Source organism: Superficieibacter sp., assembly GCF_032071645.1.
GTDB lineage: Bacteria > Pseudomonadota > Gammaproteobacteria > Enterobacterales > Enterobacteriaceae > Superficieibacter.
This window is the reverse complement of record NZ_DAMAPU010000021.1, coordinates 1-41,823: the sequence shown is the minus strand read 5'-3', so window position 1 is coordinate 41,823 and position 41,823 is coordinate 1. Positions and strand designations below refer to the sequence as shown.

Here is a 41,823-nt window from a genome sequence, read left to right as displayed (position 1 = left end):
CAAGGGAGAGGGAACTGACCGAGCGCGGGGTGACGTCCGGTGCCGGTTTTCCCCCTCTCCCTGACCCTCTCCCTCAAGGGAGAGGGAACCGACCGAGTGCGGGGTGACGTCCGGTGCCGGTTTTCCCCCTCTCCCTCAAGGGAGAGGGAACTGACCGAGCGCGGGGTGACGTCCGGTGCCGGTTTTCCCCCTCTCCCTGACCCTCTCCCTCAAGGGAGAGGGAACCGACCGAGTGCGGGGTGACGTCCGGTGCCGGTTTTCCCCCTCTCCCTCAAGGGAGAGGGAACTGACCGAGCGCGGGGTGAAGTCCGGTGCCGGTTTTCGCACTCTCCCTGACCCTCTCCCTTGAGGGAGAGGGAACTGACCGGGCGCGGGGTGACGTCCGGTGCCGGTTTTTCCCCTCTCCCTGACCCTCTCCCTCAAGGGAGAGGGAACCGATCAGCGTGCAGGCCGGGCGATCCACCTAACCCCAACCGTGGCACGTCCTGCTCCCTCTCCCTGTGGGAGAGGGCTGGGGTGAGGGCTTTTCCCCGCCACCGCCACAAAAACACCTGTTCCGCCTATAGTTGCCGAAACGTTAAGTAGATCACATTCAAAATGTTACACTGTGCGGCTGAACGTTAAAAATCACCCCAGGTCATTATCATGAGTGAGCATCATCTCCACACCCCGCAGGATGAAGTCAGACGCCCGAACTGGGCGGCGGTATTTGCCGTGGCGTTTTGCGTCGCGTGCCTGATTACCGTTGAGTTTTTACCGGTGAGCCTGCTGACGCCGATGGCGCAGGATCTGGGGATTTCCGAAGGGCTGGCCGGGCAATCCGTTACCGTCACCGCGTTTGTGGCGATGTTCTCCAGCCTGTTTATTACGCAGACAATTCGCGCCACCGACCGCCGCTACGTGGTGATCCTGTTCGCGATTTTGTTAACCCTCTCCTGTCTGCTGGTGTCTTTCGCCGGGAATTTCACCCTGCTGCTATTAGGCCGAGCCTGCCTGGGGCTGGCGCTCGGCGGCTTCTGGGCAATGTCGGCCTCGCTGACCATGCGCCTGGTGCCCGCGCGTACCGTGCCGAAAGCGCTGTCGATCATTTTCGGCGCGGTTTCCATTGCGCTGGTGATTGCCGCGCCGCTGGGCAGCTTTTTGGGCGGGATTATCGGCTGGCGCAACGTATTTAACGCGGCGGCGCTGATGGGCTTCATCTGCATCATCTGGGTATGGAAAACCCTGCCGTCACTGCCAGGCAAATCGGAACATCATCAGAATATGTTCGGCTTACTGAAGCGTCCTGGCGTGTTGGCGGGGATGATCGCCATCTTTATGTCCTTCGCCGGACAGTTTGCCTTCTTTACTTATATCCGCCCGATTTTCACCACCCTGTCAGGGTTTGATGTCGATGGCCTGACGCTGGTGCTGCTGAGCTTTGGTATCGCCAGCTTCATTGGCACCTCCTTCTCGGCACCGATCCTCAAACGCTCGGTAAAAATGGCGCTGGCCTGTGCGCCGCTGGTTCTGGCGCTCAGCGCGCTGGTGCTGATCCTGTGGGGGACGGATAAAACCGTTGCGGCAATCGTGGCGGTGGTATGGGGGCTGGCGTTTGCGCTGGTGCCGGTGGGCTGGTCAACGTGGATCACCCGCACTCTTTCCGATCAGGCAGAAAAAGCCGGATCGATCCAGGTCGCGGTGATCCAGCTTGCCAATACCTGCGGCGCGGCGATCGGCGGTTACGCTCTTGATAACCTCGGCCTGCTGTCACCGCTGGTACTTTCCGGCAGCCTGATGCTGCTGACGGCGCTACTGGTGGCAACAAAAGTGCGCGTGAAGGGCTAGTGCGGGCGCACTTTGCGCCGTGAATCCAGCGAGATCAGCACCACCGATGACAAAATCAGCAGCGTGCCGAGCCAGTCGGGGAGCGTAAAGGTTACGCCTAACAGCAGCAGCGACAGCAGCGCGCTGCTCAGCGGCTCCGCGCAGCTCAGAATGCTCGCCCTGGGGCCGCCAATCATCTGTGCGCCCTTCAGGTACATGCTGAAAGTCAGCGCCGTCCCAATCACCACCAGATAGAAAAACGCCAGCAGCAGCCCGCCGTTCACCATGAACTCCACGTCATTACCGGCGTAGAAGGGCAACAGCATCGCACCGCCCAGCAGCATACTCCAGCCCACCACCGGCAGCGTGCCGAAGCGGGCAATCAGATCCGACGGATAAGTGGTATAAAACGCGGCGGCAAAAGCCGAGGCAATTCCCCAGAACAGCGCGGCGGGGGAGATGGAAAGCGAGGTCGGATTGCCATGCGTCACCAGCAAAAAGGTGCCGGCCAGCGAGGTAAAAATGGCCAGAAACACCAGCGCGCCGGGACGCTTTTTACGCACAGCCGCAAACCACGCGACGATAATCGACGGCGATAAAAATTGCAGAATGGTCGCTGTCGCCGCGTTCGATTTTTCGATGGCGACGAGAAAGGTCAACTGGACGGTCAACGCGCCGACCAGCGAAAACAGCAGCAGGCTGATGATATCTTTGCGCGTTTTCAGAATGGCGAAGATTTTATCGCCATGAATGAGTGACAGCGTCAGCAGAATGAAGCCGGAAAACAGCAGCCGTATCATGGTCAGAAACTGTGCCGCGATCTGACTCTCCTGCATAATATACTGCGCGCAGACGCCGGAGCTGCCCCACAGGACGGCGGCGAATAAGACATAGATAATCCCTTTTTTGGTCGATCCCATTTTTTCCTCTGACCTGGTTATTTTTTAACGCGGCGCATCATAACATAAGCCTTACGCATGAAAACTCACCGGAAAACAGGGGGGATTTCCCGCATCAGGGAATGCAGGGGGACTCTCTGAAGAAGCGGCGGTAAAAGAAAAGCCAGACGCGCGACCCAGATGAAATATTTTCACAATACGCGCTGGCTATGAAAGCGGATAAGCCCCCCGCTTTTACAGAATAAATAAAGACTTACCGATTTTATTTTAAGCTCGTCTCTCCGCCTTTTCCCGCCTTGCTGAGACCTTTTCATTTTCAGGTTGCCGCCCCGTCCCGGTATATTTATCTCTTACTGTGGACGTTTTTATTTCAAAAAGGATAAACCCATGAAATTTGCGATACCTCATTTGCGCAGCGTGGCGGCGTTGCTGCTGGCAGGACTGGTACTGGCAGGCTGCGATGGCAACAGCAGCGATGCGAAGCATATTAAGGTCGGCGTTATTAACGGCGCGGAGCAGGACGTCGCCGAAGTGGCAAAAAAAGTGGCGAAGGAAAAATACGATCTGGATGTGGAACTGGTCGGATTTAGCGGCTCGCTGCTGCCGAACGATCCGACCGCCAACGGCGAGCTGGATGCCAACGTTTTCCAGCATCGACCTTTCCTCGCTGAAGATAACAAAGCGCATAATTACAAACTGGTCGCGGTGGCGAATACCTTTGTTTTCCCGATGGCGGGCTACTCGAAAAAAATTAAGGCCGTCGCGGATTTGAAACAGGGCGATACGGTCGCCATTCCGAACGATCCGACCAACCTGGGGCGCGCTCTGCTGCTGCTGGAAAAAGAAAAGCTGATTACGCTGAAGCCTAATCCGGGCCTGCTGCCAACCGCGCTGGATATCACCGCTAATCCGCTGAATCTGAATATTATGGAACTGGAGGGCGCACAGCTCCCGCGCGTGCTGGACGATCCCAAAGTCACCGTGGCGATTATCAGCACCACCTATATCCAGCAAACCGGGCTTTCACCCGTACACGACAGCGTGTTTATCGAAGATAAAAACTCGCCGTATGTGAATATTATTGTCACCCGTGAAGACAATAAAGACGCTGAAAACGTGCGCGATTTTATCCACGCTTACCAGTCGCCGGAAGTGGCGACGGCGGCGGAGAAAATCTTCAACGGCGGCGCGGTCCCTGGCTGGGAATGATATAATCGGTGACTAAAAACTGCCGCCCGGAGGCGTCAATGATCCATGTTTTTGGTCACCTTCACCCTGACAGCGATGCTGTCTGCACCGCCGTTGTCACCGCGCAATGGCTGAATCAACAAGGCCGGGACGCTTGCGCATGGCGTCTGGGCGAACTCAATAACGAAACCCGGTTTATTTTCCGTGCGGCAGGGCTGACGCCGCCCGCGCTGCTGGACAGCGCGCTTGACGATCGGGATGTCTGGCTGGTGGATTTCACCGAACCCGCGCAGGGGCCGCACTCTTTGCCGGAAAGCAATATCGTCGGCATTATCGATCACCACCGGCTCGGCGGCCTGATCACCCGTCTGCCGCCCGAAGTGTGGATCAAGCCCGTCGGCAGCAGCGCCACGCTATTGTGGCAGTTGTTGAAGCCGGAAACGCTCTCCGCCGCCCACGCCACGCTGCTGTTAGGCGCGATAATCAGCGATACGGTGGCGCTGCGCTCACCCACCACTACCGGGGACGATCATCTGGCGGTGGAGGCGCTTAGCGCACTGGCGGGCGTGGATCGTGAAACCTTCACCCGCGACCTGCTGGCAGCGAAAACCGATATCAGCGGAATGAGCGCCGACGCACTGCTGAATAAAGATATCAAAGCCTTTACCCTCGCCGGGCATGACGTCCGCGTGGCGCAACTGGAGCTGTATTCGCTGACCCAGGTCGATGCCATTCGCGACGATCTGCGCGTGGCAATGGATGCGCTGGTGGCGCAAAGCGGGGCGGCGCTGGTAGTGCTGATGCTGACCGATATCACTGAAAACGCCTCCACGCTTCTCTTCTCCGGCCCGGCGCTTGCCCAAGCCGAACCCTGCGCGGTGCCGGGCATGTTAAGCCGCAAAAAGCAGCTTTTACCCTGGCTTGAACAGCATCTTAAGCGCTGATCGGCCTTTACCTGTTTTTACTGCCCGAAGCGGCACCCGGCGGGGAGTTTGTGGTAAATTTCACCCCCCGCTGCGAAGCGCATCAATATGACAAGGAGGCCACAGTGCCAGAAGAAATCACCCGCGATAAGCCGCGCCAACGTAGTACGCTCGCCGCCCTGCTCCATGCCCCGGCTGCCGGAGGCATTATTCTGATCGTGGCATCGGCGATAGCAATTATCGTCGCTAACTCGCCGCTGGATGCGCTGTATCGTGAGCTGCTGCATTTCAAATTTGCCGGGCTGTCCGTTGAGCTGTGGATCAACGACGCGCTGATGGCGATTTTCTTCCTGCTGGTGGGGCTTGAGATCAAGCGGGAACTGCTGATCGGGCAACTGGCAACGTGGGGGCAGCGCGCGCTGCCCGGTCTTGCCGCGCTGGGCGGCATGGCGGTGCCTGCGCTGGTATACCTTTTCTTTAACGCCAACAACGGCGAAACGGTGGCGGGCTGGGCGATCCCCTCCGCCACGGATATCGCCTTTGCGCTCGGTGTGCTGGCGCTGCTCGGCAGCCGCGTCCCGGCCTCGCTGAAAATCTTCCTCTCGGCGCTGGCGATCCTTGATGACATGGGGGCGGTGATCATCATCGCGCTGTTCTACACCGGGGGGCTTTCCGGCGTGATGCTGGCAGCGGCGGCAGGCGTTGTGCTGCTGCTGCTGATGATGAACCGGATGGGCGTAAAACGCCTGCTGCCTTATCTGGTGGCGGGCGCGGTGCTGTGGTTCTTTATGCTGCAATCCGGCGTTCACGCCACTATCGCCGGGGTACTGCTGGCGCTGTTTATTCCGCTGCGCGGCAAAGATGCCCGGCAGCCCGCGCCCATCGATACCCTTGAGCACGGTCTGTTGCCGTGGGTTAAGTTTCTGATCCTGCCGCTGTTCGGTTTCGCTAACGCGGGCGTTTCGCTGGGTGGCATGACGATGAACGATGTGCTTTCACCCGTTCCGGTTGGCGTGGCGCTGGGGCTGTTTGTCGGTAAACAAATCGGCGTTTTCAGCATGGCGCTGCTGACCATCAAAACTGGCCTCGCGCCGCGACCACAGGGCAGCACCTGGATACAAATCTACGGCGTGTCGGTGCTGTGCGGTATCGGTTTCACCATGAGCCTGTTTATCGGTAACCTGGCGTTTGCCCGCTCGCCGATGTTGGTGGACGAAGTGAAAATCGGCGTCCTGGCTGGCTCTGTCGTTGCCGCGCTGGTGGGAATGCTGATCCTGCGTCTCGCGCCCGCGCGCCACGGCCAGTAAAACTGACCCGATCCCATCGTTATATGCCCCTGCGCCTGCGGTACGCCGCAGGCGCGCTATTTATACTTTTCATCCTGACTCACCAGACGCCGGATGAAAAATGAATATTACCCAGATACGCAACGCCACCCAGCTCATCACCTATGGCGGAAAACGCTTTCTGATCGACCCGCTGCTGGCGGAGAAAGAGGCTTACCCCGGTTTTGCCGGTTCCGTTCGCGCCGAACTGCGCAACCCGCGTACCGATCTGCCGGTGCCGCTGGCAACGCTGCTGGCGGTGGATGCGGTGATTGTCACCCACACCCACGCCGATCACTGGGACGCCGCTGCCGCCGCGCTTATCCCCACCTCTATGCCCGTCTTCGTACAAAACGCCAGCGACGAAAATTTACTGCGCGGTCAGGGATTTACTCATCTGCGCCAGCTGGAAGAATACACCGCGTTTGGCGATATCACGCTGAGCAAAACCGACGGTCAGCACGGCCCGGATGAGGCGTATGCCAACCCGCAGCTTGCCGCCAGGCTGGGCGACGCCTGCGGTGTGGTCTTTACCCATCCGCAGGAAAAAACGCTGTATCTCGCCGGGGATACGCTCTGGGTGCCAGCGGTAGAAGTGGCGCTGCGCCGCTACCAGCCGGAGGTAGTGGTGCTCAATGCCGGATGGGCGCATATTATCGGCGTGGGGCCGATTATTATGGGGGCGGAAGAGGTGTTTAAAACGCATCGTCTTGTGCCGCAGGCGCAGATCGTCGCCACCCATATGGAGGCGCTTAATCACTGCCTGCTGACCCGTGCGGCGCTGCGTGAATACGTGGATGCCAACCAGTTCGGCGAGCAGGTTTTTATCCCGCAGGACGGCGAAGCCCTGACTTTTTAGCATTCTGATAACGACCGGCCTGGCCCGAACGCAGGAACATGATGATGACTACACTCACCGTCGCCCTTATCGTGACGCCGCACTTTAGCCCGTTTCACCTCTCCGTGCCGTCGATTCTGTTTGGCGACAAAATCGCGGGGCGTAAGCTGTTTGACCTGAAAATCTGCGCGTTAACGCCGGGCAGAGTGGATTCAGCTGTCGGATTTTCAGTCAACGCGCCTGCCGGGCTGGAAGCGGTGGCCGGGGCGGCAATCGTCATCGTCCCGTTCTGGCACAGCGTTGACGAGCGCCCGCCGCAGCCCTTGCTCGACGCGCTGGCGGCAGCGCATCGTAACGGCGCGCAGGTGGTGGGCCTGTGTCTTGGTGCATTTGTGCTGGGTTACGCCGGGCTGCTGGACGGGAAACGGGCGACGACGCACTGGGAATACGCGGCGGATTTTCAGCGCCTTTTCCCGCAGGCGCTGCCGGAGATTAACGCACTCTATTGCGATGACGACCGGCTGATCACCTCCGCCGGAACCGCAGCGGCGCTGGATTGCTGTCTGTATATTATTCGCCAGCATTTCGGCAGCGCGATCGCTAACCAAATCGCCCGGCGGATGATTGTGCCGCCCTGGCGCGAAGGCGGGCAGGCGCAGTTTATCGAGCATTCCGTGCCGCAGACCACCCGGGACGCGCGCATTAATACGCTGATTGATTACCTGCAACGCCATCCTGAGCAGCCGCATGATATCAACGCGCTGGCGCGGGTGGCGTCGATGAGCCGCCGCACGCTGACGCGCCACTTTGTTAAAGCCACCGGGCAGACGGTCGCCGACTGGATCGTCACCGGACGGCTGCGCCGCAGCCAGAGCCTGCTTGAGGGCGGGGATTTAAGTATTGAGCAGGTGGCGGAGCACGCCGGTTTTCAGTCAGCGATCACCTTTCGCCAGCAGTTTAAAACCCATTTTGGCGTCAGCCCGAGCGAATGGCGAAAAACCTTTCGCGGACAGCGCTGAATCTTACCGGCATCCGCCGTGGTGTGCGTCCACACCACGGTGGCCTTAGCCGATCACGCCTGTAATGTGCCGATATCGATCACAAAACGATACTTCACGTCGCTTTTCAGCAGGCGCTCGTAGGCATCGTTAATCTCATCCATGCGAATCATTTCGATGTCCGACGTGATGTTATGCTCGCCGCAAAAATCCAGCATCTGCTGGGTTTCTTCAATGCCGCCAATGCAGGAGCCGGAGACCGAGCGACGGCCCATAATCATCGGCAGCGTATTCAGCGTCGGGTCGATATCACCGAGCAGGCCGACAAAAACCAGCGTGCCGTCGAGGGTCAGCGCAGGCATGTACGGATTAATATCGTGCGCGTAAGGCACGGTATCGATGATCAGGTCAAATTCGCCTTTCACCGCCTCCATTTGCTGGCTGTCGGTGGAGAGCACGACGTGGTGCGCGCCCAGACGACGTGCATCGGCCTCTTTGCCCGGCGAGCGGGTAAACAGCGTTACTTCCGCTTCCAGCGCGTGCGCCAGCTTCAGCGCCATGTGTCCCAGCCCGCCCAGACCAATCACCGCGACTTTGGTGCCTTTGGTGACGCCCCAGCGGATCAGCGGCGACCAGGTGGTGATCCCGGCGCAGAGCAGCGGCGCAACGGCCTTCGCATCCAGACTTTCCGGGATGCGCAGCACGAAGTCCTGCGTACAGGTAATGGAGCGGGAATAGCCGCCGTAGGTGGGACGATGGTCGTGGCGATCAACGCCGTTGTAGGTCTGGATGCATCCTTCTTCGCAGTATTGTTCCAGCCCGGACTGACAGGGCGAACACTCGCGACAGGAATCCACCATACAGCCGACGCCGACCAGATCGCCGGGTTTAAATTTGCTGACCTTGCCGCCCACCGAGGACACCCGGCCGACGATTTCATGGCCCGGCACCACCGGGTACTGGCTGAACCCCCAGTCGTCACGCGCCTGATGCAGATCGGAATGGCAGACGCCGCAGTACAGAATGTCGATAACCACGTCATCTTCGCGCGGATCGCGGCGTTCGAACTGATAAGGTGCCAGAGGTGCTTTTGCGGACTGCGCGGCATAGCCGAGAATAGTAACCGTCATAGTAACTCCTGAATTTAAGCGGGTGTGAGTGCCAGAGGCGCTAAAACAGACGCCGTCAGGCAAGAGAGTGAGTGGGTAAAACAGATTAGAAGAACTTCTAGCTTAGCCTCTCTGGTGGCCCGTTGTTTTGCTCTTTGCGCCATGCTTCCTGGTTTGTGCGTGGTATATTTCGACCAAACTTGAAACCCAGCATATTTCAATCGTGTCCGATGATAAGAAAAGCCATAGCATTGAGTTACCGACAGGTGCGCTGACCATGATGATGAATGTGCTGGATGAGGTTGCTGTCGGCAAACGCCATGCAAATCGTTGCGGTGTAAGGCTGAAAGCCGGATGAAGCAGCGCATCCGGCCTTTATTATCGTGTTAACAGATGATGCGCAGGGAGTTGCCTTTGGTGCAAAACCGCCAGCACCACCAGTTCGCTGTCTTCGATGAGGTAATAAATCATATGGCTGACACAGGGAAAGCTATAGGTTCCTGCACTCAGTTCAGGATATCGGGGCTGCCCAATCTCAGGCATTTCTGCCAGCCGCGACAATATCTCGCGTATACGGGAGAAATACTCTTGTGACTTTTTCCTTCCCCATTTTTGCTCTGTAAATTCAAGGATCTCTTTGAGATCGCGTTGCGCTTCTGCGGTAAGTCTGTAGCCCACCTTTTATCCTTTATTCGAATCCAACAATTCAGCGAAAAAAGTATCGCCATCGACTGTATTTCCGACGGCGATATCGTGGCGGGCACGATGAATTTTTTCTTGTAAAAGCTGGAGCTTTAGCGCTTCCATATGCTGATAATCTTCGATAGAGACTACGACAGCCACCGGTTTACCGTTGCGACTAATTTGCACGGGTTCTCGCTGCGCTTTGAGCAACATATCGCCAAACTGAGTTTTTGCTTCATTCGCGGTCAGAGTCTGCATGAAGTTCGCCTTTTCGATTGAATCGTTCGATTCGTTCATTATAGTCCCGAAGCTCTGCATAGCTATACCCTCCATGTGCATTCGTCAGCCATTATGTCCTCTGTAAATAAAGCCTCAATATGCAAAGGAGAAATCAGGAAGGCGGCTCGCAATATTGCCTCGCCAAAACGTACAACCTTTCGCCGTCTGGCGTTTTCCCCCACAAATATTAAGAAAGAACTCATTCAATATGTGACAACTCTGGCTGGTGTGTTAAATATGTTATATAGCCTTTTTTAACACGATCTCAGGGAGCGCCTCATCGTGCTTACGACGCTCATTTACCGCAGCCAGCTTACGCCATCCGATGACGTGTTGCCGCTTGATACGCTGGTTGAGACCGCGAAGCGGAACAATACGGCGCTCGGCGTCACCGGTATGCTGCTGTTTGACGGTGCGCATTTTTTGCAGGTGCTGGAAGGAGAAGAAGAGACGCTGGACGCGCTGTTTTCTAAAATCAGTCGCGATGTGCGGCATCAGCACGTCGTTGAGATGATGCGTGATTACGCGCCGCGCCGCCGCTTTGAAAATGTCGGCATGGTACTGTTCGATCTGCGCCTTGAACTGCCGCAGACGATCCTTGATTCCGTGCTACGCCACGGAAAGCTGGAGAGTTATCTGGCGGCGGAGGATCGGGTCTTTAAGTTCATTGAAACTTTTGCGACCAGCGAGCGTAAGGCCCGGCCTGACGAGCGTTTTGACGCCACCCGCTGGGTGCTGGAGCCGAAAACGCCGCCGTTTCGGCCGCCGTTGCCAAATATCCTGCCCGATCAAATGTGTCAGTTCGCCCTGCAACCGATTGTGGAACCGCTGGGGCGTACCATCAGCTCGCTGGAAGCGCTGGTGCGCAGTAATAATGGCGGTAGCCCGGAGCACTTTTTCTCGGCGATCCCGGATGACCAAATCTATGAAGTGGATCTGCAAACCAAAGCGTACGCCTTCGCGCTTGCCGAAAAAATCGGCATTGGTAGTCATAAAATTGCCATTAATCTTTTGCCTGGGTCGCTGGTCTTTATTCCCGGCGCGGTCGATTTTTTACTGGAAAAAGTCCATGAGCATAACCTTAGCCCTGAGCAGGTAATTGTTGAAGTCACTGAAAATGAAATGATCTCCGGCTTTGGCGAGTTCAACAGCGCCCTGAAAAAGCTGCGCGCTGCTGGTATGGGGCTGGCTATTGATGATTTCGGTTCCGGCTATGCGGGCCTGTCGTTACTGGCAAAATTCCAGCCCGACAAAATTAAAATCGACCGCGAGATCGTCAGTAATATTCACCTGAGCGGCCCCAAGCAGGCAATTGTGAATTCTATTATCAAATGCTGCTCGGATATGGAGATTACGCTGGTGGCCGAAGGCATTGAGCGCGTGGAAGAGTGGTGCTGGCTGGAATCCGCGGGCATCCGCCGCTTCCAGGGATTTCTTTTTGCGCGCCCGCTGTTAAACGGCGTTAACGATATTCACTGGCCAACGTTTACGGTTTAAGACACTTTTTTCGCTACCACGATTTGGCTGCGCCCGCGCTCTTTCGCCAGATACAGCGCCAGATCCGCCGCCCGGACGAGATTGCTCTCTCTGGCGTGGGTCGGCCAGGTCGCCAGCCCGATAGACACGGAGACAGGCCCCACCTCGTGCAGTTCATAGAGCATACGGTGCGCGGTGATGTTATGCAGGATCTTCTCGGCAACATGTTTCGCCTGTAGCTCTTCAAAATCCGGCAGGAGAATTAAAAACTCCTCGCCGCCGTAGCGAAACGCCACGCTATTTTCGTCCAGTTGTTCGCTGATGATCCGCGCCGTCTCCCGCAGCACTTTGTCTCCGGCTCCGTGGCCCCAGGTATCGTTAAGCCTTTTGAAATAATCGATATCGATCATCAGGCAACTGACGCAGCTCTTTTTGGTTTCCGCATTTTCAATCAGCGTGCGCAGGATGTCGTCAAGATTATGGCGATTGCGCAGCCCGGTCAGCGGATCGTACATCGCTTTTTCCGTCAGCGTATCGCGCAGTTTCTGGTTTGCCAGCGCCAGTGAAAGCGTCTCCGCCATCAGTTCGAGGTAGATATACGGCGGCTTTTTATTGCTGATGTGGTTATCAAACGTCAGCAGGCCAATGGGTTTATTCTGGGCGATCAGCGGCACACAAATCGCTTTGGCGGCAATTTGCGCGGGATAGTGCTCGCAGGGAATATCTACCGTATCGCGTGAAGGGCTGTGCAACTGTCCGCGCTTCAGCGCCCAGCAGCTCTCCGGCATAAACGGCGCGTCGTCGCCCGCAGGACTCAGCCAGCTGGCCATGCATTTCATGCTGTTACTTTGCGGGTCGAGAATATACAAACGTCCACCCATCTCCGGCATCACTTTAGGCGCGAAAACTTTCACGACCTTAATAATGCTGCGATGCGACTCGCAGCCCTGAAGCCGCTGGGTCATCCGGGCCAGCAGATTGCGCGTTATCCAGTCGGCATCGCGCTCCTGCTCCAGCCGCTGGCGGACCATCCCGTTTTCACGAAAAATATGGATTGCCTGCGCCATATCGCCGATCTCATCGACCTGCGCGAGCAGCGGCGTTTCCACCGCATAATCCTGCGAAGCCAGCCGGTTTACGACGTCGCTTAGCGTCACCACCGGCCGCAATATGCGATGCTTGATGATAAAACCGAGCACAAACAAAAACAGCAGCGCGGTCAGCGCGACCATGATTTCCGAGAGCGTGCGCAGACGCTGGGAGAAATGGGTGGCTTCGGCAACCGTGGCGTCTGTGCGCTGATTAATCAGGCTTTCAAAATGGGCAAAGCGATATTCTGCCTGCGACAGTTGTCCCTCATAATCTGCGCTGAACAACAGGCGGATCGCTTCGTCATGTCTGCCTTGTTCGATGGCGGTAATGGCAGCCTGCTGTTCATCTTCCAGCGTATCCAGCGCCGTCAGGCCGTCGCGCAGTAGCATCAGTTCTTCCGCCGATGCGCCAATATCCTTCAGCGCGTTCAGGTGTTTTTCCAGGCGACGATCCTGCGCCAGTTCCGCCTTCCACGCCTGAATGTTCTCCGGCTGCGGATTAACCACCGCCAGACGGGCTCTGTCGGTGAGCGAAAATGCTTCTTTCTCCAGTTGCTCTGTGGCGGTATCGAAATCACGACTCTGCTTCACCGCCGCTCTTTCTGCCCGGTCAGCATTTGACGCCATAAAAAGCGCAACGCCGGAAGAGAGTGTAAGAACAACCGTTGCGATGTAAGCAAAATTGGTAATCGTCGCGATACGCACGCCGGGCCTCACTGAAGCAGGTAACGAGTGGATTATTATGAGTTTACTTTAAATTTGCGAAAGCATTGGGGAATCCGCCGCGCTGATGAAAGGGAAATAAGCAATATCCTTACGGAAAAAAGGATTATTTCCGCCGGTAATAAATAATCCCACCGGGTGATAAATAATAACATGGAGAAAATTCAGGGTTATTTGTGCCTGCCTGACGCTTTATTTCAATAAATGTAAATAGTTCTCATTATTGTTTACATTCGCAAACATATCTCCTAAGATCGCGCCGTTTCGCTTCTTATTTCGCCATAAATAAAAAATTTCTCGATGTTTTGCGTCCGCTTTTTGGCAGGCTCGTTTTATTCTAAGGAATGAAAAAATGAAAATCTCTCAGGTCAAGTTACTCGCTGCTGCGGGGTGTTTCGCTACGTGTCCCGCAACCGTTCTGGCTGATGCTCAGGACACGATGGTCATTACCGCCACCGGCTTCGAACAAAAAATCCAGAACGCGCCCGCGTCTATTTCCGTAATTTCTAAAGCGCAAATAGAGGATAAAGCCTACCGTGATGTGACCGATGCGCTGAAAGACGTACCGGGCGTCGTTGTTACCGGTGGCGGCAGCAGCAGCGATATCAGTATTCGCGGTATGGCTTCTCAGTACACGTTATTCCTCGTGGACGGCAAACGTATTAGTACCCGGGGAACACGTCCCAATAGCGATAATTCCGGGATCGAGCAGGGCTGGCTGCCGCCGCTGGAATCCATCGAACGCATTGAAGTCATTCGTGGCCCGATGTCATCGCTTTATGGCTCCGATGCCATGGGCGGTGTGATTAACGTGATCACCAAAAAAGTATCGAATTCGCTGGGCTGGACTGGTTCCCTGCACGGCGACGCCACGTTCCAGGAAAATAACGATTCCGGCGACCTGTTCCAGACTAACGCCTGGGCGTCCGGTCCGATTATTGAAGGATTGCTGGGCGCGAAAGTGACCGGCCTGCTCTCCCGCCGGGCGGAAGATCAGATCGTCAACGGCTACAACGAGCAGAAGCTGCGCAACGGCGCGGTGACGCTGAACTTCACGCCCGACGAGAAAAACGATTTTGACCTGGATATCGCGCGCGAATTGCAGGATCGTAACAGCCTGCCGGGCAAATCAATGGCTGCCGAAAGTTGCCGTGGCAGCACCTGTACGCCGAATACCGCCAGCAAAAGCCGCTATGAGCACACGACATATGGGTTAACGCACAACGGCTATTACGATGAGTTCAACACCAGCAGCTACATCCAGCAGGAAAAGTCGGCCAACCCCGGTCGCGAGATGAAGTCGTACAACACCACCTTTAACAACCAGAACCAGATCTTCCTCGGCGATCATACGCTGACGGTTGGCGGGCAGTATCGTTATGAAAAACTGAATGATAACGGCAACCAGCTTGAAGCGGCGGACGGCCTGAACAAGCTGACCCGCTGGAGCTGGGCGCTGTTTACCGAAGACGAATGGGCGATGACCGAGAGCTTCACGCTGACGGGCGGCCTGCGCATGGATAAAGACGAAAACTACGGCACCAACTGGACACCGCGCGGCTATGGCGTCTGGCATCTTGCCGAGCAGTGGACTTTAAAAGGTGGCGTGTCTGCGGGCTACCGCGCGCCGGATCTGCGTCAGTCCTCCGCCAGTTGGGGACAGGTCACGGGCGGCGGGCGGCTGGACGGTATCATCGTCGGCAACCCGGATCTGAAGCCGGAAAAAAGCCTGAGCGAAGAGATTGCCCTACTGTGGGATAACAATGAAAATCTCAACGCGGGAATTACCCTGTTTAATACCGATTTTAAAAACAAGATCACCGAAGTTCGCCGCTGTAACAGCAGCGCCGATCCGGCGTGCACCATTGGCAATCACAGCTATGATTTTGTCAGCGATCGCGTTAACGTCGATAAAGCCAATATGCGCGGCGTGGAATCCAGCTTCGGCTGGGATATCACGCGCGACCTCAGTCTGACCGCCAACTACACCTATACCGACTCCGAGCAAAAGAGCGGCCCGTTCTCCGGCAAGCCGTTGAACAAAATGCCTAAGCATATGTTCAACACCACCCTGGACTGGCAGGCACAGGAAGATCTTGGCTTCTGGAGCCGTCTGAACCTGCGCGGTAAAACCTCTGAATATTTAAGCCGGACGTCAATGGCAGAAGGCACGCCGTCCTATACCCAAATCGACGCAGGTCTGCGTTACAACGCCAACAAAAATCTGCTGGTGTCGGCGGGCGTGTATAACGTGCTGGATAAGCAGATTGACTACGAAACCTATGACACGGTGCTGGACGGGCGTCGGTATACGGTGGGGCTGACGTATAATTTCTGATGCAGTTTGAAGGTAAATGGCGAGGGGGCTCCTCGCCATTTTTTATTTCTTCCGCTGCGCCCGGGCGGCACGCATCACGGACATGCAGGCAGCGGGCTTTTTCTCTCCAGGCCCGGCCAGTCTGAAATCAGTCGCTGACAAGAGGCAGTTTCTGCAACCCGTTTAAATCGCATTTTGTCGGCAGACGCAGCCCGGAGGTTTCCGCTTGATCGGCAACCGGATTACTCACCGCGCTCACCCTGCATCAACGTCTTCTTTAACCGCGCTCGTCGGCGCTCAAGCTCATCAATTTGCCGTTCGATCTCCGCCAGCCTTTTATGCTGAATGGCCTGCGTTTCGGGACAAAACGTGGTGCCCTCTATCAGGCGCATACAATCAGGAAAACTGCGGATCTCGGCGATGCTAAAGCCAGTCGCGATCAGCCGCTGGATTTGCCGCACCTGGGCGACGGCCTCCGGCGGGAAATACCGGTATCCATTGCAGGCGCGGGAGGATGTCAGCAGATCGTGACTGTCATAATGGCGAATCGATCGCACGCTGACGCCTGTTTTTTTCGCCAGTTCGCCAATAGTTAACTGCATTTTACGCTCCCCTGATTGCTGCTTGACTCTGACATTAGTGTCAGGGTTCAGCATAGCGATGAAACCATAATCAGAGGAGCTTTTTATGTTACTTTTTACCTTACGTCGCTCGTTAATTCCGCTATTCCTGCTGCTGTTTTCTGGTGCCTTGTTTGCGCAAATCAAAAATTACACCGTGACCGCGCCCGACGGCGTAACGCTTGCGGTGCAGGAGAGCGGCAATCCGCAGGGCAGGCCGATTATCTTTATTCATGGTCTGCTGGGCAGTCATCTGAACTGGGAAAAACAGATCCAGGACGCGCAGTTGCAGCGCTACCGGCTAATTACTTTTGACCTGCGCGGGCACGGGCTTTCTGCAAAGCCGCAACAGGAGAGTGCTTACAGTGAAAGCAGGCTCTGGGGGGATGATCTGGCGGCAGTAATTGAAGGCAGCCACGCTAAAAAACCGCTGCTGGTGGGCTGGTCGCTGGGCGGCGTGGTGATCACCAGCTATCTTGCAGCGCATGGCGATGCCAGTCTCAGCGGGGCGGTATACGTTGACGGCGTAGTGGAACTCACCCCGGAACAAATCCCGGCGCACCCGGCTGTCTATCGGGACATGACCGCCAGCGACTTAAAAACCCACCTCGACGGTGAACGCGACTTCCTGCGGCTCTGTTTCCATCAGCAGCCGGACAGCGCCACCTTTGAGCGTCTGCTGGCAAACGCTGCGCTGGCCGCATGGCCGATGCAGCGCGCCGTGCCCTCCCTGCGTGTCCCTCTTGAAAAAGGGCTGAAGCCTGCGCGCATTCCCTTACTGTTTATTTACGGCAAACACGATGCGCTGGTGAATCCCCAGCCCTCGCTGGCGCGGGCAAAGGCGGTCAATCCGCGCATTCAGTCACTGGTTTTCGAAAATTCAGGGCATACGCCGTTTATTGAGGAGAGTGAGCGGTTTAATCGGGAATTGGGGGCGTTTATAGGGGGGGTTAATTAATCAGGATGGATGCCCCTGTTATGCCGCCAAATGATTTTGCTTGTGGGGGCATCCGGCGTAAATAAACCCGGCGCTCGCTGGCGCGAATATCGCGGATGCGTTCGAGCATCTCATCAAAATAGTCGGGTACAGCCGATAAGCCAACAGGCGGATTCTTCAGCCGCTCATCGTCCATCACAAAACCTTTAATCAGGTATTCCTGGAGTGTTTTGGTTGCCCATTTGCGGAACTGAGTGCCTCGAGTGGAGTGGACACGATAGCCAACGGCGAGGATCACGGGCAGGCTGTAGTGAAGCATATTGCGGTTTACCTGACGATTCCCTTCCTGTTGAACTTGTAAGTAAGACTTACAGGTTGCGTTTTGTTCAAGCTCGCCTTCTTCGTAGATCGCTTTGATATGTTGTGTAATGGCCTGAGGAGTAACCTGATAAAGATTCGCAATGGTTGCCTGGGGCAACCAGAGTGTTTCTTGCTCAAAGCGGCATTCAACGCGTACACCCCCGTCATCGCTGGTAAACATAATGAATTCACCTGCCGGGGATTGGGTTAAATGTTTATCTGCCATGCCGCCTCCTTTTACCTCTGACCCACACCGCTGTAATTCGCTTAGTATGCCAGAGATACGCGTATGGCGTTTATTTTGCAGGGAAAGATCTGAGAAAATATTTTGTGAGGATATCGTTAATTTTTCTACCAGGTCCAGATGTCTGAACGTGATATACCCACTGCCTTTCCAGGAGTAATAAATATCAGCAACGGTAATTAATTAATAAAATATCAGAAAGGATTTAGTAGCGCTGGAATCAAGCACAAGCAGCAATTTTGGCGGAAGATCACAGGAGTGATATAGAGAATGTAACTTTATGTATTTATTGATATTTATAGTTTATGTAGTTATTTGTTATACACATGGCTATACACATTTGCTTGACTGAAAAACTCTCTATGGATGAAGCACCAGTGACCGATCTTATCTAAAAACTTTTTTTGGGAAAACTCTTCAAACTGTTCACTAATAATTTTTATTTATAATATTCATATGGTTATGTGGTGAAGGATTGGTGAACAGTGAATACTTTACTGTTCACCCCTAAGGTTTTCCATCGAGTGCAGAGAAGGAGCATATGTCAAATGCTAAAGAACTCAATTGCTTCTGTAATATTATTCATCATCTGCTTATTACCACTTGTTACCGCCTGATGCAAAAGGCCAGAGAGCATAGCATTACGTGTTTTAGTCGGTATGACGCAGGGACTAAGTATTCCATGCGATTGTGGATATCCATCCCAATGAACGCCGAGTTCTTTGGTGCCTCCGTTATGTTCGTGCTTATGGTCATAGTAACCATAAATTAATACCATCCCGTCGTCTTCATGGAATGGCTTAGAATTTTTCCAGTACGAAATCATTTTCATTTTCATTTCCTTTAATCGCAATACGTTAAGTCATGATTACTGTACTCTGAAAGAGTTCAAGTGCTCGCTTATAATCAATTTCATGTTTTTCATGCGGTGTCGCCTTGATGAATACCCGCATTTCCTGTGGAGAAAATGAGAAATTTTTCGGTAGCCCAAGCTTCTTCTTTACTGCACCATCTGCTGAATTACACTGATCACAGATTAGTGTCTGAGAAAATCGGGGCACGTCTAAACCCCTATAGTCAGCAGAATGGTCGTGGTGTTTGTGTAACGCTGCAACCCAGTCCATAAAAGCATTCTGTGTCTTCGGAAATCTGAGTGTCCATCTCATGATTTGAAATTTGCTGCGTCCGCACCCAGGGCAGATCCAGTCGTCTCCCGTTGCTTTCCATAACCTATGGTAATGGAGTCCAGTATGGTTCTGATAATCTTCATATGTAGGCGTTTTATTCTTCATCATTTCACCGGTGATCCACATTCGTTGTACTTCTGCTGTTATGTTGCTATTCAATAAGGCCGGGCCATTTTTGTAATTTATAGGTAATAGTACGTCATGTGAAAACAGAGATAACTGATCCGAATAATCATAAATCATCTTCCAGCATGGACATTCGCTGGATGATACGTTTCAAAACGGTCTTCTCTGACATTATGTGCAAATTATAAGAAAATAAATAGCGGATCTTTCCGGGGAGGATTTGTCAGAGGTCAACAATTCGCTTGCCACTTGCTAGGGAAAATCTTCATGATTTCAGTACATCAAGGTACGGCAAGAGATTTTATGCAGGTTTTACAGCGGGAAAAATAAAATCCCCGTCCAAACTGTCGCTTCCGTGTTGGACATGCTTACAAACGCAGCTTTTATTTTTCCGCTATAACCATATTGGAGTTATGGTTTTAATGATTATCGTATAGCTATCGATCAATTTCATTCACTGCGTATTAACATGTATCCATTGATTAACACAGACTGATGCTAGCATCACCCTCTCTTGGTTCTGAGTGGTCTGATAATTTTTGAGGGTAAAAAGTTTTTTCGGAAAAACTGTTCACACTGTTCACTCGTGCTTTTTATTAATTAAAAACAGTGTGTTAAGTTGTGAATACCTGGTGAACAGTGAACACTACACTGTTCACATGGCGGGGGCGGGAGATAAAAAAGACCGGCGGCTGCCGGTCTGAGTGGATTATGTTGTGGCGGGGTCGTCGCATTTCGGCAGCCAGTCGCCGTTGCTTTCCTCCCTCAGTGCGAGGTTGGTCTGCATCCCTTGATTTGTCCGGCGTTTGTCATAATGCATGCCGTACTCTTTCAGCATGGCCGACAGTCCCTTCCCGAACATCGTCAGGCTGAGGGTGTTTTTATACCCGTGCGCTTCCATGTAGACCAGATAGGCGTGATACAGATAAAGTCGCGGCTGACGCGGGACGATGTTGGCATTCCCCATATACATCCCGTCAGCATCCGGCAGTGCCTCCAGATAGCCACAGAAATCAAAAGCCGGGTCAGCGTCACGCTTGATGCTGAGTGCCTCGTCGGAGTTCTGCTGCGACTGGAGCAGCGTCCGGGCGCTCATCGGGTCGCTGAACTGCTGCATAAGCTGGCGGACGATGACGGCCAGCTCGCGGGCAATTTTATCCTTAAGCTGCGGGTCGCGCTCGGCCGGGGCTATCTGCTCCGGGAAGTGAATAATCACCCGGCGACGGGACACGCCGCCGCTGCGGTCAGTGAAGCGCATCGGATTGTTGTTCACGGCCAGAATCACCGCCGGAATATGGGCCGAGTAGGCGTCGCGGTATTTCGGGTCGACCGAGACAGCATCGCCGCCGGTGATGGCCTTGAGGCCTGCCCCGTCACCGCTCCATTTCTCCTGGTCAGGCAGACGTATCAGCGAGAAGCCGATAAGGGCCGCGCGCTCGCGGGGCGACTCCAGTGTCTCGATACTGGCCGAAGTGGCATTATCTTCTCCGGCGAGCATCGTCGCAATTTCGGCCAGAATACTTTTCCCGCTGCCGCCGGGGCCGGTGACTTCGAGAAAGAGCTGCCAGTCGTAGCGGTTCGCCAGCACCATAAACAGGGCGGCGAGTATCACATCACGTTTGTCCTGACGGCCACCGGCGGCACGGTCAAGCCAGCGCCAGAAGTTCGGGGCATGGGTTTCCAGCGTTTCGCCCTCCACCGGCGGGGTGAAATCGACATCACACAGCGTGCGCAGCCAGTGCGATTTGTGGTGAGGGGCGAATATACCGGTATTCGTGTCCAGCACGCCGTTGCGAAAGCCAATCAGCCGCCGCGCCGGGGCGGCCTGCTGCGGGATTATCAGTTTCAGGGTGTCGACCAGTGAGGCAATTTTCCCGGACGAGAACGGGGCGCGCAGGCGCTGGAACAGCCCGGCCACGTCGCGGGCAAAGTCCGACGGCGGAATGATTTTCCAGATGCCGTGTTCATATCGGGAGAGGAGCTGGCCGTTTGCATCCACGGCCAGCGCTTCGCCGTAGTGCTCATGCACCCGCATCGCCTTTTCACTGGTACTCATGGCGGTAAACTCCGCCTCGCTCATGGTGTCGAACGGACTGGCAACAGGCGGTTTAATGGCATCATAAATCGCCCGGCGCGTGACGTCCTCCCCCTGTTGCGTAAACGCATCATTCCAGTCGCCGAATACCGGCGGCAGGGCCACAGTCCCTTCACAGGCTTCTGCGGCCGCCACAGCTTTGGTCTGGCCGTTGCCGCTGAGGTCGCGGTCGGCGGCGAGGATAATCTGACAGGCCGGATGCTTTTGCCGGGTAAGGCTCGCCAGAGAAAGAAGGTTTACGGAGGACAGCGCCACCATTACGGTTTCCCCGGTCAGGTGATGCACGGTAAGTCCGGTCGCATACCCCTCCGCTATCCACAGCCGTTTTCCGGCCTGTTTTTTTCCTTCAAGGGTGTGACAGGTTTCCCTGACCTGTCCGCCTTTCAGGGTGCGTTTCAGGCCGTCTGCGTTAATAAGCTGGAGATTGACCAGCGTCCCGGCGGCATCATGCAGCGGCACCACCATATCGCCGGAATGGTACGCCACGCCTCCGGTTTTGTGCGGGGCGGTCAGCATCAGGCACTCGCGGGCGGGAAAGCCCTTGCGTGCGAGGTAGGCGTTGCCGGTGCCGGTGCGGGCTTTTTCCAGTAATGAGGTGGCAAGCCGGGACGCCGCCGCACGGCTGGCCGCCGTTTCAGCCTGTTCCGCTTCGCTCAGGGTTTGCGCTGCCACCGGCGGCAGGCTGCCGGTCAGGGCGCTGACTTTTCCGGCCGCCTCTGAGGCCGAGACGCCGAAGACTTTTTCAACCAGCTTAAGCCCGTCGCCCGCGCCGCACTGGTTACAGAACCACGTCCCGCGTCCTTCCTTATCGTCAAAGCGAAAGCGGTCTGAGCCCCCGCACACCGGACACGGCTGATGACGGTTTTTAATCACCTTCACCCCCAGCGCCGGGAGAATGCGCGGCCAGTGGCCGCACGCCTGTTTCACGGTTTCCGTTACGTTCATTTTCATGGTGTTTTCCCTCAGTGCAGGACAGGCGTTGCGATATGGCGGGTGCAGAGTTCATCCATCACGGCGAGGCCGAGAAAGGTCAGCGCCGGGGCGGCCTTAAGCGGCCCGGCCTGCATTAAGTCTTCCAGCAGTGCGCAGGCAATCAGGCGGCCTTTCTCTTCGCCGTGCCGGCGCAGGTAGAAGCCCTCAAGCTGTGCGGCGATGGCATTCTCCACCGTCTCAAGGGTGAGGTGCGGATAGCGGTGCTGGCGCTCGCACGCATTCAGCCAGGCACAGGCCACGGCCCGGCGGTAAAGCGCGATGCGCAGGACGGGGGTAAGGGTCTGGTTCATGCGTCAGCCTCCCCGTTAAGCCACTGGTGACTGCACCGGCCGACCACGCCGTCGAGCTGGGCGGTCATGAGGTAAATCACGGAGGTGAGCTGTAAATGCTGCGCCGGGCTGCGGCGCAGGCTTGTGCAGTCCTGCACCTGCGCCATGTCGGTTACGAGCTGGCCGAGGTTGCGCAGGTGCTCAAGGCATTCGAGGTCTTTCAGGGTGATGGCGGGCTGTTTCATGCGCACACCTCCACCGGCAGGCGGGCCGCAAGGGACAGTACATAGTCACGGACAAGGGTGCGGCGGGCGGCGCGCTCGTCACCGGCAACGGTGCGGAGCATAAGGATATGGGGCTGACGGTCTGCGCGGCGGACGGCGGCAAACACAAAGACAAACTGCGGATGAGACAGGGTGAGGGTCGTAGCCATAGGGGCAACCTCCATAGTTAGCTTGTTACAGCTACCACCGGAGTTCTCACGCAATGGTGGTAGCCCAGACGGGGGTGAGAAACCGGCAACTATGGAAACCGGCCAGCCCGAAAGCTGCCCCGCCTGAGCCACCATAACTCTGATAGCGCAACGGGCAAAGAACCGTTGCCTAAAGAATGGGAGCGCATAGGCATAGACATAAAAAAAGACGCAAGGCGCGTCTGATGTCGCCATAGTTAAACTCGGGTTCTCACGCCCGGCTGCCGATTTTGCGACAGCGGGAAAACTATACCTGGAAACGGGCGGAAGAAGCAAGCCAGAAAAAGGGGCTTTTTGCTGAGCAGCCATCATCATGCGTCACAGCCCCGGTTACGGGCGGCAATGCGGTCACTCATCCACGCGGTGATTTCAGAGTGCAGCCACGCCACGTTTTTCCCGCCGAGGGAAACCTGCTGCGGAAAGGCGCTGCGGCTGATGAGGTCGTACACCGTGGAGCGTGACAGGCCGCAGAGGTGCATCACCTCGGGCAGGCGCAGAAAGCGCTCCTGAGCGGCGTCAGACACCGGCATCAGCGGGGCGGCAGGGGCGGAAGACGGGGAAGAAAAAGCGGTGTGCATCGGGCTACCTCATAAAGTCCATACAGTGCCGGTCGTGTCCGTCCGGCCTCGGGTAGCTCTCTATTTTGTGAATATTTTCTCTCAGGGCAACAAGTCTTTTTGCCGTGAGTCACCACACAACAACCCGTTAACAATCAGATGGCAAACAGTGGCAAACGATGACAATCACTGACAATCTTTGATAATCCCATGGCAAAGAATCTATTTCTTTTATTTATACATATCCAGGTTTTTATCTAAAAAAGGTCTAAGCACGGTGTCGGTATAAAAAAGCACTGCGTGAACACTTGTGAACAGTCGGTGAACACTCTTTTCCCAACTGTTCACTCTTTAACTTACTGTATTAACTATCTTTTTATTTCCAGTGAACAGTAGTGAACAGTTATAAGTAAAAAACAAACGGTAAAGGGGGTTTACCTGCACCCTTTCTCTGGCAAGCCGGGTTTAAGGGGCTGTTTGTGTGGAATGTGCCACAACTGCAATGAATCGCCCTGTTGTGCCCGGCACGGCAGAATTGTCTCCACAGAACATACTGAGGAGAACCACCATGACCGCCACCACCATTCCTGACTGCCTGAAACCGGCTTTTGAGCAGCTTGATACTGCCCGCGCCGCCCACCTTGCTGAAGCCCGCAGAATGGACGACACCATCGCGGCGATTGCCCGCACCGCTGAACAGAAAGCCGGGCTGGAGCTGGAGAGCGAAAGTGACACCGCCGCATGGCGAAAGGCCTTTCGCGCCGCCGGGGCTGTCCTGTCCGACGAGCTGAAAAACCGCCACCTGATGCGCGTTGCCTCCCGTGAACTGGCGCAGGAGTGTGACGCCATGACCGAAGTCCTGAATTTTGAGCGGGACAAACTTAAGGCGTCCTGTAACAGCACGGCCAATAAATACCGCCAGGCGCACCGCCACACCCTGACCCTGTATGCCGGGCATGAATTCGATGCAGCGCTGCGGGATTCGTGCGGGACGCTGGTCCGGGCGATGAAGCTGAAAATTCTGGCGCGCGGCGGCGTGCTCGAACGACAGAATGAGATTGCCACAGGCTATGTGGAGCCGGATGAGGAAGTAATGCAGGAGGTGACGGCATGGCTTAAGGAGGCGGTAAAAAACTGTCATATCCGCCTGAACGACGAGCCGGTCCTTTTCCGGGCAGGGCTGTCGGCTGAAACCCTGCCGCACATGAACCACCACACAGGCTCGACATCCGGCAGTCGTCAGAAGTTCTTCAGGGAGATGCGCGAGCGTGAGGCTGACCTGAAAGCGCGGGGGCTGATGTCATGATGCACTGCCCCTTCTGCAAAAGTGCAGCCCACACCCGCACCAGTCGCTATCTGTCGGAAACGGTGAAGCAGATTTATTACCAGTGCACGAGCGTTGTCTGCTCGGCCTCATTCCGGGCGATGGAGTCGGTGGACAAAATTATCCAGTCCCCGGCGGAAACCGACCTCGCGGAAGATACGTTTATTGTGACCGAGTCCGACAAAACCCGAAAACAGCGTTTTTACTAATCCCGGAGTGCATCATGACCACCCTGACCCTGAAACAGGCGTATGACGCCTGTGAAACCAACAAATCCGCCTGGCTGAACCACAAGGCAGCGCTGGCCGCCGCCGAACAGGAATACCGCGAACAGACCACGGCAGGCACTGACCACCCCGACGGGCGTTTGCAGGAACTGCGTGAGATTATCGACATCAAAAAATGGGAAATTAACGGGGCCGCCGTACGCTATATCCGCTCGCACGAGGCGGTGCAGCATATCAGTATCCGCGACCGGCTGGATGAATTCATGCAGCAGCACGGCGACACGCTGGCATCCATTTTCGCCCCCGAACTGATGGCCGTTGCAGGACAGACCGGCACCGTAAAGGACCGTGCCGTCGACCGGTCAGTGATTTATCTGCGTGAGGCACTTTCTCTCTGGCTTGCGGGCGGAAAAAAACCGGCTTACTGCGAACAGGATGCCGCGATTTTAACGGCCATCGGACTGAGGCCCGACGCGGCCTCGCGAACTGACAGTCAGGAACGATACACCCCGGCGCAGCATATGATTTATGCCCGCCGCCGGGCTGAATTAACCGCACAGTAGCCCGTCACAAAAAACCGAAAAATCCCGCCATTTTTACCGAAAAAAGTCATGCATTCACAGGGTGCATGATTTTGCATGCAAATCCCCGTATTTTTTATCTCCCGCCACGCCAGCACCGGCGCGGCCTGCGGCGTTTCATGCACCTGCATTAAAAACGCCCCCTCAAGCGGGCAGGCGTGGCGGGGAGAGCATTGCGCGCTGTTGGGGCTTTTAAATATTTCCTTCAGAGTTGATCACTATGACATACACCACAAACGGCATGAGAGAGCACAATTAAAGTTTATGCAATTTTAAATATTGTGAATTGCTTAGTACCATAAATAAAAAAGCCGCTATATTAGCGGCTAAATTAAATATATATCAGTGATTGTTTGTATTATTAATATCGTAAGATCAGAAATTTAAATCCATATTACTGTTTAATATATTATCAGGACTGCAATTTATTTTTGACATGGTCCGCAATTTACTTTCTATTGACTCATAATGATTTCTATTCACTAAGGGAAGTAGAAGGTCTTTATTGAAATCATTAATTTTCAACATCTTCCTAATATCTTCATAGCTAGAATTAATAAGAGCGTCATTTCCAATGGCTTTATCTTCTCTATTCATAATGTCACTTTTAGATTGCCCAGCAACAATTAGAGGTCTTCCAAATTGTAACGATGCTCTAGATGCATGAAGGCTACCACCGGGTATGCCTGTTTGTATTAAAATCACAGCAGTTGAAATAGCAGCTTGAATAGTATCTCTTTGGACAAAATTGGAGCGCCCTACATAAGAGTTGTATGGATACTCAGAAACTAACAATCCACCTTTATCAACAATACGCTTTGCTAGATCTTTGTTTTTAGCAGGGTAAATTTTCTCGAGACCATGAGCCAATACAGAGATTGTCTTACCATTACTTTCAATACATGCAGAATGTGCAATACTATCAACACCAAAGGCTAAGCCACTTACAATATTCCAACCCTTTTTAACAAACCAACTAGTGATTTTTTCGGCAATAATTTCTCCGTGTTTAGTTGGTTCCCTTGTACCGATAATGGTTAGATTATCTTCACTGAGACACTTTATATTACCATTACAGAACAATATTGGAGCAGAGTACCCGGCATTTTTGAGATTTAGAGAGTATGAGTCATCGAAGAAAGAAATTATCACATGGCCATTTTTATCAGCGATATTAATTTGCTGCTGCGCCAACTCTGATGCTTCATTTATATCCGTAATACTATAATTATCTTTTTTGTTTAGAGATAGTTTCAATATGTCATGTATCGACATTTCAGAAAAATTCCGCATGGTTGAAAGTGATGAAATGGTTTTTTCACCAATACCCTTGAGGAATTTAATTGCTAAAAGCTTTTGTGTATCATTTGATACAGTTTTCATTCAGCACCCTTAAAGTAAATCGCCAATATAAATATATTATATCCCCTATCTTTCAGCAAAGGAAGTATCAATAAAAGATAGGGAATAATCTTACCTTAGGAAAATTAAGGAATACTCATGGTGTGTCGACACTGAGGGTTTTCGAAGAATCCTGTACAACCCATGAAATGCTCACCAGTTTTTGCATTTCTTCGTACGCGCATTAGCCTGCCACATTTATCGCAAAACTGCATTTCTTCGCTAATGCTAACTGTTTTTGCTAACGCAATTGATAACACTCTCTGAGGCTGCATTTGTTCTAAGAGTAACTTGGCCCCTTTCAAAGTTGAGCCGGTCGTAATAACATCATCAATGATTAATATTTTCGCATTTCTGATTATTGATGCGTATTTAGAGTTGAAATTCAGATTTTTATTAATCTCATGCTCACGTTCATCTCTCCCTAATGTTTTTAAACTCTGAGCACCTTCTGAAAAATTAAAGAGATCGGGTATGTAAGCAGTTTTATGGTTTTTTGAATGACGACTTATTCGATTGAGTAAATTTTCTAGGCGTCTATTGTTACCCTTCTTAGCTGGAATGACGGTAACAATGTCAAAAGTTTCTCTTTCATCAAATAAATACTCTGGGGTTTTTTCTACAAAGAATGAAAGAAGTTCTACCCAATATTCTGGGGCTACATATTTTGGGTCAGTTTCTTTCTTATATATTTCTTTTGAAAGAGTATGTTGCTCATGAATTTTTGCTGTCAATTTATTCTTTTGACTAAAATAGCGACCTAAGCAAATGAATTCAATTTCATTCTTTTTGATGGCACCAATTTTACCATCTTTGTTCATGGGTATGAAGAACAACCACTTTTTATCTATATCGAAAGTATTAAAGTTTGCACATCTATCTGCAATCAAATCAATGTGATTATAATTACTGATTTCCTCTGTAAGGCATTGGGTACTAATCATAGCCGCTGGCATTTGACCAATAAACTCTTTAGAGGCCCAAGCTGGAGCTAAAGGTTTTATTCCAGCAGCATACGACGCATTAATGTCTTTGGCATCATCACCTATAAATAGTATATTGTTACTATTATTTAACTTCAGATTGGATAAAGCTAAATTTATTCCTTGTGGCGATGGTTTTATCCCATCATGACCAACTTCATTATAAGTTACTATTGTGTCAAAATAGTCTTTAATACTATGATGATCAAGTATATCAAGTGCATATTTTCTAGGTGAGTTAGTAACGATCCCTAAAGTAATATTACTTTGCTTTAATTGCTCCAATATTGATTTTGTTTTAGGATACAATTTAGTCGTTGATAGTTGTTCATCAGTCAAGGGCTGTTTATTTGTACTTTCCCTATACTCCTTTAATGAATTGGTATTTACCAATGTATTATCTAAATCAAACAAAATAGCTTCAACTGTGTTAGTCATAGTATATTCCGCATAATATTGTTATGTTATCACGTATCATTATCTTGGAGGAGTCAACGCTACCGCACTTGTATTACTTTATACAAGGGGATACAAAATGTTGGCATACCAACATAGCATTTCCTTTCGACCTTTCAAATACAATGCATGGTTATATGTGCCACGAATACTGTTTTTATCAACATGCGCCAATTGCATTTCAATCCAAGCACTATCAAATCCCTGTTCATGCAATATTGTCGACATGGTATGGCGAAAACCGTGACCTGTAGCACGCCCTTTGTAACCAAGTAACTCAATCACTTGTGAAATACTTTCTTTCGAGATCGGTTTGCTGCGGTTATTCCTACCTACGAAGATATAAGGGTAATGGGCGGTAATTGGTTTGAGTTGCTTAAATAGATCAACTACCTGAATCGATAAAGGAACAATGTGAGGCCTACGCATTTTCATCCGTTCTGCTGGGATTTCCCATATACCTTTCTCGAGGTCAACCTCTTCCCACGTAGCAAAGCGCATCTCCTGAGTTCTTACGCCAGTTAGCATAACAATCTTAGTCGCGTTTTTCGTGATGATGCTGCCGGTATACCCTTCAAGATCTCTAACAAAATGGGGTAGTTCTTCGGCGGATAAAAACGGATGGTGCTTTTGCTTGGGAACGGTCAATGCGATAGCCAAATCAGGTGCGGGATTGTATTCAGCACGACCAGTTATGATTGCATAGCGATATACCTCGCCGCATCTTTGGCGCACCTTACGTGTCTTCTCTAGTGCTCCACGCTTCTCTATTCGTCGTAGCACCTCAAGCAGTTCTAGAGGTTTGATCTCACTGATAGGGCGTTTACCAATGAACGGGAAAATATCTTGCTCAAATGTTTTAATGATTTCTTCGCGGTAGGCAACTGTCCAGCGATCGGCTTTGTTTGTATGCCACTCTCGACATATGGCTTCGAATGAATTTTCTGATGAGAGCTGTTGTGCCAGCTTTTGAGCTTTACGTTCTTCGACTGGATCGATGCCATTTGCTACCTGCTTGCGTGCTGTTTCGCGTTTGTCGCGAGCCTCTGCAAGCGAGACGAGACTGTAGGAACCAAATGACATTAACCGGGCTTTACCTGCAAACCGGTAGCGGAACCTCCATCCTTTGCTCCCGTCGGGATTTATGAGCAAGGATAAACCTTGTCCATCATTAAGGGTGTAGGGCTTATCTTGTGCCTTAGCGCGTCGAATTTGTATGTCTGTAAGTGGCATGTGTATAAGTAAAATCTGTGTATGAAAAAATTATACACAACACTATACATATTTTTCGTGGATTTAGGGAGATTCGCTCGGACTGATACGGACGTAGTTATTCGCTAAATTGCTGTAAATATTGGTTTTAAAGGACTTTTTCGGACATGGTGAGATGATAATTGGCGGAAGATCACAGGAGTCGAACCTGCCCGGGGCCGCTGGCGGTCCCAACTGGATTTGAAGTCCAGCCGCCTCACCGGAGACGACGATCTTCCGCGCCTCGATTGCTACATGGAGGCGGGCGCATTATAGCTACTTCCTGCGGTTTCCACATCCCCCAACACGCTTTTTTCACACTTCCTTTAACATATCCTTTTCTGCGCTGCACAAAACCTCACAAAATCAGTGAGTTACCGTTTTCCTCATTTTTTTTCCTACGACGATCACAGAAAACAAGAAACATAATTTGATAACCAGAAAACGGAATATCGCCATTGATGAGGATGGTTTAAAACGCTTCTCATCTGTACGCGAGTACTCTATGGCATCAAGGAATGAACGATGAAAAGTCAGATACTTTCCGTTAAAGAGAAAATTGGTTACGGCATGGGTGACGCCGCCAGCCATATCGTTTTTGATAACGTCATGATGTTTATGATGTTTTTTTACACTGATATTTTTGGGATCCCCGCTGGTTTTGTCGGAACCATGTTCCTGCTGGCGCGTGTGCTGGACGCAGTCTCCGACCCCTGCATGGGGCTGATTGCTGACCGTACCCGCAGCCGCTGGGGTAAGTTCCGCCCGTGGGTGCTGTTTGGTGCGTTGCCGTTCGGCATTGTCTGCGTGCTGACCTACAGCACGCCGGACCTGAGCATGAACGGGAAAATGATTTATGCCGCAGTCACTTACACGCTGCTGACGCTGCTTTATACCGTGGTCAACATCCCTTACTGTGCGTTGGGCGGCGTGATTACTAACGATCCGACGCAGCGTATCTCCCTTCAGTCCTGGCGCTTCGTGCTGGCGACGATGGGCGGGATGTGCTCCACCGTGCTGATGATGCCGCTGGTTGAACTGCTCGGCGGTGAAGATAAAGCATTCGGCTTTCAGTGGGGAATTGCCGTGCTCTCCGTCGTTGCCTTCCTGATGCTGGCGTTCTGCTTCTTCAACACCAAAGAGCGCGTGGTGGCACCACCGGGCACCACGAAAATGAGTGAAGACCTGCGTGATATCTGGCAAAACGACCAGTGGCGTATTGTCGGTCTGCTGACCATTCTCAATATCCTCGCAGTGTGCGTGCGCGGCGGCGCAATGATGTACTACGTCACCTGGATCATGGGGGCGCCGGGACTGTTTACCTGGTTCCTGACCTTCTACTGCGTCGGCAATCTGATTGGTTCTGCGCTGGCGAAACCGCTTACCGACAAAACATGTAAAGTCACCATCTTCTGGGTGACGAATGCCCTGCTGGCCGGGTTCAGCGTGGCGATGTTCTTTGTGCCGATGAACGCCAGTTTGCTGATGTTCGCCTTTATCTTCGTCATTGGCGTGCTGCACCAGCTCGTCACCCCAATCCAGTGGGTGATGATGTCCGATACCGTTGATTATGGCGAATGGTGCAACGGCAAACGCCTGACCGGGATCAGCTTTGCCGGAACGCTGTTCGTGCTGAAACTGGGCCTGGCGCTGGGCGGCGCGATGATCGGCTGGATGCTGGCAGGCGGCGGCTATGAGGCCGCAGCGACCTCCCAGAACAGCGCTACGATCTCCATTATTATTGCCCTGTTCACCATCGTGCCAGCCGTCTGCTACCTGCTGAGCGCGCTTATCGCGAAACGCTTTTACTCCCTGAAAACACCGTTAATGAACGACATCCTGGCGCAACTGGCGCAGGGCGGACGTCGTGACAAGAAAGTCATGACCAGCAAAGCATTGCAGAACTAAAGGAGCTAATTATGAAAATCAGTGACGGAAACTGGCTAATCCAGGCGGGTCTGAATGTCATCCATCCTGTCCAGGTCTATGACGTTGAACAGCACGGGAATGAGATGGTGATCCATGCCGCGCCGCGCGATGTGCGCGAGCGCGCCGGGCAACTGGATACACCGCTGTTTACGCTGCGCTTTTTCTCGCCGCAGGAAGGCATCGTCGGCGTGCGCATTGAGCACTTTCAGGGCGCGCTGGACAAAGGGCCGCACTATCCACTCAACGTCCTGAAAGATGTTCAGGTGGAGATGCAAAACAACGATCAATTTGCCGAGCTGAAAAGCGGCTCGCTCAGCGTGCGCGTTACCAAAGGCGAAGAGTGGGCGCTGGATTTTCTGCGTGACGGCGTGCGCATGACCGGCAGTCAGGTGAAAAATAATGGCTACGTGCAGGATACCCACACCGCGCGCAATTACCTCTTCGAAAGGCTGGATCTGGGCGTCGGCGAAACGGTCTACGGTCTCGGCGAGCGCTTTACCGCGCTGGTTAAAAACGGCCAGACGGTGGAAACCTGGAACCGCGACGGCGGCACCAGTACCGAACAGTCGTATAAAAACATCCCGTTCTACCTGACCAATCGCGGATATGGCGTGCTGGTGAATCATCCCCAGTGCGTCTCTTTTGAAGTGGGCTCGGAGAAAGTCTCCAAAGTACAGTTCAGCGTCGAAGGCGAGCATCTGGAATATTTTGTGATCGACGGCCCGACGCCGAAAGAGGTGCTGAACCGCTATACGCAGTTTACCGGTCGCCCGGCGCTGCCTCCCGCCTGGTCATTCGGCCTGTGGCTGACCACCTCGTTCACCACCAACTATGACGAAGCGACGGTCAACAGCTTTATCGACGGCATGGCGGAGCGTAATCTGCCGCTGCACGTCTTCCACTTTGACTGCTTCTGGATGAAAGCCTTCCAGTGGTGCGATTTTGCCTGGGACCCGGTGACGTTCCCTGACCCGGAAGGCATGATCCGCCGCCTGAAGCAAAAAGGGCTGAAAATCTGCGTGTGGATTAACCCGTATATCGGCCAGAAATCGCCGGTATTTAACGAGCTGAAAGAAAAAGGCTATCTGCTCAAACGCCCGGACGGATCGCTGTGGCAGTGGGATAAATGGCAGCCGGGGCTGGCCATTTACGACTTCACCAACCCGGACGCCTGCCAGTGGTATGCCGACAAGCTGAAAGGGTTAACAGACATCGGCGTTGACTGCTTTAAGACCGACTTTGGCGAGCGTATTCCGACGGATGTCCAGTGGTTCGACGGCTCCGATCCGCAGAAAATGCACAACCATTATGCGTTCATCTATAACGAACTGGTATGGAACGTGCTCAAAGATACGGTCGGTGAACAAGAGGCGGTGCTGTTCGCGCGTTCGGCTTCGGTGGGTGCGCAACAGTTCCCGATACACTGGGGCGGCGACTGCTACGCCAACTACGAATCGATGGCCGAAAGCCTGCGCGGTGGGCTGTCGATTGGCCTGTCCGGGTTCGGATTCTGGAGTCACGACATCGGCGGTTTCGAAAACACCGCGCCTGCGCACGTTTACAAACGCTGGTGCGCGTTTGGCTTGCTCTCCAGCCACAGCCGCCTGCACGGCAGTAAATCCTACCGCGTGCCGTGGGCCTATGACGATGAATCCTGCGATGTGGTGCGCCACTTCACCCAGCTAAAATGCCGCCTGATGCCGTATCTCTATCGTCAGGCCGCTACCGCGAACGCATCCGGGACACCGATGATGCGCGCGATGATGCTGGAGTTCCCGCAGGATCCGGCGTGTGATTATCTGGACAGACAGTACATGCTCGGCGAGTCCATTATGGTGGCCCCGGTGTTCAGCGAGGCGGGCGACGTGCAGTTTTATTTGCCGGAAGGCCGCTGGACGCACCTGTGGCATAACGATGAACTCACAGGCAGCCGCTGGCATAAGCAGAATCACAATGCGTTAAGTCTGCCGGTCTACGTGCGGGATAACACGCTGCTGGCGCTGGGTAACAATGACCAGAAGCCGGATTACGCCTGGCATGACGGCACCGCCTTCCAGCTGTTTAATCTGGAAGAAGGGCGCGCGGCGACCTGCGAAGTTCCGGCAGCGGATGGCTCCGTCATCTTTACTCTGACCGCGAAACGCGAAGGCCGCGCTATCACCGTGCAGGGTGAAGGCCAGGCAAGTCACTGGACGCTTTGCCTGCGCAACGTCGCTCAGCTGGCGGGCGTACAGGGCGGAACGCATGTCAGTAGTGACCGGGGCGTAATGATTACCGCCACCGGGAATGCGCTGACGATTACGCTGTAAAACGTGAATCCTCTCTCCATGGTGGAGAGAGGATCAGAGAGAGGAAGCAGGGCGTGCCAGGGCTGGTGTTATGTGAATGACCCGGCTCTTCATTCACTCCTGCGAAACCACCCCGGCTTTCATCGTCTGCGTCACCTGCTGCTTGCTGGTATTCACCGCCCTTAGCTGCCCATTCACCGACGGTTTCAACGGTGCGTCGGCCTGAAGCGTTCCGCTGGCGGTGACCTGCACGTTGCCGTCGCCGGAAATTGGCAGGGCGGGCCAGCCCCACTGTTGCAGGATATTCAGCGGCACGCCGCGTCCGTTCAGGCTCACCGTCAGCAGGCGCTGTGGAAGCTGCGACACCGTGGCGGTAGCTTCCAGCAGTCCTTTCTCAGTAAACGCGCTTAACTCACTGATATTAATCGTTGAACCATTCGCGCCAAGCTTAATGGACGGGCGGCGCACGTCCACGCGGTTAAACGTCCCGGCAGCGGCGTTGAGCGTGGTGGTGCCGCTCCAGATCCCCCACTGGCGGTTTTTCGCCAGTTGCAGGTAGCTGCCGTAGCCGTCCAGCGCCGTCAACTGCCAGGGAAAGGCCGGGTCAATGTCGATCACCAGATTGCGGCTGGCGGTAAAACGGTTCACCGTCACGCCCTGTAGCCACGGCGGTAGCTGGGTCATCCACTGCTGTTTCCAGTTTGCGGGCAGCGTGTATTCCAGCCCGGCCAGCGCGAGGTCGTCCAGCACCAGCGTTTTGCCTTCGCGCAGCCAGTTGCCGGAGGTGCGGATCATGCCGCCTTCCCAGCGCGAGGTGAACTGACGCAGCGCCATCCCCTGCGGGGAAAACTCGGCGTTGAGGATCGGGTCAAGAAAGTGCAGCGAACCGTAGATAAACTCGCTGGCGTTCATCGACAGCTTACCTTCCTGGCTTTGCCAGTCTTCTTTACTGAACGTCAGATCGCGCAGGCTGAGATCGAGGTCGATAAGCGCCCAGTCCGGTCCCTGAAGCTGCGCGTCGGTAACTTCAAGACGCCGGATTTGCAGAGAAGACAACGTGGTCAGCGGGGCGAAAAAGTCAGTCAGCGATTTATCGCTTTGCAGGCGGATATCATTGACCTGAAGATTATCAATAATCCAGCCGCCATCGGCGTTGCGCCGGGCGCTGCCGGTTAATGCGCCGCGCGCCAGATCTGCGCCAATGGTGCCGAGGGTGACATTGTTATGGTCGATGCTGCCCTGCACCAGCACATTGCTGGCAGGAACGCCGTTGAGGGTCAGCGATCCGGCGCTCATCATAATATCGGCCTTGCTGCCGAGGACGTTACCCGCTTCCGGTAGCCACGGACTGACGCCGCCGGTCACGCGCTGGGCGCTCAACGCCCAGCCGGTTTCCGGGCTGTTAAACGCCATATTAATAAGCTGAAGCCGATCCGCGCGGACAGCCAGCGGCGCGGTGGCGGGGGAGAGATTCAGGGTGCCGTCCTGCAAAATAATCGCGTCGGCGTGCAGCGGATCGGTGAACTGGCGGCTGCTCAGCCCGATATCGACGGTTTTGGCATCCAGCGTGGCGGGCTTACCGTCGCGGCCAAAGGTCACATTTTTTAATAAAATATGCGAGGGTGACGAGAAACGGTGATCGATGGCGTCAAAAGTGAGCTGGTAGTCGCTGTTATCGGTGATCCACTCGCCGACCTGCTTCGCTCCCCAGCGTGTCTGAACAAGGAAGTAGAACGCGATAATGACCACCAGCGCGGCAATCAGAACCCAGGCGATCAGTTTTCCGAGAAATTTCATGGTCATCCTTCCCGAGAAATAAACATACAGGAGTTATGCCCGAATCCAGGGAAATGCTCAAGGAAGGAATGGTGAAAGTGCGTTACTGCGGCAGTGAGGAGGCCCCCACTGCCGCAAAGCGTTAGTTTTTCTCAGGCGGGAAAAGCAGATTCAGCACGATAGCGGTGATGCCGCCTGCCGCAATGCCGGAAGAGAGCAGATTTTTCACCCAGTCTGGCGCAAATTGCAGGATCAGCGGCTGTTGGGAAACGCCAAGCCCTACCGCCAGAGACAGAGCAATGATCATAATCGCGCGGCGGTTGAGCGGCTCGCGGGAGACAATGCGCACGCCGGACGCGGCGATTGTACCGAACATCACCAGCGTTGCGCCGCCCAGTACCGGTTCCGGGATATGCTGCACAAAGCCGCTCACCGCCGGAAACAGGCCCAGCACGATCAGCATCAGCGCGACCACAAAGCCGACGTAGCGGCTGGCGACCCCGGTAAGCTGGATCACGCCGTTGTTCTGACCGAAGCAGGAGTTCGGGAAAGTGTTAAATACGGCGGAGACGAACGAGTTCAGGCCATTCGCCAGCACGCCGCCCTTCAGACGCTTCATATACAGCGGACCGGAAACCGGCTGCTCGGAGACGTCGGAGGTGGCGGTGATGTCGCCGATGGTTTCCAGCGAGGTGATCATAAACACCAGCATCAGCGGCAGCAGCAGATTCCAGTCGATGCCCAGCCCGTAATACAGCGGCGTTGGCACCATGATCAGCGGACTGTTGGTCGGCGCATTGCCTTCGGGCAGCATTCCCATAAACCACGCCATCACGTAGCCCACCGCCATCGCAATCACCAGTGATGCCACGCGCAGATACGGGTTACGCTGGCGGTTAAGCAGAATAATCACCGCCAGCACGACGCCTGCCAGCAGCAGGTTTTTCGGCGCGCCGAAGGTGTGATCGTTCATCGCCGCAAAGCCGCCGCCGATGGACGTCAGCCCGACCTGAATCAGCGACAGGCCGATGATCATCACCACCACGCCGGAAACCAGCGGAGTGATAATGCGCCGTGCCAGATGCAGAACGCGGGAGATGACCATTTCCGTGCAGCTCGCCAGCATCAGGGTGCCGAACAGCGCGGCCATCATGGTTGGAACGTCCGCGCCGCCGGTTTTGAGCGCCGTGCCGCCCATAATCAGCGGGGCGACGAAGTTAAAGCTGGTGCCCTGAATCGACAGCAGCCCGGAACCGACCGGTCCCCAGGCTTTAATCTGAATGATGGATGCCACACCGGAGGCGAACAGCGACATGCTGATGATGTGCTGGGTGTCCTCTGCCGGTAATCCCAGCGCCTGACAAATCAGCAGCGCGGGCGTGATAACTGCCACGAACATCGCCAGCAGGTGCTGACAGGCGGCAAACAGGGTCTGGGGCAGGGGAGGACGATCTTCGAGACGGTAAATCAGTTCGCTATTCTGATTCTGCGCAATCGGTTGCGCATTTTCAGATTCGATGGTGTTAGCAGACATCAGAGGCAATCCCACGGTGGAAAAGGGGGAATTTTATCCAACTTCCAGGCAAAAGCAATCGGTTGCTTAGGGCGGGAGGCATTTTTTTACGTTCTGCCGGGGGAAAGTGACGGCGCACGCGCCGCCGGGGAGTGACCATAAAGAACGGGCCAAAACGCCATGCGATAACGGCGGGCAGCGAACCGCCCGCCACAGGGATTACTCGTCGTGTTCTTCCCACGCCATCGCGCGTTTCACCGCTTTTTTCCAGCCGCTGTAACGGTAGTTACGCTCGGTGGTTTCAATACCGGGGCGGAATTCGCGCTCAATGACCGCTTTTTCCTGTAACTCATCCAGATTCTGCCAGAAACCGACCGCCAGACCTGCCAGATACGCGGCGCCCAGCGCCGTGACTTCGCGCACTTCCGGGCGCTCCACGCGGGTGCCGAGAATGTCGGACTGGAACTGCATCAGGAAATTATTGGCTACCGCGCCGCCATCCACCCGCAGGGCGTGCAGACGAATGCCGGAGTCGGCCTGCATTGCTTCCAGCACGTCCCGGGTCTGGTAGGCGATGGATTCCAGCGTGGCGCGAATAATATGGTTAGAATTCACGCCGCGCGTCAGGCCGAAGATCGCGCCGCGCGCATACGGGTCCCAGTAAGGCGCGCCCAGCCCGGTAAAGGCCGGAACAACGTACACGCCGTTGGTATCTTTCACTTTGGTGGCAAAGTATTCCGAGTCGAAAGCATCGCTGATCAGCTTCATCTCGTCGCGCAGCCACTGAATAGACGCACCGGCCATAAAGACCGCGCCTTCCAGCGCGTAGTTGACCTCGCCGCGCGGCCCGCAGGCGATGGTGGTCAGCAGGCCGTGTTCAGAGGCCACCGCTTTCTCACCGGTATTCATCAGCATAAAGCAGCCGGTGCCATAGGTATTTTTCGCCATTCCCTGTTTCACGCACAGCTGGCCGAACAGCGCCGCCTGCTGATCGCCTGCGATCCCGGCGATCGGAATACGGGTGCCGCCCTTACCGCCGATATTGGTCTGGCCGTAGATTTCGGACGATTTATGCACCGTCGGCAGCATGGCGCGCGGGATATCCAGCACTTCCAGCATTTTGTCGTCCCAGTCCAGCTGGTGAATGTTGAACAGCATGGTACGCGAGGCGTTGGTGTAGTCGGTGACGTGAACGCGGCCCTGGGTCATTTTCCAGATAAGCCAGGTATCGACGGTGCCGAACAGCAGTTCGCCGCGCTGCGCCCGTTCGCGCGCGCCTTCAACATGATCGAGGATCCATTTCACTTTGGTGCCGGAGAAATACGGGTCGATGACCAGGCCGGTAGATTTGCGGATGTAATCTTCCATGCCATCGCGCTTGAGCTGTTCGCAGATCTCAGCGGTACGGCGACACTGCCAGACAATCGCATTGTAGATGGGCTTGCCGGTTTCGCGCTCCCAGACAATAGCAGTTTCGCGCTGGTTGGTGATGCCAATCGCCGCAATCTGATCGGAGTTGATATCGGCCTTCGCCAGCACTTCCACCAGCGTGGAGCTTTGCGTCGCCCAGATTTCCATCGGGTCATGCTCGACCCAGCCCGGCTTCGGATAAATTTGTTCGAATTCGCGCTGCGACACGCTAATGATATTGGCGTCGTGATCCATCACAACGGCGCGGGAGCTGGTGGTGCCCTGGTCGAGCGCGACGATATATTTTTTGTCAGTCATAGTGATAAGTCCCTGGTCATATTACAGCGAAGCATTTTGCGTTGTGGTGGCGGCGTCTTTCTCGTCATCAGCCACGGTGATATCACACGGCAGGTGGCGGCCAATCAGTTTGCGATAGCCAAACGCACCCAGCGCCGCGCCCACAATGGGGCCAAACAGCGGCACCAGAAAATACGGAATATCCTTGCCGCCGGTGAAGGCTACGTCACCCCACCCGGCGATCCAGGCGAAAGTTTTCGGGCCGAGGTCACGCGCCGGGTTCATGGCAAAACCGGTCAGCGGTCCCATCGAAGCACCGATAACCGCAATCAGCAGGCCAATCAGCAGCGGCGCCAGCGGCCCGCGCGGAATGCCGTTACCGTCATCTCCCAGCGCCATAATCACGCCCATCAGAATAGCGGTAATGACCATTTCAACTGCGAAGGCCGACACAAAACTGAGATGTGGGTTGGGATATGTCGAAAATATGCCCGCCAGATCAAGACTTTCGACGCTACCGCGCACCATATGATGCGTCAGTTCGTAGTCAGCAAACAGATTGTAGTAAAGGCCGTAAACCAGCGCCGCCGAGCAGAACGCCCCGGCGAACTGCGCGGCGATAAACGGCACCACTTTGCGTTTGTCAAAACAGGCGAACAGCCAGAGGGCGATAGTCACCGCCGGGTTGAGGTGCGCACCGGAAACCCCGGCGGTCAGGTAGATGGCCATCGCCACCCCCAGACCCCAGATGATGCTGATTTCCCATTGTCCGAAGCTTGCGCCCGCCACTTTCAACGCGGCCACGCAGCCGACGCCAAAAAAAATCAGCAGTCCGGTGCCTAAAAACTCTGCAATACACTGGCCTTTCAGGGTGGTTGTTTGGCTCATAATCCGATCCTAAAGCAAGGTGAGAAGCAATCGTTGCATAACGGTCGAAGACGACCATACAGCATTGTATGTATAATGTTAATTTATCGTTAACGAACAAAAACGAGAAATATCGAAATCAAAATGTGTGTGCTGCGTCAACAAAATGAGCGTTTTCGCGCTATGTAGTGTATTTTCCCGCCAGAAAAATAATGAGAGCTGAATCATTTCATTAACTCATGGATTAACAATTAAGGGGTATTTGCGACGGATGCATCAGGTTTTGACTGAAAATGGCCGCAATCCGCAAACAGCGCGGGTTGGCGCTGGACACCAGGGGCGGGGCTTCATACAATCGGAGCTAAGGTCACAGGCTTATTCAATAAGGCGTCGCCGAGGTTCGGGACGAGGATAATATCCATCAACGCCTTGCAATTCAGGAGAGGTAGGACGATGTCATTAGAAGTGTTTGAGAAACTGGAAGCAAAAGTACAGCAGGCGATTGATACCATCACCCTGTTACAGATGGAAATCGAAGAGCTGAAAGAGAAGAACAACAGCCTGTCACAGGAAGTTCACTCTGCGCAGCAAAACCGTGAAGATCTGGAGCGTGAAAATCATCACCTCCGTGAGCAGCAGCAGGGCTGGCAGGATCGTCTGCAGGCGCTACTGGGCCGCATGGAAGAAGTCTGATTTCCGGCCCTCTCCCTGTGTGGGAGAGGGTTATCCCCTTTCTATATTCCCTCCTGTTATAGCCAATCTTTTTTTATTCTTTAATCATCGTTACGCTTTCTGGCACGCTAACTTCATCACAACACAACATAATGAGAGTGGGCGATGAATAAGTGGGGCGTAGGATTAACTCTTTTGCTGGCGACCACCAGCGTACTGGCTAAGGATGTTCAGCTATTAAACGTTTCTTATGATCCAACGCGCGAGCTGTACGAAGAGTACAACAAAGCTTTCAGCGCTCACTGGAAAAAAGAAACCGGTGACAACGTGGTGGTTCGTCAGTCGCACGGCGGCTCCGGCAAACAGGCCACTTCCGTCATTAACGGCATTGAAGCGGACGTCGTGACGCTGGCGCTGGCCTACGACGTGGACGCAATTGCCGAGCGCGGACGCATTGATAAAAACTGGATCAAGCGCCTGCCGGATAACTCCGCGCCGTACACCTCGACCATCGTGTTCCTGGTGCGTAAGGGCAACCCGAAACAAATTCATGACTGGAACGATCTGGTCAAACCGGGCGTGTCGGTCATCACCCCGAACCCGAAAAGCTCCGGCGGCGCACGCTGGAACTATCTTGCAGCCTGGGGCTACGCGCTGCACCATAACAACGGCGATCAGGCAAAAGCGCAGGATTTCGTGAAGTCGCTGTTTAAAAACGTTGAAGTGCTGGATTCCGGGGCGCGTGGCTCGACCAATACCTTTGTTGAGCGCGGTATCGGCGATGTGCTGATCGCATGGGAAAACGAAGCGCTGCTGGCGACCAATGAACTGGGTAAAGATAAGTTCGAAATCGTGACGCCGAGTGAATCCATTCTGGCTGAACCGACGGTTTCCGTGGTGGATAAAGTGGTTGAGAAGAAAGGCACTCAGGCCGTGGCGGAAGCCTATCTGAAATACCTCTACTCGCCGGAAGGCCAGGAAATCGCCGCGAAGAACTACTACCGTCCTCGCGACGCTGCGGTAGCGAAGAAATATGACAGCGCGTTTCCGAAACTGAAGCTGTTCACCATTGATGAAGAGTTCGGCGGCTGGACCAAAGCGCAGAAAGAGCACTTCTCCAACGGCGGCACCTTCGATCAGATTAGCAAACGTTAATTCTGGTGATACGGGGGGAAGGAGGGCAGACGCTCCCCCTCACCCCGGCCCTCTCCCTCAAGGGAGAGGGGGAAAACCGTCCCCGGGCGTCACCGCGCACCCGGACTGTCCCCTCTCCCTGGGGGAGAGGGCGAAAAACCATCCCCATACCCACCTGGTTTCACCAGACGCTCCCCC

The 41,823-nt window shown here is 54.2% G+C and carries 36 protein-coding genes, 1 tRNA gene and 1 pseudogene; 17 read left to right on the top strand and 21 right to left on the bottom strand.

From position 1 onward, the window contains the following. The first annotated feature begins 645 nt into the window (after positions 1–645). On the top strand, positions 646–1,827 hold the full coding sequence (gene nepI / locus RT197_RS21105; RefSeq protein WP_312953167.1) for a purine ribonucleoside efflux pump NepI: 1,182 nt from the start codon (positions 646–648) through the stop codon (positions 1,825–1,827). On the opposite strand, the gene RT197_RS21100 is transcribed toward nepI, so the two are convergent. Then, entirely contained in the window at positions 1,824–2,726 is a 903-nt protein-coding gene (locus RT197_RS21100; RefSeq protein WP_312953166.1) for an EamA family transporter, read from the bottom strand. The genes nepI and RT197_RS21100 overlap by 4 nt on opposite strands. 366 nt (positions 2,727–3,092) lie before the next feature. Between RT197_RS21100 and nlpA the strand changes: the two genes are divergently transcribed. The 5 genes from nlpA (at position 3,093) to RT197_RS21075 (ending at position 7,998) form a co-directional block, all read left to right on the top strand. Continuing rightward, positions 3,093–3,914, top strand: a complete 822-nt coding sequence (gene nlpA / locus RT197_RS21095) for a lipoprotein NlpA (RefSeq protein ID WP_312953165.1) — start codon at positions 3,093–3,095, stop codon at positions 3,912–3,914. 38 nt (positions 3,915–3,952) lie between these two features. After that, positions 3,953–4,837, top strand: a complete 885-nt coding sequence (locus RT197_RS21090) for a manganese-dependent inorganic pyrophosphatase (protein WP_312953164.1) — start codon at positions 3,953–3,955, stop codon at positions 4,835–4,837. Between the two features lie 116 nt (positions 4,838–4,953). Further along, the gene (nhaA, locus tag RT197_RS21085; RefSeq protein ID WP_312953170.1) at positions 4,954–6,123 is read left to right on the top strand and encodes a Na+/H+ antiporter NhaA; all 1,170 of its coding nucleotides are present in this window, start codon (positions 4,954–4,956) and stop codon (positions 6,121–6,123) included. Between the two features lie 100 nt (positions 6,124–6,223). After that, entirely contained in the window at positions 6,224–7,000 is a 777-nt protein-coding gene (locus RT197_RS21080) for an MBL fold metallo-hydrolase (protein ID WP_312953162.1), read from the top strand. A 44-nt stretch (positions 7,001–7,044) separates the two neighbouring features. After that, complete coding sequence (locus tag RT197_RS21075; RefSeq protein ID WP_312953161.1) at positions 7,045–7,998, top strand: GlxA family transcriptional regulator; 954 nt, start codon at positions 7,045–7,047, stop codon at positions 7,996–7,998. A gap of 53 nt (positions 7,999–8,051) precedes the next feature. Here the strand turns inward: RT197_RS21075 and RT197_RS21070 are convergent, their stop codons facing one another. Beyond that, on the bottom strand, positions 8,052–9,107 hold the full coding sequence (locus tag RT197_RS21070; RefSeq protein ID WP_312953160.1) for an NAD(P)-dependent alcohol dehydrogenase: 1,056 nt from the start codon (positions 9,105–9,107) through the stop codon (positions 8,052–8,054). Positions 9,108–9,309: 202 nt separating this feature from the next. On the opposite strand from RT197_RS21070, the gene RT197_RS21065 reads away from it, so the two are divergent. After that, complete coding sequence (locus tag RT197_RS21065) at positions 9,310–9,444, top strand: hypothetical protein (protein WP_312953159.1); 135 nt, start codon at positions 9,310–9,312, stop codon at positions 9,442–9,444. Between the two features lie 20 nt (positions 9,445–9,464). On the opposite strand, the gene RT197_RS21060 is transcribed toward RT197_RS21065, so the two are convergent. Both RT197_RS21060 and RT197_RS21055 read right to left on the bottom strand, forming a co-directional pair. Then, positions 9,465–9,764 carry a type II toxin-antitoxin system RelE/ParE family toxin gene (locus RT197_RS21060; protein ID WP_312953157.1) on the bottom strand — a complete coding sequence of 100 codons (300 nt, stop codon included), beginning with the start codon at positions 9,762–9,764 and terminating at the stop codon, positions 9,465–9,467. Between the two features lie 3 nt (positions 9,765–9,767). Next, the gene (locus RT197_RS21055) at positions 9,768–10,028 is read right to left on the bottom strand and encodes a type II toxin-antitoxin system Phd/YefM family antitoxin (RefSeq protein WP_312953168.1); all 261 of its coding nucleotides are present in this window, start codon (positions 10,026–10,028) and stop codon (positions 9,768–9,770) included. 303 nt (positions 10,029–10,331) lie between these two features. On the opposite strand from RT197_RS21055, the gene RT197_RS21050 reads away from it, so the two are divergent. Continuing rightward, a complete protein-coding gene (locus RT197_RS21050) occupies positions 10,332–11,546 on the top strand; it encodes a diguanylate phosphodiesterase (RefSeq protein WP_312953156.1) in 1,215 nt (404 codons plus the stop codon). Here the strand turns inward: RT197_RS21050 and RT197_RS21045 are convergent. After that, the gene (locus RT197_RS21045) at positions 11,543–13,321 is read right to left on the bottom strand and encodes a diguanylate cyclase (RefSeq protein WP_312953155.1); all 1,779 of its coding nucleotides are present in this window, start codon (positions 13,319–13,321) and stop codon (positions 11,543–11,545) included. The genes RT197_RS21050 and RT197_RS21045 overlap by 4 nt on opposite strands. A 370-nt stretch (positions 13,322–13,691) precedes the next feature. Here RT197_RS21045 and RT197_RS21040 point away from each other — a divergent pair, with 370 nt between their 5' ends. Further along, entirely contained in the window at positions 13,692–15,677 is a 1,986-nt protein-coding gene (locus RT197_RS21040) for a ligand-gated channel protein (protein WP_312953154.1), read from the top strand. A gap of 221 nt (positions 15,678–15,898) precedes the next feature. Here the strand turns inward: RT197_RS21040 and RT197_RS21035 are convergent, their stop codons facing one another. Then, entirely contained in the window at positions 15,899–16,258 is a 360-nt protein-coding gene (locus RT197_RS21035; RefSeq protein ID WP_312953153.1) for a MerR family transcriptional regulator, read from the bottom strand. Positions 16,259–16,343: 85 nt separating this feature from the next. On the opposite strand from RT197_RS21035, the gene RT197_RS21030 reads away from it, so the two are divergent. Next, positions 16,344–17,234: an alpha/beta hydrolase gene (locus RT197_RS21030; RefSeq protein ID WP_312953151.1), complete on the top strand. Its 891-nt coding sequence runs from the start codon at positions 16,344–16,346 to the stop codon at positions 17,232–17,234. 55 nt (positions 17,235–17,289) lie between these two features. Here RT197_RS21030 and RT197_RS21025 read toward each other — a convergent pair. From RT197_RS21025 to RT197_RS20995, 7 genes and pseudogenes are all read right to left on the bottom strand, one after another. Next, positions 17,290–17,799 (bottom strand): annotated as a pseudogene (locus RT197_RS21025) (virulence RhuM family protein); the annotation flags it as partial. Positions 17,800–18,361: 562 nt separating this feature from the next. Further along, a complete protein-coding gene (locus tag RT197_RS21020; RefSeq protein WP_312953149.1) occupies positions 18,362–18,649 on the bottom strand; it encodes a hypothetical protein in 288 nt (95 codons plus the stop codon). A gap of 1,190 nt (positions 18,650–19,839) precedes the next feature. Continuing rightward, a complete protein-coding gene (locus RT197_RS21015; protein WP_312953147.1) occupies positions 19,840–22,176 on the bottom strand; it encodes a primase-helicase zinc-binding domain-containing protein in 2,337 nt (778 codons plus the stop codon). Positions 22,177–22,187: 11 nt separating this feature from the next. Further along, positions 22,188–22,508: a DUF5375 family protein gene (locus RT197_RS21010; RefSeq protein WP_312953145.1), complete on the bottom strand. Its 321-nt coding sequence runs from the start codon at positions 22,506–22,508 to the stop codon at positions 22,188–22,190. Continuing rightward, positions 22,505–22,732: a hypothetical protein gene (locus RT197_RS21005; protein ID WP_312953143.1), complete on the bottom strand. Its 228-nt coding sequence runs from the start codon at positions 22,730–22,732 to the stop codon at positions 22,505–22,507. The genes RT197_RS21010 and RT197_RS21005 overlap by 4 nt, the downstream gene beginning before the upstream one ends. Continuing rightward, a complete protein-coding gene (locus RT197_RS21000) occupies positions 22,729–23,274 on the bottom strand; it encodes a host cell division inhibitor Icd-like protein (protein WP_312953141.1) in 546 nt (181 codons plus the stop codon). The genes RT197_RS21005 and RT197_RS21000 overlap by 4 nt, the downstream gene beginning before the upstream one ends. Continuing rightward, on the bottom strand, positions 23,271–23,537 hold the full coding sequence (locus RT197_RS20995) for an AlpA family transcriptional regulator (RefSeq protein WP_312953139.1): 267 nt from the start codon (positions 23,535–23,537) through the stop codon (positions 23,271–23,273). The genes RT197_RS21000 and RT197_RS20995 overlap by 4 nt, the downstream gene beginning before the upstream one ends. Before the next feature lie 547 nt (positions 23,538–24,084). On the opposite strand from RT197_RS20995, the gene RT197_RS20990 reads away from it, so the two are divergent. Genes RT197_RS20990 through RT197_RS20980 form a run of 3 tightly spaced genes read left to right on the top strand, consistent with a single transcriptional unit; the run spans position 24,085 to position 25,630 of the window. After that, the gene (locus RT197_RS20990) at positions 24,085–24,822 is read left to right on the top strand and encodes a glycoprotein 3 (protein ID WP_312953137.1); all 738 of its coding nucleotides are present in this window, start codon (positions 24,085–24,087) and stop codon (positions 24,820–24,822) included. Further along, positions 24,819–25,049: an ogr/Delta-like zinc finger family protein gene (locus RT197_RS20985; RefSeq protein ID WP_282473628.1), complete on the top strand. Its 231-nt coding sequence runs from the start codon at positions 24,819–24,821 to the stop codon at positions 25,047–25,049. The genes RT197_RS20990 and RT197_RS20985 overlap by 4 nt, the downstream gene beginning before the upstream one ends. Positions 25,050–25,063: 14 nt before the next feature. Beyond that, complete coding sequence (locus tag RT197_RS20980) at positions 25,064–25,630, top strand: phage polarity suppression protein (protein ID WP_312953134.1); 567 nt, start codon at positions 25,064–25,066, stop codon at positions 25,628–25,630. Between the two features lie 393 nt (positions 25,631–26,023). On the opposite strand, the gene RT197_RS20975 is transcribed toward RT197_RS20980, so the two are convergent. The 4 genes from RT197_RS20975 to RT197_RS20960 all read right to left on the bottom strand — a co-directional run bounded on the left by RT197_RS20975 (position 26,024) and on the right by RT197_RS20960 (position 29,978). Next, positions 26,024–27,031 carry a DNA-processing protein DprA gene (locus RT197_RS20975; RefSeq protein WP_312953133.1) on the bottom strand — a complete coding sequence of 336 codons (1,008 nt, stop codon included), beginning with the start codon at positions 27,029–27,031 and terminating at the stop codon, positions 26,024–26,026. 104 nt (positions 27,032–27,135) lie between these two features. After that, on the bottom strand, positions 27,136–28,470 hold the full coding sequence (locus RT197_RS20970) for an HAD-IA family hydrolase (RefSeq protein WP_312953132.1): 1,335 nt from the start codon (positions 28,468–28,470) through the stop codon (positions 27,136–27,138). Between the two features lie 78 nt (positions 28,471–28,548). Beyond that, the gene (locus tag RT197_RS20965) at positions 28,549–29,721 is read right to left on the bottom strand and encodes a phage integrase central domain-containing protein (protein ID WP_312953131.1); all 1,173 of its coding nucleotides are present in this window, start codon (positions 29,719–29,721) and stop codon (positions 28,549–28,551) included. Between the two features lie 162 nt (positions 29,722–29,883). Then, positions 29,884–29,978: transfer RNA gene (locus RT197_RS20960), tRNA-Sec, on the bottom strand. Between the two features lie 286 nt (positions 29,979–30,264). Here RT197_RS20960 and RT197_RS20955 point away from each other — a divergent pair. Together RT197_RS20955 and yicI are read left to right on the top strand one after the other, a co-directional pair. Next, on the top strand, positions 30,265–31,647 hold the full coding sequence (locus RT197_RS20955) for a glycoside-pentoside-hexuronide family transporter (RefSeq protein WP_312953130.1): 1,383 nt from the start codon (positions 30,265–30,267) through the stop codon (positions 31,645–31,647). Positions 31,648–31,658: 11 nt separating this feature from the next. Further along, positions 31,659–33,977, top strand: coding sequence for an alpha-xylosidase (gene yicI / locus RT197_RS20950; protein ID WP_312953128.1), 2,319 nt, complete (start codon positions 31,659–31,661; stop codon positions 33,975–33,977). 93 nt (positions 33,978–34,070) lie between these two features. Here the strand turns inward: yicI and RT197_RS20945 are convergent, their stop codons facing one another. The 4 genes from RT197_RS20945 to RT197_RS20930 all read right to left on the bottom strand — a co-directional run bounded on the left by RT197_RS20945 (position 34,071) and on the right by RT197_RS20930 (position 39,840). Continuing rightward, entirely contained in the window at positions 34,071–35,753 is a 1,683-nt protein-coding gene (locus tag RT197_RS20945; protein WP_312953127.1) for an AsmA family protein, read from the bottom strand. Between the two features lie 121 nt (positions 35,754–35,874). Next, complete coding sequence (gene xanP, locus RT197_RS20940) at positions 35,875–37,266, bottom strand: xanthine/proton symporter XanP (protein ID WP_312953126.1); 1,392 nt, start codon at positions 37,264–37,266, stop codon at positions 35,875–35,877. 198 nt (positions 37,267–37,464) lie between these two features. Continuing rightward, positions 37,465–38,973, bottom strand: a complete 1,509-nt coding sequence (glpK, locus tag RT197_RS20935) for a glycerol kinase GlpK (protein ID WP_312953125.1) — start codon at positions 38,971–38,973, stop codon at positions 37,465–37,467. 21 nt (positions 38,974–38,994) lie between these two features. After that, positions 38,995–39,840, bottom strand: coding sequence for an MIP/aquaporin family protein (locus RT197_RS20930; protein WP_312953124.1), 846 nt, complete (start codon positions 39,838–39,840; stop codon positions 38,995–38,997). Between the two features lie 432 nt (positions 39,841–40,272). Between RT197_RS20930 and zapB the strand changes: the two genes are divergently transcribed. Continuing rightward, positions 40,273–40,512 (top strand): septal ring assembly protein ZapB, encoded by a 240-nt coding sequence (gene zapB / locus RT197_RS20925; protein ID WP_312953122.1) that lies wholly within the window; start codon positions 40,273–40,275, stop codon positions 40,510–40,512. 144 nt (positions 40,513–40,656) lie between these two features. Further along, the gene (locus tag RT197_RS20920) at positions 40,657–41,646 is read left to right on the top strand and encodes a sulfate ABC transporter substrate-binding protein (RefSeq protein WP_312953120.1); all 990 of its coding nucleotides are present in this window, start codon (positions 40,657–40,659) and stop codon (positions 41,644–41,646) included. Positions 41,647–41,823: the final 177 nt, after the last annotated feature.

Bases quoted from the DNA above. Each gene is read 5' to 3' on its own strand.
- nepI (WP_312953167.1), top strand. From the start codon at position 646: ATGAGTGAGCATCATCTCCACACCCCGCAGGATGAAGTCAGACGCCCG.
- RT197_RS21100 (WP_312953166.1), bottom strand. From the start codon at position 2,726: ATGGGATCGACCAAAAAAGGGATTATCTATGTCTTATTCGCCGCCGTC.
- nlpA (WP_312953165.1), top strand. From the start codon at position 3,093: ATGAAATTTGCGATACCTCATTTGCGCAGCGTGGCGGCGTTGCTGCTG.
- RT197_RS21090 (WP_312953164.1), top strand. From the start codon at position 3,953: ATGATCCATGTTTTTGGTCACCTTCACCCTGACAGCGATGCTGTCTGC.
- RT197_RS21080 (WP_312953162.1), top strand. From the start codon at position 6,224: ATGAATATTACCCAGATACGCAACGCCACCCAGCTCATCACCTATGGC.
- RT197_RS21075 (WP_312953161.1), top strand. From the start codon at position 7,045: ATGACTACACTCACCGTCGCCCTTATCGTGACGCCGCACTTTAGCCCG.
- RT197_RS21070 (WP_312953160.1), bottom strand. From the start codon at position 9,107: ATGACGGTTACTATTCTCGGCTATGCCGCGCAGTCCGCAAAAGCACCT.
- RT197_RS21055 (WP_312953168.1), bottom strand. From the start codon at position 10,028: ATGCAGACTCTGACCGCGAATGAAGCAAAAACTCAGTTTGGCGATATG.
- RT197_RS21040 (WP_312953154.1), top strand. From the start codon at position 13,692: ATGAAAATCTCTCAGGTCAAGTTACTCGCTGCTGCGGGGTGTTTCGCT.
- RT197_RS21035 (WP_312953153.1), bottom strand. From the start codon at position 16,258: ATGCAGTTAACTATTGGCGAACTGGCGAAAAAAACAGGCGTCAGCGTG.
- RT197_RS21030 (WP_312953151.1), top strand. From the start codon at position 16,344: ATGTTACTTTTTACCTTACGTCGCTCGTTAATTCCGCTATTCCTGCTG.
- RT197_RS21020 (WP_312953149.1), bottom strand. From the start codon at position 18,649: ATGAAAATGATTTCGTACTGGAAAAATTCTAAGCCATTCCATGAAGAC.
- RT197_RS21015 (WP_312953147.1), bottom strand. From the start codon at position 22,176: ATGAAAATGAACGTAACGGAAACCGTGAAACAGGCGTGCGGCCACTGG.
- RT197_RS21010 (WP_312953145.1), bottom strand. From the start codon at position 22,508: ATGAACCAGACCCTTACCCCCGTCCTGCGCATCGCGCTTTACCGCCGG.
- RT197_RS21005 (WP_312953143.1), bottom strand. From the start codon at position 22,732: ATGAAACAGCCCGCCATCACCCTGAAAGACCTCGAATGCCTTGAGCAC.
- RT197_RS21000 (WP_312953141.1), bottom strand. From the start codon at position 23,274: ATGATGATGGCTGCTCAGCAAAAAGCCCCTTTTTCTGGCTTGCTTCTT.
- RT197_RS20995 (WP_312953139.1), bottom strand. From the start codon at position 23,537: ATGCACACCGCTTTTTCTTCCCCGTCTTCCGCCCCTGCCGCCCCGCTG.
- RT197_RS20990 (WP_312953137.1), top strand. From the start codon at position 24,085: ATGACCGCCACCACCATTCCTGACTGCCTGAAACCGGCTTTTGAGCAG.
- RT197_RS20985 (WP_282473628.1), top strand. From the start codon at position 24,819: ATGATGCACTGCCCCTTCTGCAAAAGTGCAGCCCACACCCGCACCAGT.
- RT197_RS20980 (WP_312953134.1), top strand. From the start codon at position 25,064: ATGACCACCCTGACCCTGAAACAGGCGTATGACGCCTGTGAAACCAAC.
- RT197_RS20975 (WP_312953133.1), bottom strand. From the start codon at position 27,031: ATGAAAACTGTATCAAATGATACACAAAAGCTTTTAGCAATTAAATTC.
- RT197_RS20970 (WP_312953132.1), bottom strand. From the start codon at position 28,470: ATGACTAACACAGTTGAAGCTATTTTGTTTGATTTAGATAATACATTG.
- RT197_RS20965 (WP_312953131.1), bottom strand. From the start codon at position 29,721: ATGCCACTTACAGACATACAAATTCGACGCGCTAAGGCACAAGATAAG.
- RT197_RS20955 (WP_312953130.1), top strand. From the start codon at position 30,265: ATGAAAAGTCAGATACTTTCCGTTAAAGAGAAAATTGGTTACGGCATG.
- yicI (WP_312953128.1), top strand. From the start codon at position 31,659: ATGAAAATCAGTGACGGAAACTGGCTAATCCAGGCGGGTCTGAATGTC.
- RT197_RS20945 (WP_312953127.1), bottom strand. From the start codon at position 35,753: ATGAAATTTCTCGGAAAACTGATCGCCTGGGTTCTGATTGCCGCGCTG.
- xanP (WP_312953126.1), bottom strand. From the start codon at position 37,266: ATGTCTGCTAACACCATCGAATCTGAAAATGCGCAACCGATTGCGCAG.
- glpK (WP_312953125.1), bottom strand. From the start codon at position 38,973: ATGACTGACAAAAAATATATCGTCGCGCTCGACCAGGGCACCACCAGC.
- RT197_RS20930 (WP_312953124.1), bottom strand. From the start codon at position 39,840: ATGAGCCAAACAACCACCCTGAAAGGCCAGTGTATTGCAGAGTTTTTA.
- zapB (WP_312953122.1), top strand. From the start codon at position 40,273: ATGTCATTAGAAGTGTTTGAGAAACTGGAAGCAAAAGTACAGCAGGCG.
- RT197_RS20920 (WP_312953120.1), top strand. From the start codon at position 40,657: ATGAATAAGTGGGGCGTAGGATTAACTCTTTTGCTGGCGACCACCAGC.